Consider the following 57369-nt stretch of genomic DNA (forward strand, 5'->3'; position numbering starts at 1 on the left):
GCGGCGACGACGGTCGAGCCGCGGACCTCGCGAAGACCGGAGGCGACGACGTCGACGTTGGGCTGCGCGACCGCCGGATAGTACGTGCTGGAGAGCAGGATGCGCTTGCAGCCGATGCGGTACGAGGGGGTCAACTTGGCCCGCAGCACCGGGTCCTTGATGGCCTTGGCGATATTGGCCTTGGCGAGCTTCTCGACGAGCCCGAGCTCGTTCGGGTGCTTGGTGAAGGCGCCGACCTGCAGTTCGCGGATGCCCCAGAGCAGGCCGCGGCGCAGGGTGCCGGTGACGGGCACGGCGCGGTGGAGCCAGCGCTCGGGGCCGCTGATGGCCCGGTCCATCCGGCGCATGACCCACGGGGGCGTGCGCTGGAAGAGCGTCAGCTTCCCGACCTGTGGCTGGATCGCGGGCACGATCTGGATGGCGGAGGCGCCGGTGCCGATCATGGCGACGCGCTTGCCGGTGAGGTCGTAGTCGTGGTCCCAGCGGGCCGAGTGGAAGACCTTGCCGGGGAAGTCGGCGATCCCCGGGATGTCCGGGATCTTGGGGTCGGAGAGCGGCCCGGTCGCGGAGACGACGACCTCGGCGCTGAAGGAGCCCTCACTGGTCTCGATCTCCCAGCGGAGCGCCTCGGCGTCCCACTCCATCCGCACGACCTCGTGGTTCAGGCGCAGGTGGGGGCGGATGCCGAAGGTGTCCGTGACATGCTCCAGGTACGCGCGGATGTGGCGCTGTCCGGAGAAGGTCCGCGGCCAGTCGGGGTTGGGCGCGAAGGAGAAGGAGTAGAGGTGGGAGGGGACGTCGCAGGCGCAGCCGGGGTAGCTGTTGTCCCGCCATGTGCCGCCCACGGAGTCGCCCCGCTCCAGGACCACGAAGTCGGTGATTCCCTCGCGGCGCAGCCGGACGGCGGCGCCGAGGCCACCGAATCCCGATCCGATCACCGCCACACGTACCTGCTCGTGCTTCGCCATGCCGCCTCCCACGCACCCGGCCAATCGCGCCAGCAATCACTGGCACAGTCGGGACTGTAGAGCAGCTCCATACCGAGCGGTAGGGGTCGGACGAGGGAAAGTTACCGGCGGTACAACATAGGCTGGCGTGCGTGGCTGAAGGATCAGGCGAAGGATCAGGACCCGACACGGTGACACCCGGGGGCGCGCACGAGGGCCGGCGGGCAGGCACGGGCGAGGGCCCGCCCGAGGATCGGCAGTCGGGCGCACACGAGCCCGAGGGCATACGTGAGCCCGAGGGCGCACGCGAGCCCGAGGGCGCACGCGAGCCCGAGGGCGCACGCGAGCCCGAGGGTGTACGCGAGTACCGCATGGAGGACCTGGCGGCCGCCGCCGGCATCACCGTGCGCACCCTGCGCTTCTACCGCGAGCGCGGCCTGATCCCGCCGCCCCGCCGCGAGGGCCGGATCGCCTGGTACGACGAGCACCACCTGGCCCGGCTGCGCACCATCGCCGCCCTCCTGGAACGCGGCCACACCCTCAACGGCATCGCCGACCTCACCACCGCCTTCGAGAGCGGCCGCAACGTCCGCGAGGTCCTCGCCCTCGGCGCCCCCAGCGAGGAGGAGCCGGTCCGCCTCACCCCCGGGGAACTCGCCGACCACTTCGCGGGCGAGGTCACCCCCGAGAACCTCGCCGCCGCCCTCGACCTCGGCTACCTCGTCACCGACGGCGAGGAGATCATCCACATCAGCCGCCGCCTGCTCGACGTCTCCGCCGCCCTCGTCCGCGAGGGCATCCCGCTCGCCGAGGTCCTCAAGGCCGGCGCCCGCGTCCGCGAGCACGCCGACGCCCTGGCCGAGCTCTTCACCGAACTGCTGCGCACCCACGCGGGCGAGGACGACGTGTGGCGCCTGCGCCCGCTCGCGAAGAGCGTGGTGGAGGCCGAACTGTCGATGGCGCTCGACCGGCGGCTGCGCCCCGGCGGCCCGGCGGGACCCGGGGAACCGGCCTCGTGATCGCCTGACGGGTCCCGAAGGCCGAAGCCCTGCAGGATGGCCTCCAGACCGTCCGGCGGATCGCCCTACAGGTCGTAGACAGCGGTGACGGGTGCGTGGTCGCTCCACCGCTCGGCATGGGTCGCGGCCCGCTCGACGTAGGCCTTCACGGCCTTGGCGGCGAGGCCGGCGGTGGCGAGCTGGTAGTCGATGCGCCAGCCGCTGTCGTTGTCGAAGGCGCGGCCGCGGTAGGACCACCAGGAGTAGGGCCCCTCCTGCTCGGGGTGGAGCGCACGCACCACGTCCACGTACCCCCCGTCCCCCTCGTCGAGGACCCGCCCGAGCCATTCCCGCTCCTCGGGGAGGAAGCCGGCGTTCTTCTTGTTGGCCTTCCAGTTCTTGAGGTCGGCCTCCTCGTGGGCGATGTTCCAGTCGCCGCAGACGACGACCTCGCGGCCGTCGGCGGCGGCCCGGGTCCTGAGCTCCTTGAGGTACGGCAGGAACTCGCCCATGAACCGGTACTTCTCGTCCTGGCGCTCGGTGCCGACCTCGCCGGACGGCAGGTAGAGGCTGGCGACGGTCACACCGGGCAGGTCGGCCTCGACGTACCGGCCGCTGTCGTCGAACTCGCTCGACCCGAAGCCCACGCGCACCCGGTCGGGCTCGCGCCGCGTGTAGAGGGAGACCCCTGCGCGTCCCTTGGCGGCGGCAGGCGCGTGGACGGTGAACCAGCCCTCGGGCGCGCGCACCTCCGGCGGCAGCTGCGCCTCCTCGGCGCGCACCTCCTGGAGGCAGACGGCGTCGGCGGAGGTCCCGCCGAGCCACTCGACGAACCCCTTCTTGGCGGCGGCACGGAGACCATTGACATTCACGGACGTCACAGTGAGCATCCCGGGAGAATACCGACACCCACCAGCCGCATACATGTACGATACTTCGCATGAACATCCAGCCCACGCCGTATGACCACCCCGACGCCGTCAAACTCAACGACGCGGTCCAGGCGGAGTACGCCGTCCGCTACGGCGACGAGGGCGACGTCACACCGCTGGACGCCGGGATGTTCGATCCTCCCCACGGCCTCTACCTCCTCGCGTACGACCCCGAGGACAACCCGGTCGCCACCGGCGGCTGGCGCACCCAGGACAAGAACGACCAGGGCTACGAGAACGGCGACGCCGAACTCAAGCGCATGTACGTGATCCCCGAGGCCCGCGGCCTGGGCCTGGCCCGCCGCATCCTGTCCGCCCTGGAAGCCGACGCCCGCGAGGCCGGCCGCACCCGCATGGTCCTGGAAACGGGCACGGCCCAGCCGGAGGCGATAGCCCTCTACACCTCCAGCGGCTACGCCCCCTGCCCCAAGTTCGGCCACTACCGCGACTACCCCAACAGCCGCTGCTTCGCCAAGCCGCTGACCTGACGCCCGGGGGCCGAGCCACTGACCTGACGCCCGGGGGCCGAGCCGCTGACCTGACTCTCAGGCGTGCCGGTGATACGCCTTGTTGGCGATGCGCCAGCCGTCGTCGACGCGGACCAGGAGGAAGGTGTCGGTGAAGGTGTCCGCGCCGTGCCAGAGCGTCATGGTCGCGGTCGCGATGGTTCCCTGCACGTCGACGGCGTCCACGCGGCGGGAACGGGTCGGCTCGTCCGGGGCCGGGCGGCCCTGGAACAGGCCGCAGTACTCGTCCAGGGGCCACGAGACGAAGGCGCCGCCCCGGATTCCCTCGATGTGGGCGGTGGGCAGGAACGCGTCGCGGAAGTGGACGGGGTCGCCGGTGGCGTGTCCGCGGACGTAGGCGCGGAGCGGTTCGAGTACGGCGTCCTCCACGGCGGGGACCGTGGCGGCGACGGCGATGTCGGCCGTGGGGTCGACAGGGGTCTCGGCCAGGCCGGCCGCGCTGCGCAGGGGGGTGTTCGATGCGGCGGCCAGCAGATCCATGTCCTTGACCAGCGCACCGACCGTGAACTCGGCCGCGGCCGCGGTCGGCGGGTCGGTGAGGAAGGTGCGCTTGCGGGCCACGAGCCCGCCGAGCTGGCCGAGTTCGAGGACGTCCAGCACCTGGTCGCGGGGGAGCCCGAGGGCATCGGCCTGCCGCAGGGTGTCGCGCAGCGCGAGGACGGCACCGGAGAGGCTGTTGTTGGCGATCAGCTTGAGCGCGGCGGCGGTACGGGCGTCGTCGACGCGCCGCACGGTGCCCAGCGCCTCCAGCACCGGCCGGGCGCGATCGAAGGCTTCCTGGTCGGCGGCGGCGAGAATCTTCAGGGCTCCCGCGGCCACGGCCGGGACGGAGCCGAGCAGGGGCGCGTGGACGTAGGACGGGCCGAGCTGCCGGGCCAGCGTCTCCGCCTCCTCGGGGGAGATGGTGCTGGTGTTCAGCACCACGGTGTCCGCTCTCAGCGCGCCACGGACGTCGTCGAGCACCTGCCGGCAGGCCGGACCGTCGAAGAGGGCCAGGATCACGAGGTCGGCCTTCGCCACGGCCTCGTTCGGATCGTCGGCCGTCCTGACGGCGCCCGAGGGACGCCCGGAGCGTGTCCAGCCGACGACGTCCCAGTCCTGGGCGGCGAGTCGTGTCGCGATGGCGCCGCCCATGCGCCCCAGGCCGAGGACGGCGATCGTGTGCGGTGTGGTCATGCCCGCCAGCGTGGCGCACCACGAAGATCGCGGCAAGCGCGCCGGGCCTCGCGCATCCGCCGGGCGACTCCCGCCGGGGAACTGCGCGCCATGGAACTGACGGTGCGGAACTGACGATGTGGCGCATCTTCGTCCGGAAACGACGAAGATCCCGTCCGATCTTTCGATCGGACGGGATCTCGTCACCGTTCCCGAGAGCTACTCGCGAACTGTCGTTTGTGGACCTGTGGGGATTTGAACCCCAGACCCCCTCGATGCGAACGAGGTGCGCTACCAGACTGCGCCACAGGCCCTTGCGACGTGTGAAACATTAGCATCCCGACCGGCCCAGGCAAAAATCCATTCCCTCGCAGGTCAGCCGGGGGCCGTCGCCGGCCCCCGGTGGGGTCATTCGTTGGCCGCCCGGGGGCGGTCGTCGTCCGCGTACTGGTCGAAGAGCGGGGTGCGGCCGCGGTCGCGGTTGCGGCGGGGCGGCGTGGTGCGCTGACGAGGGGCGGGGGACGGCGCGGGGGCCGGGTCGGCCGCCGTGGAGGAGCGGGCCGGGCTCCAGGTCTCCGGGTCCGTGATGTCGATGCCGCTCGTGGCGCGCGGGGCGACCGGGGCGGTGACGTACGTGGGGAGCGGGACCGGGACCGGGTCCCAGCTGTCGCCGCGGACCGGGCCGCGCTCGCGCTGCTGGTCGACCCACTCCGCGTGGTCGGTCTGCTCGACCAGGGCGCGCCGGTCCGCCTCCTGTGGGGAGGGGGCCGGGGCGGACTCGGGTGACAGCTCGGGCGTGGGCGCCGGGCGGCGGCTCTCGCGGAGCCGGGCGGCGGCCGCTTCGGCGCGCCGCCGGTCCATGACGTACACGAAGCGGCGTCGTTCCTGGACCCGCAGATGCACGATGTACGCGCTGAGGAGCAGCGCGGGCACGGCCGGCACCCACAGGAAGGCGACCCCGCCGACGGCCGCGACGACCGCGCCGAGGGTGAAGCCGGCGAAGAGCAGCGTCGTGGTCCGGCGGCGGCGGGCGAGGACCTTGCCCCGGCGGGCGCGCTCGGCCGCGGCGCCCGTGGCGGGGCGGGCCGGCGCGGGACTCGGTGCGGGGTTCGGCGCGGGGTTCGGCGTCTGTTCCCTTTCCGGTTCCGGGAGTTCCAGGCGCGCTTCCGTTCTGGCCGCGGGCGCGGAAAACGCCCGGACGTCGACCGAGCTCAAATGCTCGGTTTCCGCGTCCGGGTCCACGTCGGGCGTCGGACCCTCCGCCGTACGGTCCCGCTCTTTGAGCTCCTTGGCGTATCGGCGCTCCATGCCCGCCCGTCCGGAAAGCAGCCGGATGGCGGTGCTGAAGCGTTCCGTCGGACGGGCTTCGTTCAGCTCGTCCTGCCTGCGGAGCCACATCGGCACCAAGTAGGCGGCCCAGGCCCCGACGATGACTGCGTAGATGAGGCCGCTGCTGCTCACGCCTCACACGGTAGAGGGGTTCGCGTGACGGCATCGGCCAATTGGCCCGGTGTGTCGCACGATCTGGCTGATATCACTGAACTTTTTTGTGATTGTTCAGATCGATTGACTGCCAACTACCGATTGAATTCGAACACTTATTTTATTCTCGCCTGATGCCAGCGTCGCAGCAGCCCCTCCGGCGCCTCCTCCGCCGTCAGCGCGAAGACCAGATGGTCCCGCCACGCGCCGTCGATGTGGAGGTAACGGGGCCGCAGCCCCTCCTCACGGAATCCCAGTTTCTCCACGACCCGGCGCGAAGGCCCGTTCTCCGGGCGGATGCAGACCTCCATCCGGTGCAGCCCCACCGCGCGGAAGCAGTGGTCGACGGCGAGCGCGACCGCCGTCGGCATCACCCCGCGCCCGGCCACCTCGCTGTCCACCCAGTACCCCACGTGCCCGGAGCACATCGAGCCCCAAGTGATGCCCGCGACCGTCAACTGGCCGACGAGCCGGCCCCGGTACTCGATGACGAACGGCAGCATCCGCCCCGCGTTCGCCTCCGACCGCAGATGGCGGACCATCTGACGGTACGTCGGCCGGTGCGCCGTCGGACCGCCCGGGGGCGCCGGCGGAACCGTCGCCTCCCAGGGCCGCAGCCACTCCCGGTTGCGCCGGTTCACCTCACGCCAGGCCGCGTGGTCACGCATCTTTATCGGACGGAGCACCACCTCGCCGTCCACGAGAACCACCGGCCAGGTCGGGATCACGACGATCTCGGGTGGTCGCCGCCGCGGATCTGGTCGACGGCGTGCCGCAGGATCGGATCCAGGACGGCCAGCCCGTCCCGTACCCCGCCGGGCGACCCCGGCAGGTTCACGATCAGCGTGCCGCCAGCGACCCCCGCGAGGCCCCGCGAGAGCGCCGCCGTCGGCACCTTCTCCCGGCCGTACGCCCGGATCGCCTCCGGGATGCCCGGGATCTCCCGCTCCAGGACCCGGCGGGTCACCTCGGGCGTCTCGTCGGTGGGCGAGATGCCCGTACCGCCGGTGGTCACGATCACGTCGTACCCGGCGGCGACCCCGGCGCGCAGCGCCGCCTCGACCGGTGCCCCGTCCGGGACGACCTGCGGTCCGTCCACGGCGAAACCCGTCCGGGTCAGGCCCTCGACGATCAGCGGACCGCCCTTGTCCTCGTACACCCCGGCCGCCGCCCGGTTGGAGGCGGTGACGACGAGCGCCGCGTAGGAGGCGGTGAGCGCGCCGCCGATGCCCGCGTCGAGCACCGCCGGAGGGTGCTCCTCGTGTTCGTGCACTCCGGACACCCGGCCCCCGCGCGTCACGACTCGCTCCGCGTCCAGTGGCCCGACTTTCCGCCCGTCTTCTCCTCCACCCGTACGTCGGAGATGACCGCGCCCTTGTCGACCGCCTTCACCATGTCGACCACCGTCAGAGCCGCCACCGAGACCGCCGTCAGGGCCTCCATCTCGACGCCCGTACGGTCCGTGGTCTTCACCGTCGCCAGGATCTCGACCGCGTCGTCGGTGACCGCCAGGTCGAGGGTCACGCCCGACACGGCCAGCGGGTGGCAGAGCGGGATGAGGTCCGGGGTCTTCTTGGCGCCCATGATCCCGGCGATCCGCGCGGTGGCGAGCGCGTCGCCCTTCGGGACGCCCTCGCCGCGCAGCAGCTCGATCACGCGCGGTGAGACGAGGACCCGCCCGCTGGCGCGCGCCGTGCGGGACGTGACGTCCTTCGCCGATACGTCGACCATGCGGGCCGCGCCCGCCTCGTCGATGTGGGTGAGACCTTGCTGCGTGCTCATGGCCGTGACACTCCCGGTCGCTGTGTGAAGGACGACACCGTACCCCCACCCTCGCCCCCTCAGCCGAGGAGGACCACTTCCAGCTCGGCGCCGGGCTCCACGCTCTCCGTCTCCTCCGGGACCACGAGCAGGCAGTCCGCGTGCGCGAGGGCCGCGATCAGGTGGGAGCCCGCACCGCCCACCGGAGTGACGGTGCCCGCCTCCGGGTCGTACGTCCCCCGGAGGAACTGCCGGCGCCCGGCGGGCGAGGACAGTGCCTTGTCGGCGACCAGCTCCGCCCGCACCCGGGGCCGGTGCAGGTCCTCGACGCCCATCAGGGCCCGGATCGCGGGCCGGACGAACAGCTCGAAGGAGACGTACGAGGAGACCGGGTTGCCCGGCAGGGCGAGCAGCGGGATCTGCTCGGCGCCGATCGCGCCGAAGCCCTGCGGCTTGCCCGGTTGCATGGCCAGCTTGCGGAAGTCGACCTGCCCGTCGGCGCTCAGCGCCTCCTTCACCACGTCGTACGCGCCGACGCTGACCCCGCCCGTGGTCACGATCAGATCCGCCCGGATGAGCTGGTCCTCGATGGTGGCGCGCAGCGACTCGGCGTCGTCGGCGACGGCGCCCACCCGGTACGCGAGCGCGCCCGCGTCCCGCGCGGCCGCGGCGAGCGCGAAGCTGTTGGAGTCGTGGATCTGGCCGTCGCCCAGCGGCTCGCCGGGCTGTACCAGCTCGCTTCCGGTGGACATGACGACCACGCGGGGGCGGGGCCGCACCCGGACGGCGCCGCGGCCGATCGCGGCGAGCAGCCCGATCTGCGGCGGCCCGAGGACCGTGCCGGCCGCCAGGGCCAGCTCCCCGGCCCGTACGTCGCTCCCCCGCGTGCGGACATGGGCGCCGGCCTCGGCGGCGCGGTGCACCCGGACCTCGCCGGACGCGCCCTCGGGGGCGGCGCTGGCGGCGGTCATGCCGGTGGCCGCGGCCCCGCCCGTACCGCCGTCGGTCCACTCGACGGGGACGACGGCCTCGGCGCCGGGCGGCAGCGGGGCGCCGGTCATGATCCGGGCGGCCTGGCCGGGGCGGACCTCGGGCAGGCCGCCGGCGCCCGCAGCGACGTCGCCGACGACGGTGAGGACGGCGGGGAACTCCTCGGTGGCACCGGCGACATCGGCGACCCGGACCGCGTACCCGTCCATGGAGCTGTTGTCGAAGGGGGGCAGCGCGACCGGCACCGTCACGTCCTCGACGAGGACGCAGCCCTGCGCGTCGAGGAGTTGCAGCTCGATGGGTTCGAGCGGGCCCACCGTCGCGAGGATGTCGGCCAGGTGCTCGTCCACCGACCACAGCCCGCGCGCGGGTCCCGCGCAGGGGTCGACCACCTTCTGCTCGTCTCCATGGTCGTGATCGTGGTCGTCGTGGGACGGCGACGGTGCCGCGCTGCTGCTCAAGGTGCTACATCTCCTCGCTGACATATCTCCGGAGCCAGGCCCGGAAGTCCGGTCCCAGATCTTCACGTTCGCACGCGAGTCTGACAATGGCACGCAGATAGTCACCGCGGTCGCCGGTGTCATATCGGCGGCCCTTGAACACGACACCGTGCACCGGGCCGCCGATCTTCTCGTCCGAGGCGAGTTTCTGCAGGGCGTCGGTCAGCTGGATCTCCCCGCCGCGGCCCGGCTCGGTCTCCCGCAGCATCCCGAAGACGGCCGGATCCAGCACGTAGCGGCCGATGATCGCGTAGTTGCTGGGCGCCTCGTCCGCGTCCGGCTTCTCGACCAGGTCCGTCACCTTCACGACGTCCGAGTCGACGGTCGCCTCGACCGCCGCGCAGCCGTACAGATGAATCTGCGAGGGTTCGACCTCCATGAGGGCGATCACGCTGCCGCCCTCCCGCTCCTGGACGTCCACCATCCGCGCGAGCAGCGGGTCGCGGGGGTCGATCAGGTCGTCGCCGAGGAGCACCGCGAAGGGCTGGTCGCCGACGTGCGGGGCGGCGCAGAGCACGGCGTGGCCGAGGCCGCGCGGGGCGCCCTGGCGCACGTAGTGCATGGTGGCGAGGTCGCTGGACTCCTGGACCTTGGAGAGGCGTTCGGCGTCGCCCTTCCGGGTCAGGGCCTCCTCCAGCTCGTAGTTCCGGTCGAAGTGGTCCTCCAGGGGACGCTTGTTCCGGCCGGTGATCATCAGCACGTCGGAGAGGCCGGCCGCGACGGCCTCCTCGACGACGTACTGGATGGCCGGCTTGTCGACGACCGGCAGCATCTCCTTCGGCGTCGCCTTGGTCGCCGGGAGGAAGCGGGTGCCGAGGCCGGCGGCCGGGATGACAGCCTTGCTGATCCGGCCGAGCCTGGGGAGCGACTGATTCATGCGGTGCACCTTAGTCGTTCGGAATGAGAGAAAGATGTGGCTCCGATTAACTTCCTCCACATAAAGCCAGTTACGAGAGTTTCGCGAATTCACATGGGGCCTTCATGACACCCGAGATGTCCGAAAAGACCGTGCTGCGCAGTCGACTTCTGGCCGCCCGCGCCGCACTGAGTGCCGAATCCCTGGCGGACACGGCCGATTCCCTCGCCCGCCGGGGACTGGAACTGGCCGAACTCGCCGAGGCGTCCACCGTCGCCGCCTATGTGTCCGTCGGCCGCGAGCCGGGCACGCGCGCGTTGCTCGACACACTCCACGCGCGCGGGGTACGGGTCCTGCTCCCCGTCCTGCTCCCCGACAACGACCTGGACTGGGCGGCGTACGAGGGGCCTGAGCGGCTCGCGAAGGCCGGCCGGGGCCTTCTCGAACCGATCGGGCCCCGGCTCGGCCCCGAGGCCGTGTGCGCCGCCGACGCCGTCCTGCTGCCGGGCCTCGCGGTCGACGGGCGCGGGATGCGTCTGGGGCGGGGCGGCGGCTCGTACGACCGGGTGCTCGCCCGGCTCACGCGCGCGGGTGCCGACCCCGCCCTGGTGGTGCTCCTCTACGCGGACGAGGTGGTCGCCCGGGTCCCGGAGGAACCGCACGACCACCCCGTGCACGCGGTGGTGACCCCGGAGGGGGTCACCCGTTTCAAGCCCTGATCAGGGCTTCAGCTTCAGCGTGTCCTTCGTCGCCGCGTCGACCGCCGCCCTGCCGTAGGCCCAGTCGTACAGATCGCCCTTCGCCCACGCGTCCGTCTGGTCGGTGTAGTTCGAGTGGAAGGCGTGCCCGGAGGCTCCGGTGAGGTTGATCCACCGGGACTTGTCCCAGTCGCCGACGTTGACGACCATCCGCATCGACGGCACCCAGATCACGTCGTAGCCGCCGGCCGCGTTCCAGCCGGTGGCGTCGACGGCCGCCTCGCCGCCGCCCAGGTTCCACGGGCCGCGGTTGAGGAGCTGCTGCACGACGCCGGGTCCCGCGGTGCCGAGGGTCTGGTTCTTCAGGGTCAGCTGGTGCAGCCGGCCCCAGCTCCAGGTGGAGACGTCCTTGCCGAGCTTGGCGGTCAGCTCCCAGCGCGCGTCCTTCATGGCGCGGGCGAGCAGCTGGTCACGGGTCTCGGTGGCCTGGTCGGTGCGGTTGCCGGGGGTGACCCACCACTCGCTCTTCTCCTGCTTGAGGAGCGGGCGGACCACCTCGTACCAGCGGTCGCCGCCGTCCGGCTGCGCCGAGTCGGGGTCGCGCTGGCCGCATTCCCGTACGAGCTTGTTCTGCTCGTCGACCGGGCCTGTGGCGTCGGCCGGGCGCACGTTGATGCAGTCGCCCTCGGCGCGCAGTTCCTTGGGCAGCTTGTTGCCGAAGGACAGCTTGAGGACGTTGCGCCAGACCGCGTTGAAGTAGGCGGCGGCGGCCGAGTCGGGCTCCTGCGTGTAGTCCCAGCCCTCCAGCAGCTTCTGCGCCTCGCGGACGTACGGGTCCGAGATGTCGATCTTCAGCAGGAGCGGGTTGAGCAGGGTCGCGATCTCGCTGCGGTTGTCCGTCTGCATGGTCCGCATGTCGTCCGGCGAGATCTTTCCGCCGTCCTTGATCTTCGACTCGATCAGGTCGTTGATCCGCTGGCTGCGCGAGCCGTAGCCCCAGTCCTTGGTGAGGAGGTCGGGGTAGTTCTTGGCGTCGATCACGGCCTGGTTGGCGGTGACGATGTAACCGCGCTTCGGGTCGTACTCGTAGGGCAGCTGCTCGAAGGGGATGTAGCCCTTCCACCGGTACGAGGAGTCCCAGCCCGGCGCCGGCAGGGTGCCGTCCCCCTTGCTGCGCTGCGGGATCTTGCCCGGGGACTGGTAGCCGATGTGGCCCTCGGTGTCGGCGTAGATCAGGTTCTGGGACGGGACCTCGAAGTTCTTGGCGGCCGCCCGGAAGGTGGTGAAGTCCTTGGCGCGGTCGAGGGCGAAGATCGCGTCCATCGACTTGCCCGGCTGGAGGGCGGTCCACTGGAGGGAGACGCCGTAGCCGGTGCCGCGGTCGGGGGCGGCGTTGCCGACGGGGGCCTTCTGGCCGACCTTCTCCAGCTCGGAGGAGCGGTCGGAGACGAGCGGGCCGTGGTCGGTGGAGCGAACGGTGATCTTCCGGTCGTCGCCGCCGGCGACCTTGATGATCTCGTCGCGGACCGTGAAGGGCTTGACCTTGCCGTCGACGAGGTAGCCGTCGGGGCCGATCTTCTCCAGGTAGAGGTCGGTGACGTCGGCGCCGAGGTTGGTGAGACCCCAGGCGATCTTGTCGTTGTGTCCGATGATCACACCGGGCATGCCGGAGAAGGTGTAGCCGGAGACGTCGTAGCGGCAGGTCGCCGACACCGAGCGGCAGTGCAGGCCCATCTGGTACCAGAGGGACGGCAGCTGGGGCGCGAGGTGCGGGTCGTTGGCGAGCAGCGGCTTGCCGGAGGTCGTGTACTGCCCGGAGACGACCCAGGAGTTCGAGCCGATGCCGTTGCCGTTGGGGCCGAGGAGGGCGGGGATGCCGTCCAGGACCTCGGACAGCGCGCCGAGCTGGGACTGCGTACCGGAGTCGTCGGAGGAACCGGAGCCGGGGACGCTGCCCGGGGTCTCGCCGGTGGTCAGGTCGTCGTCCTCGCCGGCCTCGGCCTTCGGGTCGAACTTCCCCGTGGAGCCGTCGACCGCGCCCCGGTCGACGATCGGCTGGTGGAGCGCGTACGGGTAGTCCGGGTACAGCTGCTTGATCTGGCTCGCGCTCATCCGGCTCGTCATCAGCGAGCGGTCGATCTCGTCCTGCATGTTGCCGCGCAGGTCCCAGGCCATCGCCTTGAGCCAGGCCACCGAGTCGACGGGGGTCCACGCCTCGATCGCGTAGTCGTTGGTGAGGGCCAGGGCCGCGTACTCGACGGAGATGTCGGCCGGGTCCCGGTCCTTCAGATAGGCGTTGACGCCCTCCGCGTACGCCTGGAGGTACTTCTTCGTCTCCGGCGACAGGACCGTGTCGTACTCCTGCTGCGCGACCCGGCGCCAGCCGAGCGTGCGCAGGAACGAGTCCGTCTCGACCTGGCTCTCGCCGAACATCTCCGAGAGCCGGCCCGCGGTCACGTGCCGCCGGACGTCCATCTCGTAGAAGCGGTCCTGCGCCTGGACGTAACCCTGGGCGCGGAAGAGGTCCGTCTCGTTGTCGGCGTAGATCTGCGGGACGCCGTTCGCGTCGCGCTTCACCTCGACCTCGCCGGACAGTCTGTCGAGCCGGATCTCGCCCGTGGTCTGCGGGAACGAGGCCCGGACGGTGCTCACACCCCAGTACCCGCCGTATCCGACGCCCGCGACCAGGGCGAGGACCAGGACGAGGAGGATCAGGCGGGCGCGCCGCCCTTTCTTCTTGGCGGGAGGCGCGGTCGTGTTGGAGGGCATCGCTGTCCTTCGAGGGGCAGGGTGGTCCTGGAGTACGGGAGCAACCTTAGGCGCAGCGTCCGGAGGGCCCGGACGCGGTGTCGGGAAGAGAACCGTACTCACGAGCGAGGGGGCGCAAAGAGGGCGTCAAGAAAACGTTAAAGATTAGGTAAGGTAACGAAGTGTCGGCCGCTGGAGGAACGATCCAGCTGCACGCGACGGCCGCTGGAAGAACGATCCAGCTGCACGTGAGGGGAAGGAACGGCCACTGACTGTCCACGAGCTCAACGAACTCCTGCTCATCAGCTCCCTCGTGCTGCTGATCGCGGTCGCGGCCGTACGGATCTCGTCCCGGAGCGGGCTCCCCAGCCTCCTGCTCTACCTCGGCATCGGCATCGCCATCGGCCAGGACGGCATCGGCAACGTCGCCTTCGACAACGCGGAACTGACGCAGGTCATCGGCTACGCCGCCCTCGTCGTGATCCTCGCCGAGGGTGGCCTCGGCACGAAGTGGAAGGAGATCAAGCCGGCACTGCCCGCCGCGGTCGTCCTCTCCACCGTCGGCGTCGCCGTGAGCGTGGGCATCACTGCCGCCGCCGCCCACTACCTCGTCGGCCTCGACTGGCGACAGGCCCTGATCATCGGCGCCGTCGTCTCCTCCACCGACGCCGCGGCGGTCTTCTCCGTACTGCGCAAGGTGCCGCTGCCCTCACGGGTCACCGGTGTCCTGGAGGCCGAGTCCGGCTTCAACGACGCCCCCGTCGTCATCCTCGTCGTCGCCTTCTCCACCGCCGGACCGGTCGACCACTGGTACGTCCTCGTCGGCACGATCGCCCTCGAACTCGCCATCGGCGTCGCCGTCGGTCTCGCCGTGGGCTTCCTCGGCGCGTACGGGCTGCGGCACGTCGCCCTGCCCGCCTCCGGCCTCTACCCGATCGCCGTCATGGCCATCGCCGTCGTCGCGTACGCCGCCGGAGCCATGGCCCACGGCTCCGGCTTCCTCGCCGTCTACCTGGCCTCGATGGTCCTCGGCAACGCCAAGCTGCCCCACGCGCCCGCGAACCGCGGCTTCGCCGAGGGACTCGGCTGGATCGCCCAGATCGGCATGTTCGTCCTGCTCGGCCTGCTCGTCACCCCGCACGAGCTCGTCCACGACTTCTGGCCCGCCGTCGTCATCGGCCTGGTCCTGACAGTGGTCGCCCGGCCCATGGAAGTCCTGGTCAGCCTGCTGCCCTTCCGCATCCCCTGGCAGGAACAGGCCCTGATGTCCTGGGCCGGCCTGCGCGGAGCCGTCCCCATCATCCTGGCCACCATCCCGATGGTGTCCGACATCGAGGGCAGCGAGCGGATCTTCAACATCGTCTTCGTGCTCGTCGTCGTCTACACCCTGGTCCAGGGACCGACCCTGCCCTGGCTGGCGAAAGCCCTCAAGCTCGGCGACTCCGGCGAGGCGGCCGACCTCGGCGTCGAGTCCGCGCCCCTGGAGCGGCTGCGCGGCCATCTGCTCTCCGTCGCCATCCCGGAGCACTCCCGGATGCACGGTGTCGAGGTCGCCGAGCTGCGGCTCCCGGCCGGAGCGGCCGTCACCCTCGTCGTACGGGAGGAGACGAGCTTCGTCCCCGGGCCCGCGACCGTCCTGCGGCGCGGCGACGAACTCCTCGTCGTCGCGACCGACCCGGTACGGGACGCCACCGAGCGGCGCCTGCGCGCGGTCGGCCAGGGCGGCAAGCTCGCCGGCTGGCTGGGGACCGGCGGCGCGACGGCGGCCTCGACCCCGACGGACACAGCGGTGCGGTTCCACCGACACGGCGACCACCACAAGCGAACATCCGGTTAATCCGAGGCATTAATTCAAGGGCAGGAGCGTTTTCCCAGGCAGGAAGACGCTCCTCCCTGTACCATGAAGGCACACCTGATCGAACCAACTCTGCCTGACGCAGAGCTGGCGCGACCGTATGGCGGCCGTGGCGCCCCTCCGCAGTGGGGCCGGCCCGGTATCTACCGCAGTAACGCGCATGAGGACAGCTCTCGGCGACACCCGCACCACAGTGCCGGGGGCGCGCTACCAGGCGGCAGAAAGGCCAGGACCGTGGCGTCCACGGTCATCTCGGACAAGCGACCCGGCTACGGGCAGCTTCTGCGCACCCCCGGTGCGCTGTCCTTCCTGCTTCCCGGCTTCGCCGCCCGGCAGCCCTTCGCGATGCTGACCATCGGCATCGTCCTGCTCGTCCAGCACACCACCGGCTCCTTCGGCAGCGCCGGCGCGGTCGCCGCCGTCACCGGCGTCTCGATGGCGCTGTTCGCGCCGCAGAGCGGCAAGCTCGCCGACCGCTTCGGCCAGCGCGCCGTCCTGATCCCCGGCGTCCTCGTCCACACCGCGTCCGTCATCCTGCTCGTGGTGCTCGCCCTGTCCGGCGCCCCGCTGTGGGCGCTGTTCCTGGCCGCCGTGCCCGCCGGTGCCTCCGTGCCCCAGGTCGGGCCGATGGTCCGGGCCCGCTGGGCCGCCAAGCTGGACGGCACCCCGCTGATGCCGACGGCCGCGGCCTTCGAGTCCGTGACGGACGAGTTCACCTTCGTCGTCGGTCCCGTCCTCGCGACCGCCCTGTGCACCGGCGTCCACCCGGCCGCCGGCCTGATCGCCGAGGCCGCCCTGACCCTCTTCGGCGGACTCTTCTTCGCCGCCCAGCGCGCCACCCAGCCCGCGTTCGGCCTCTCCGCGGCCGCCTCCGCCGGGCCCCGCCGCTCGGCCCTCTCCATCCCCGGCGTCCGTGTCCTCGTCGTCGCCTTCCTCGGCATCGGCTCCGTCTTCGGCGGCATGCAGGTCTCCCTCACCGCCTTCACCGAGGAGATCGGCAACCCCGGCGCCAACGGCCTGCTGTACGGCGTCTTCGCCGCCGGCAACATGCTCGCGGGCATCGCCATGGGCGCCGTCGCCTGGAAGACCGGCCCCCGCCGCCGCCTGATCGCCGGCTACGCCGGCCTCACCGTCGCCGCGTCACTGCTGTGGACCACGCACTCGGTGCTGCTCCTCGGCGCCCTCGGTCTGGTCGTGGGTCTGTGCATCGCCCCCGCCCTGATCACCGGCTACACCATCGTCGAGACCCTGATCCCGGCGTCCGCCCGTACCGAGGCCTTCACCTGGCTCACCGGCGCCGTCGCGCTCGGCCAGGCCGCGGCCGTCACGGTCGCCGGCCGCCTCGCCGACGCCCACGGCGCGAGCACCGGATTCCTGGTGCCGATGGTGGGCACGGCGCTCGCCCTCGCCACGCTCCTCGCCCTGCGGTCGCGCCTCAAGCCGCGCGAGACGAGCCGGGTCGCGGCGCGTGGTATCGGTCACCGCGTACCGGTGGCGGTGGACTGAACCCGCGGAATACGTCAGTATGGATTGTCGTTAGCACTCGATGAGTGTGAGTGCCAGGAGGAAGACAAGTGCCGACCTACCAGTACCAGTGCACCGAGTGCGGCGAAGGCCTCGAGGCGGTGCAGAAGTTCACCGATGACGCGCTGACCGAGTGCCCCCAGTGCAAGGGCCGCCTGAAGAAGGTGTTCTCGGCCGTCGGCATCGTCTTCAAGGGATCCGGCTTCTACCGGAACGACAGCCGCGGCTCGTCGTCCAGCAGCTCGCCGGCCGCGTCGAAGTCCGCGACCCCGTCGTCCTCGTCCACGTCGTCCTCGACGTCGGACGCGAAGCCGGCCGCGTCGACCTCTTCGTCGTCCGCCTCCGCCTCTTCGACGTCCTCGTCGAGCACCGGAAGCTCGGCCGCCTGACGCCCGCGTAGATTCCTCACCGAGGGCCCCGTCGTTCGCGACGGGGCCCTCGGTGTTTCCACCCTGGGTTTCCGGACCCTGGCGTTTTCCGGACCCTCGATTTCCGGACACCCTCGGTCTTTCCGGCCCCTCGGTGTTTCCGTGTGCCGCGCTTAGGGTGATCGTCATGGCGAACCAAGGTGCGTACGCGGACATCGGCGTGATCGGCGGCTCCGGCTTCTACTCCTTCCTGGAGGACGTCACGGAGGTGTCCGTCGACACCCCGTACGGCAGCCCCAGCGACTCCCTCTTCGTCGGCGAGATCGCCGGCCGGCAGGTCGCGTTCCTCCCCCGGCACGGCCGGAGCCACAGCGTCCCGCCGCACCGCATCAACTACCGCGCCAACCTCTGGGCCCTGCGCTCCCTGGGGGTACGGCAGATCCTCGGGCCCTGCGCGGTCGGCGGGCTCCGCGAGGAGTACGGGCCGGGCACGCTCGTCGTCCCGGACCAGCTCGTCGACCGTACGAAGGCCAGGGCGCAGACCTACTTCGACGGGGAGCGGCGGGGCGACGGGGTCGTGCCGCGCGTCGTCCATGTGACCTTCGCCGACCCGTACTGCCCGGACGGGCGGCGGGTCGCGGTCAAGGCCGCCCGGGGGCGCGGCTGGGAGCCGGTCGACGGCGGCACGATGGTCGTGATCGAGGGGCCCCGCTTCTCCACTCGGGCCGAGTCCCGGTGGCACGCGGCGGCCGGCTGGTCGGTCGTCGGCATGACCGGGCACCCGGAGGCCGTCCTCGCCCGTGAGCTGGGCCTCTGCTACACCTCGCTGGCGCTCGTCACGGACCTGGACGCGGGCGCCGAGACCGGCGAGGGCGTCTCCCACACCGAGGTGCTGCGGGTGTTCGGCGAGAACGTGGGACGGCTGCGGGAGGTGCTCTTCGACGCGGTGGGCGCGCTGCCGGCGACGCTGGACCGGGACTGCCTGTGCACGCACGCGCACGACGGCTGGGACCTGGGGATCGAGCTGCCGTGAACCCCTTGCTCCGTGAATCACCTGCTGCCGTGAATCACCTGCTGCCCTGAACCACCTGTCGCCGTGAACCACCTGCTGCCCTGAACCACCTGCTGCCCTGAACCACCTGTCGCCGTGAACCCCTCGGGAGGGTGAGGGAGTTGTCCACAGGCGGCGGGTGATCCCCAGGCCGGAGCGGGGAATCGGCGCGGCCGGGAGAGTGGACGTCGATCCCACTCCCGACCAGGACGGCGGCACCACGATGACGACCCCCTTCCCCTCCCCTGTTCCGGCGGCGTGCGTGGTGCCGCCCTTCGAGCCCCTGCGGGTACGGGGCACCCGGCACCGGCTGCGCAGGGCGCTGCGGCGGGGGCGGTGGGCGCCGGCAGCGCTGCTGGCCCTGGTCGCGGCGGCCCTCGCCGTCGCGAGCGGCGGCCCACCGGCGGGGACCCCGGCGGCACGTCCCCCAGGCGACCAGATCGCCTCCACCGCCGCTCGCGCGCGGCCGTCCGTCGCCGTGCGGCTGGTCTCCGCTCCGGTACGGATCGCCGACGCCGCGACCGTACGGCTGCTGCGCCCCGGCGACCGGGTCGACGTGATCGCCGCGCCCAACTCGCCGCTCGGCGGGGAGGGTGAGGCCCGGGTGGTCGCGACGGGCGCCCGAGTGGCCGAAGTTCCGCACCCGGGTGAGACTCGTTCGGACGGAGGGGCGCTCGTCGTCCTGTCCGTGCCGCGGTCGACGGCGACGGCGCTGGCCGGTGCCGGTGTCACGTCCCAACTGGCGGTGACAGTGTGCTGATTCGCACTGACTCCCTGTCAAGTCACCGGTCCGTGTGTACGGATTGGACGGCTCTGCGCCGTTCGCGGCCTAATGGCACGGCACACAGCAGCGCAAGCGACGAAAGGCACCTTGGTGGCCGAGAAGAAGGAAAGTTTGCTGGGAGGCTTCAAGGCCTTCCTGATGCGTGGCAACGTGATCGACCTGGCAGTGGCGGTCGTCATCGGTGCCGCGTTCACCAACATCGTGAACTCGGTGGTCAAGGGCATCATCAACCCGGTCGTCGGTGCCTTCGGCACCAAGAACCTGGAGAGCTACTCGTCCTGCATCAAGGACTCGTGCGTGGTCGTCAACGGCGAGGTGCAGGGCATCCAGCTCCAGTGGGGCCTGGTCCTCAGCGCGGTCCTGAGCTTCGTGATCACCGCGGCCGTCGTCTACTTCCTGATGGTCCTGCCGATGGCGAAGATCCTCGCGAAGCGCGCGGCGCACGACAAGGCGAAGGAGGGCGTCGCGGAGACCATGGAGATCAGCGAGCTGGAGGTCCTCAAGGAGATCCGCGACCACCTGGTCGCCCAGCGCGGCCCCTCCACGGGGACGGGCACGGGTACCGCTTCGGGCTCGGGCGGCGGTTCGGGGACGCACCCCACCTCCTGACCGGCACCGCGTGCCGGTGTCAGAGGTGGTGCGGCGGCTTCTCGTCGAGGAAGCGCGCGAGGTCGGCGGCGCTGTCGCCGCCGGCCGGAGGCCGCTCGCCCCACCCGCGGTCCGTGTCGTCCGCGGACTGCTGGTCCAGCGGATCGTCGAAGACGAGTGCCGGCTTCGGACTGTTCTCGGGGCTGGGATGTACGCCGGGCCGCTTCGCGTCTCGCGGTCCGTGGGCGGGGGCGGTGCTCATACCTCAAGGGTACGCCCGCTTCCCCGCCCCTCACCCCTCTGATCTGCGCTCTTCCGCATCTCCTGAGTGGTCTTCGGCCCAGCGGCCCTTCGGCTCAGCGGTCCTTCGGGGCAGCGGTCCTTCGGGGCAGCGGTCCTTCGGGGCAGCGGTCCTTCGGCTCAGCGGTCCTTCGGCTCAGCGGTCCTTCGGGTCGATCAGCCAGAGGCCGAGCACCACGAGGAACGACAGACAGAGGAAGCCCGCGCCCCACCACGCGGTGCCGGTGTCGCCGGCCATCCACTCGTCCACCACGATCGTCAGCCCCCAGAGCTGGCCGATGACGACGGTGAGCGCCAGCGTGAGGCGGGCCGTCAGCTTCGAGGAGCGCTCCGGCTCCTGCTCCGTACCGGCGCCCGGTCCCGGACCGGTGTGGGTGATCCGGGGATCGCCGTATCCGCTGGTGGCGCGGATCTGCGGATACCTCTCGTGCACGGGCCGGTTCAGGCGCGGCTGGGCACTGCCGGGGGTGTACGCCGGGGGCCGGGGGGTCTCCGGAACGAGCGGCGCATGGGCGACGGGGGGCTTCGCCGGATCCGGGGCTTCCGGGTCGCGGGGGAAGGCGTCCTCGGTCATGTGCGTTCACTCCTCTCCGCCGCCGCGCCCCGTGCGGAGGCACCGGGGCAGCCCAGGCGGTCGGCGAGTTCGGGGCGGTCGTCGCCGAGCTGGCGGCAGAGGCCCTCGCGGGCGCTCTCGCCCGAGCGGGCGGTGCCGATCGCCCAGACGCTGCCGTCGGCCTCCTCCACGAGCAGCACCTTCGGTAGCCCTCGGGGCGGCGGGCCGGCCGTGACCTCTCCCGTACGGGCGTCGAAGATGCCCTCGTGGCAGGGGCAGTACAGCTCGCCCTCACTGCCCCGTTCCTTGCGCCAGAGCACGGCGCAGGCGAGGTGGGTGCAGACGGCGGAGTAGCCGGCGAGGGTGCCGTCCTCCAGGCGGACGGCGACCGCGCGGTCCTCGGAGCCGGGGTAGCGGAAGGCCAGGGACTCCCCGGGCAGGATCCCGTCCGCGATCTTCTTCGCCTCGGGTGGCCCGTCGCTGTCCCCGTGCCGGTGCAGGATGCCGGAGGCGACGGCGACGCCGCCGATGGCGAGGCCGCCGGAGACGGTGGCGACGATCCGCAGGTAGTCGCGGCGGGTGGTGAGCGAGTCGGCGGCGATCCGGTCGTGGAGCGCTTCCTGGGCCGCGTCGGAGCGGGGGTCCGGTGCGGGCGGCTGGGGGTCGGTGACGCTCAACGGACATCCCTTCCATTGATCTCGACGACGGGAAGGCCGCCGGGTACCGGCCACTGGACCTTGTCGGCGGGGACGACCATCGCCACGCCGGTGGAGACGGTGGTGCTGCCGAAGGTGAAGGAGTCGGCGACCTGGACGCCGGGGCGTTCGGCCTGGAGTTCTTCGAGGGTTCCGTAGAAGAGGGCGCCGGTGGGGCAGACGGTGGCGCACATCGGGGCGAGGCCGTAGGCGGTGCGGTCGTAGCAGAGGTTGCACTTCATCTGGAGCTTCGCCTGGAGGTCGATCTTGGGGACGCCGAAGGGGCAGGCGTTGACGCAGTTGGCGCAGCCGATGCAGCGGGTGGTGTCGGCCTGCTGCACGACGCCGTCGGCGGTGACGAGGATCGCGTCGGCGGGGCAGACCTCGGCGCAGGGGGCGACGGGGTCCTCGCAGTGCATGCAGACGGTGGGGAGGGAGGCGACGGAGTGGCCCTCGTCGGGGTAGTCGAGGTGGATCATCGACTTGCCCCGGTGGGAGTCGCATTCGCGGCAGGCGGAGACGCAGGCCTGGCAGCCGATGCAGCGGCCCGGGTCGATGAAGATCGTGCGGCCCATCATGTGCGGGTCAGCTCCTCTCCGCGGTGCCGCGGCCCTGGGGTGAGGTGGGGGGCAGCGGGTCGGTGCGGGAGACCTGGGTCTCCGGGTAGGCCTGTTGGCCCGGTGCGGTGGGTGGGGCGGGAACCTCGTCGATCTGCGGGGCGGCCTCGATGCGGGCGGCGCAGACCTTGTACTCCGGGATCTTGGAGCGCGGGTCGAGGGCGTCGATGGTGAGGGCGTTGGCCGCGGTGGGGACGGGCCAGTGGTACGGGATGAAGACGGTGTCGGGCCGGATGGCCTCGGTGACGAGTGCGGGGAAGACCTCGCTGCCGCGGCGGGTGACCACGCGGACGGGGTCGCCGTTGCGGAAGCCGTGGGAGGGGTGCACCTCGACCCAGGGGCGGGGGGTCTGTTCGACGAGGGCGCCGAGGCGGCGGGTCTGGTTGCCGGAGAGGAAGTGGGCGACGGTCCGGCCGGTGGTCAGCGAGAGGGGGTACTCCTCGCTGTACGGGTCCATGGGCGGGTGCCACTCGACGACCTGCATGTGGATCTTGCCGTCGGGGTGGTAGGTGCGGCCGTCCTCGAAGAGGCGGGGGGTGCCGGGGTGCTCGGTGGTGGGGCACGGCCAGGCGATGCCGCCGGTCTCCTCCAGGCGGTCGTAGGTGATGCCGTAGTAGTCGTTGACGGTTCCGGCGGAGGCGATGCGGAGTTCCTCGAAGACGGAGCGGGAGTCGGGGAACTCGAACTTGTCGCCGGCGCCGAGCCGCCGGGCGAGTTCGCACATGACCCAGGTGTCGGTGCGGACCCCGGCCGGGGGTTCCTGGGCCTTGTTGTGCTTGACGACCCGGGCCTCGGCGTTGGCCATGACGCCCTCGTCCTCGGCCCACACGGTGACGGGGAAGACCACGTGCGCGTTGGCCGCGGTCTCGGAGAGGAAGAAGTCGAACTGGGCGTGGAACTCGAGGGTGTCGTAGCCGTCCTTGACGGTGGCGTAGTTGGGCAGCGAGACGAAGGGGTTGTTGCAGATGCCGACGAGGCCGCGGATCTCCTTGCGCTGCATCTGCCAGACCATCTCCATCATGGAGGTGCCGGCGGGCGGGAGTTCGGCCTCGTCGATGCCCCAGATCTCACAGATCTGGCGGCGGTGCTCGGGGTTGGTGATGGAGCGGCCGCCGGGGAGGAGATCGGACTTCTGGCCGTGCTCGCGGCCGCCCTGGCCGTTGCCCTGGCCGGTGATGGTGCCGTATCCGGCGCCGGGCCTGCCGATGTGCCCGGCGGCGACGCACAGGTTGATGATGCTGAGGCAGTTCTCGACGCCCTGGGAGTGGTGCTCGACGCCGCGGGCGTGCCAGGCCATGGCCCGGTCCGCGCCGGCGAACATGCGGGCGACCTGGACGATCTGCTCCTCGGGGACGCCGCAGATCTCGGCCGACCGGGCCGGCGGGTACTCGGCGACGGTCTTCTTGACCTCCTCCCAGCCGGTGGTGTGGGCGGCGACGTAGGCCTCGTCGGTGAGGCCCTCGGCGACGACGACGTGGAGGACGGCGTTGAAGAAGGCGGAGTCGGTGCCGGGCTTGAGGGCGACGTGGACGTCGGCGGTGCGGGCGATCGCGGTCTCGCGCGGGTCGACGACGATGAGGGTGGCACCCCGGTCGCGGGCTCCCCACAGGTACTGGGTCATGACGGGGAAGCACTCGCCGACGTTGGAGCCGGCGATGAGGAGGCAGTCGGTGAGGAGGATGTCGGAGAAGGGGTTGCCGGCGCGGTCGATGCCGAAGGCGAGCTTGTTGGCTCCGGCGGCGGAGACCATGCAGAGGCGTCCGTTGTAGTCGACGTGCCGGGACTTGAGGGCGACCCGGGCGAACTTGCCGACCAGATAGGTCTTCTCGGAGTAGAGGCTGGCGCCGCCGAGGAGGCCGAAGGCGTCGTTGCCGTACTCGCCCTGGATACGGCGGATCTCGGCGACGGTGTGGTCGAGGGCCTCGTCCCAGCTGACCTCGCGGAACTCCTCGTCGCGGCCCAGGCGCATGAGGGGCGCGGTGAGCCGGTCGGGGTGGTTGACCTGCTGGTAGGCGTTGATGCCCTTGGGGCAGAGCCGCATCCGGTTGATGTCGTGGTTGCGGGGTTCGACGCCGAAGACCTTGCCGCCGCGGTCGACGCGGAGGTACATGCCGCACTGGACGCCGCAGAAGCAGCAGTGCGTGGGGACGAGGGTCTCGCCGTTCTGGTCGGCGTGCCAGCGGTCGGCGGGGATGCCGCCGGCGTCGCGGAAGTTGCGCGTGCCGGGCGGGGCGAGGGAGGGGTCGAGCGGCACCGGCTGCCCGGAGGTGGTCACGGGGTCGGTCGCCGTCATTTGAAGCCCTTCTTGACGTGGTCGAGGTAGGCGGTGCCGCGCAGGACGCGCTTGCAGCGGGGGCAGTACTCGGCCCACTCGTCGAAGCCGAGGTCGAGGTCGCGCATGGTGCCCTTGAGGTTCTCGACGTACGGCGCGGTGTCGATGGGTTCGTGGCAGCGGCGGCAGGTGAGCACCTCCTCGTCCTTGCGGCGGGAGGTGTACTTGAAGAGCTGCATGCCGACGGCGGCGGGCCGCTGCACGATGTGGAAGAACTTCCCGAAGGGGATGTAGATGAGGGTGAAGACGACCGACACCATGTGGAGGATCGCGAGGAACTCGTAGCCGCCGCCGTGCAGGAAGATCGACGAGAAGGTGAGCAGCAGCCCTGTCACGGAGATGACGACGAGGGCGATCAGCGGCACCAGGTCGTAGGCGAAGCGCTGGCCGGTGATGGCCCCGCGGTCCTTCATGCGGCGCCAGAGGAAGTAGGCGGCGCCGGCGATGACGAGGACGGCGGCGATGTCGAGGCCGTGGAACATCAGCCAGCCGGGGATGCTCAGGGCGTCGAAGCCGATGATCTTGAAGCCCCAGATCCGCATCTCGTAGCCGGGGCCCGAGCCGGTGGAGGAGGTGAAGGTGAACCAGCCCCAGGTGAGGGGGAAGGTGATCGCGGCGGCCAGCAGACAGCCCCAGAAGATGAGCTGGTGGGCGGCCCAGCGGGCGTGCGAGCGGGCGCCGAGGAACTTCTGGAAGCCGAGGTAGGTGGCGATCATCTTCGGCAGCGCGGTGGGCGCGTTGCGGAAGTTCTCCACGGAGAAGAAGGAGCCCCAGCCCTTGCGGAAGAGGCGGCGGGCGCCGGGGGCGGAGACCCAGACGGTGTAGCGGTAGGCGACACCGAAGGCGAGGAAGACCGTGGCGACGGCGTAGGGCAGCAGGGCCGAGTCGAAGTCGCGGAGCAGACGGCTGCCGAAGACGATCGCGAGGATCAGCAGCACGGAGACGACCGTGCCCGCGAGGGTGGCGCGGCGGCGCACGTCGGCCGGGGTCTGCGGCGGGGGCCCGGCGGTCGCCGGTTCTCCCGGGGCGGGGCCTCCCGGGGCTGGGGCGCCACGGGTGGGGTCGCCCGGCGGAGGTGTCGGCTCGGCTGTCTGCGGTGGCTCGGTCACGCGGCCACGGTAAGGCCGTATGGGTCTTTTTGACCTGTTTTGCGAGTCTGTGGGGTGAGGGCGTCGCTCAGACGGCGTTCAGGCCGTGGGCACGGAAGACCTCACGGACCTCGGCGACCCGTTCGGGCGTCGGGGACGGCGTGTCGTACAGGGTGAACGGCATGGCGAGTGCCTGCCACTTCGCTTCGCCGAGCTTGTGGAAGGGCAGGATGTCCACGCGGGAGACGTTGCCGAGACCCCCGGCGAAGGCGGCGACTCCCTCGACGTTTGCCGGGTCGTCGGTGAGGCCCGGGACGAGGACGAAGCGGACGTGGACCTCCTGGCCGAGGTCGGCGAGACGCCTTGCGAAGTCGAGGGTCGGCGCGAGCGGCCGGCCGGTGACCTTCTTGTACGTGTCGGGGTCCCAGGACTTGATGTCGAGCAGGACCAGGTCGGTGTCGCGCAGCAGGGCGTCGGTGGCGCGGACGCCCAGGAAGCCCGAGGTGTCGAGGGCCGTGTGCAGGCCGAGCTCGTGCTTCATGCGGTGCAGCAGCTCGCCGGTGAAGACGGGCTGGAGGAGCGGTTCGCCTCCGGAGACGGTGGCGCCGCCCCCGGAGGCGGAGATGAAGCGGACGTACTTGCTCGCCTCGGCGATCACGTCGTCGGCGGAGGTCCTCTTGCCGTTCCGCATCTTCCAGGTGTCGGGGTTGTGGCAGTAGAGACAGGTGAGGGGGCAGCCGGAGAGAAAGGTGACGAAGCGGGTGCCGGGTCCGTCGACGCCGGTGGACAGGTCCCAGGAGTGGACCGAGCCCTCGGAGGGACGCCGGGTCGCCGCGGCGGCCGGGGTGGCTGCGGGGGTGGCCGGGGTCGCGGCCGGGGTGGCTGCGGAAATGGCCCGGGTCGCGGCCGGGGTCGCGGGTCCGATGGTGAGGCTGGTCATGGCACGGCCTCCTTGGAAGGGTGTCGGGCGCGGCCCGGGGCCGGGGGTGAGGGCCGTCGGCCCCGGGTGCGAGGAGGGGCTGCTCACAGCGAGCCGTGGAAGGTGCGGTTCAGGACGTCGAGCTGCTGCTCGCGGGTGAGCCGGACGAAGTTGACCGCGTATCCGGAGACCCGGATGGTCAGCTGCGGGTAGTTCTCCGGGTGCTTCATGGCGTCCATGAGCGTGTCGCGATTGAGGACGTTGACGTTCATGTGGAAGCCGTCGCTGGCCATGTAGCCGTCGAGGACGCCCGCGAGGTTCTTGATCCGCTCCTCGGGGGTGCGGCCCAGGCCGTCGGGGGTGACGGTGTTGGTCAGCGAGATGCCGTCCTCGGCGTCCTCGTACGGAAGCTTGGCGACCGACAGGGCCGAGGCCACGTAGCCGTGGGTGTCGCGGCCGTTCATCGGGTTGGCGCCCGGGGAGAAGGGTTCGCCGGCTCGGCGCCCGTCGGGGGTGTTGCCGGTCTTCTTGCCGTAGACGACGTTGGAGGTGATGGTCAGGACGGACTGGGTGTGCTCGGCGTCGCGGTACGTCGGGTGCCTGCGCACCTTCCGCATGAACTCCTCGACCAGCCGGACCGCGATCTCGTCGACGCGCTCGTCGTTGTTGCCGTACGCCGGGTACTCGCCGTCGATCACGTAGTCGGTCGCGAGTCCGGTCTCGTCCCGGACCGGGGTGACCTTGGCGTACTTGACGGCGGCGAGGGAGTCGGCGGCGACGGAGAGGCCGGCGATGCCGCAGGCCATGGTGCGGCGCACGTCGCGGTCGTGGAGCGCCATCTCGATGCGCTCGTAGGCGTACCGGTCGTGCATGTAGTGGATGACGTTCAGGGCGTGGACGTAGACGCTCGCGAGCCACTCCATCTGCTCGTCGAACTTGGCCATGACCTCGTCGTAGTCGAGGACCTCGGCCGTGACGGGTGCGCCGGCGGGGCCGACCTGGGCGCCGGACTTCTCGTCGCGGCCGCCGTTGATCGCGTAGAGGAGGGTCTTGGCGAGGTTCACGCGGGCGCCGAAGAACTGCATCTGCTTGCCGACGGGCATCGCGGAGACGCAGCAGGCGATGGCGGTGTCGTCGCCGAAGCGCGGGCGCATCAGCTCGTCCGACTCGTACTGGACGGAGGAGGTGTCGATGGAGACCCTCGCGCAGAACTCCTTGAAGCCCTGCGGTAGCCGCGGGGACCAGAAGACGGTCATGTTCGGCTCGGGGGCCGGGCCGAGGTTGTAGAGCGTCTGGAGGTAGCGGAAGGAGGTCCTGGTGACCAGCGGGCGGCCGTCCTCGCCCATGCCGGCGATGGACTCGGTGACCCAGGTGGGGTCGCCGGAGAACAGCTCGTCGTACTCGGGGGTGCGCAGGAAGCGGACGATGCGGAGCTTGATGATGAAGTCGTCGACGAGCTCCTGGGCCTGTTCCTCGGTGAGGAGACCGGCCTCGATGTCGCGCTGCAGGTAGACGTCGAGGAAGGTGGAGGTGCGGCCGAGGGACATCGCGGCGCCGTTCTGCTCCTTCACGGCGGCGAGGTAGGCGAAGTACAGCCACTGGACGGCCTCGTGGCCGGTGACGGCGGGGCCGGAGATGTCGTGGCCGTAGGAGGCGGCCATCGCCTTGAGTTCGCCGAGGGCGCGGATCTGCTCGGAGAGCTCCTCGCGGAGGCGGATGGTCTCCTCCAGCGAACGGTTCCCGGCGGGGAGGGAGTTGAGCTCCTCCTTCTCCTCCTTCTTCACCTCGATGAGGCGGTCGACGCCGTAGAGGGCGACCCGGCGGTAGTCGCCGATGATGCGGCCGCGGCCGTAGGCGTCGGGGAGTCCGGTGACGATGCCGGCCTTGCGGGCGGCGCGGATCTCGGGGGTGTACGCGTCGAAGACACCGGCGTTGTGGGTCTTGCGGTACTCGGTGAAGACCTTCTCCAGCTCCTCGGAGACCGGGTAGCCGTAGGTCTCCAGGGCGCCGGCGACCATGCGCCAGCCGCCGTACGGCATGATCGCGCGCTTCAGCGGGGCATCGGTCTGGAGGCCGACGATCAGGTCCTTGTCGCGGTCGATGTAGCCGGGGGCGTGGGCGGTGATGGTGGAGGGCACGTCGTACGCGACGTCGTGGACGCCCTTGGCGCGCTCCTCGGGGAACTTGTCCGTGATGGCCTTCCACACGGCGGTGGTCCGCTCGGTGGGTCCGGTCAGGAAGGAGTCGTCGCCCTCGTACGGCGTGTAGTTCTGCTGGATGAAGTCGCGGACGTCGACGGCGTCGCGCCAGAGCCCGCCCCTGAAGCCCTTCCAGGCCCGCTCGTTCACCGTTGCCGTCGTCGCTGCCTCAGCAGGGGTCGCAGTCACTGCCCGCACCGCCTTCTTCGATTCATTCGATCGCGTTGTTGCCTACCTCCATTGCACTCCTTCTGATCGATCATTTCGGTCGGCGATGGTCACCGGTCGACGGGCTTTGGTCCTGTTCCGGGAACGCCGGAAGGCCCCGCCGTGGCGGGACCTTCCGGGAGCGGTGGAGGGAGGGCTCAGCTGGGTGCCTCGGCGCTCTTGCGGGCGTAGAACCACCAGGTCACGACCATGCAGCTGACGTAGAAGGCGACGAAGCCCCACATCGCGCTGGTCACGGCCACCGAGCCGAACAGGGCCGGGATGAAGAAGAAGCCGTAGGCCGCGATGGCCGAGGTGAAGCCGGTGACGGCGCCGGACTCCATCTCCGCCTGCTTCAAGGCCTTGGTGTACTCCGGGGTGCCTTCCGTGAGGCCCTTGAGGTGGGTGCCGCGGAAGATGACCGGGATCTGGCGGAAGGTGGAGCCGTTGCCGATCCCGGAGAAGAAGAACGCGGCGAGGAAGCAGAAGAAGAAGCCGTAGAACGACCCGCCGTCACTGCCCGAGGGCAGGAAGTCGATCACGCCGATGATCGAGACGGCCATGCCCACGAAGGACAGGATGGTGACCCGCGCGCCGCCCCACTTGTCGGCGATCCAGCCGCCGCCCCAGCGGGCGAGCGCGCCCACGGCGGGGCCCATCCAGGCGTAGGTGGCGATCGAGTAGTCCGGGAACGTGGTCTTGATCAGCATCGGCAGGGCGGCGGCGAAGCCGATGAAGGAGCCGAAGGTGCCCACGTACAGCCAGGTCATCAGCCAGTTGTGCTTGCGCTTGAAGATGATCTTCTGCTGGCGGAAGGGGGTCGAGGCGACCTTGAGGTCGTTCTGGCCGAACCAGGCGACGGCCGCGAGGACCAGCAGGACCGGGACCCAGAGGAACGCGGCGTTCTGCAGGTGGACGGGGGTGCCGTCGGCCTTGTGCTGGGCCGAGCCGATGGCGATGGTCGACCAGGTGATGACGATCGGGGTCAGCAGCTGCACGACGGAGACGCCGAGGTTGCCGAGGCCGCCGTTGATGCCGGTCGCGCTGCCCTTCTTCGCCTTGGGGAAGAAGAAGCCGATGTTGGCGAGGGAGGAGGCGAAGTTCGCGCCGCCGATACCGCAGAGGGCGGCGATGGCGACCATCACGCCGTACGGGGTCGTCGGATCCTGGATGGCGATGCCGAGCCAGATCAGCGGCACGATCAGCACGACCGTCGACAGCGCGGTGAAGCGGCGCTGGCCGACCATCGGGCCGAGGAAGGTGTAGAGGATCCGGGCCGTGCCGCCGGTCAGACCGGGGATGGCCGTCAGCCAGAACAGCTGGGAGGTCGAGAAGCCGAAGCCGACGTCCTTCAGGTTGGTCGCGGTGACCGACCACACCTGCCAGACGACGAACGCCACGAGCAGCGCAGGCACGGCGATCCACAGGTTGCGGGTGGCGACCTTCTTGCCGATCGACTTCCAGAAGAGCTCGTTCTCCGGCTCCCAGTCGGTGATCGGCTTGCCGGGGCGGTACTGCTCCGTGTCGTACGCGGCGGCGGGCCCGCCCGTCCTTCTGCTGTCCTGGACTACGGAACTCATGGCGCTTCCCTGACTTCCCTGACGTTCGAGGCTTTCCTTGCTCTTCCAGGCTCCGCCGCGACACAGGGGGTTCGTGAGTGCCGATGGTCGCCGGACGGGCGGGCGTAGGTCCCCTCAGGGGCGGGTCGTAGGCACCGGCAGGACCGGGAGGGTCACCGCCGGGTCGTCGAGGCAGGCGCCGGTCCGCAGGTCGAACTCCTGCTTGTGCAGGGGGGATGCCACCACCGGCGCCCCGTCCCGGCTGCCCATGATTCCGTCCGCGATGACGTCGGCGCCCGAGAACGGGTCCCGGTTGCCCACCGCGTACACCTCGCCGTCCCCGTCCCGGAACAGCGCCGCCTCGGTGCCGTCCGCGAGGACCGCCGCGCGGCCCCGGCCCGGCTCCAGGAACTCCACCCCGGCCACGTGCGGCTCGAAGCGGGCCAGGGCCGCCGGGTCGTCGAGGACGGCCTGCCACTCGTCGCGGTACGCGGCCACGTGCCGGTCCATCTGTGCTTCGAGCTCGGCGCAGATCCCGAGCGAGTCCTCGATCAGGACCTCCCTCAGGTGCGCGATCCCGGCGACGGAGCCGGAGCCCCCGCCCGCACCGCCGAGCCGCTCCAGCCAGGCCGAGGTGCGCTCCAGGCGCTCCCCGGTCCGTACGTAGTACATGAGGAAGCGGTCGATCAGCACGAACAGTCCGGCGGCCGACAGGTCGGAGGCGAGCAGGTCGGCGTGACGGGGGTCGGTGCCGCCGTTGCCGCAGACGTACAGGTTCCAGCCGCCGGCGGTGGCGATGACGCCGATGTCCTTGCCCCGGGCCTCCGCGCACTCGCGCAGACAGCCCGAGACCCCGCCCTTGATCTTGTGCGGGGCGCGCAGGCCCCGGTAGCGGAGCTCCAGGTCGATCGCGAGCTGGACCGAGTCGCCCTGCCCGAAGCGGCAGAACCGGGACCCGACGCAGGACTTGACCGTCCGCAGGGACTTTCCGTACGCCTGCCCGGACTCGAAGCCCGCGGCGATCAGCTTCCGCCAGATGGAGGGGAGTTCCTCCTTCCTCGCGCCGAAGAGGTCGATCCGCTGGCCGCCGGTGATCTTGCTGTAGAGGTCGTGGTCGCGGGCCACCTCGCCGATGACGATGAGCTGCCCGGCGGTGATCTCACCGCCCGGGACGCGCGGCACGACCGAATACGTGCCGTCCTTCTGGAGGTTGGCGAGGAAGAGGTCGTTGGAGTCCTGGAGCGCGGCCTGCTCACCGTCGAGGACGTGCCGCAGACCGAGTTCGGGGGCGAGGGTGCCGAGGACGTTGGCGACGACGGGCTTGCAGACGGTGCAGCCCGCGCCGCCGGAGCCGTACCGGTCCATCAACTCGGTGAAGGACCGGATGTGTTCGGCGCGGACGAGTGCGTAGAGCTCGGGGCGGGAGAGCTCGGGGAAGTGCTCGCACAGTCCGCGGGACCTCTCCACGCCCGCCGCGTCGAGGACGGCCTGGAGGGTGTTCACACAGCCGCCGCAGCCCGTACCGGCCCTGGTGCAGCGCTTGACGCCACCGATGTCGGTCAGGCCGTGCTCGGCGATCGCGCCGGCCACCGCACCCTTGGTCACGTTGTGACAGGAGCAGACGACGGCGTCGTCGGGGAGCGCGTCCGCGCCGGGCAGCTCGGCCCCGGCGGCGGAGGCCGGGAGGAGGAACGCCTCGGGCGGGGCGGGCAGCCGGCGGCCCGCGTGCGGCTTGAGGGAGCCGTACGCCTCCGCGTCGCCGACCAGGATGCCGCCGAGGAGCTGCCCCTCGGGGCCGAGCAGCAGCTTCTTGTAGACGCCCTCGCGCCCGTCCGAGAACACGATCTCGGTGGCCTGCGGACCGTCCGCGAACGGGTCGCCGAAGGAGGCCACGTCCGCGCCGAGCAGCTTCAGTCTGGTGGAGGTGTCGGCGCCCGTGAACACCGTCGCACCGGAGCCCGCGAGCCGGTCGGCGACCGCCTCCGCCATCTGGTAGCCGGGCGCGACCAGGCCGTACACCCGCCCGTCGGAGGTCTGCGCGCACTCCCCGATCGCGTACACGTAGGGGTCGGTCGTCCGGCAGTGCTCGTCCACCGCCACTCCCCCGCGATCCCCGACGGCGAGCCCCGCCTCCCGGGCGAGCCGGTCGCGCGGCCGCACACCGGCGGAGAAGACGACGACGTCGGCGGGGAGCCGCTCGCCGTCCGAGAGCCTCAGGCCCGACGCCTTGCCGTCGGCGTCGGCCTCGACCTCGGCGGCGCCGACACCGGTGTGCACGGCCACCCCCATCGACTCGATCGTCGCGCGCAGGGCCGCCGCGCCGCCGTCGTCGACCTGGAGCGGCATGAGCCGGGGCGCGAACTCGACGACGTGCGTGGCGAGTCCGAGGGTACGGAGCGCCCCGGCGGCCTCCAGGCCGAGGAGGCCGCCGCCGATGACGACTCCGGTCCGGGCCTGCTCGGCGTACCGGGTGAGGGCGTCGACGTCGTACAGCGTGCGGTACGTGAAGCAGCCGGGGGCGTCGGCGCCGGGGATCGGCGGCACGAAGGGGTACGAGCCGGTCGCCAGGACCAGCGCGTCGTACGCGACGACCGCGCCGGAGGTGGTGGTGACCGTACGGGCGGCCGTGTCGATGTGTTCGGCCGGGTCGCCGAGCCGCAGGTCGATCCCGTGGCCGGAGAGGAACTCGGGGGTGGAGAGACCGAGTCGGTCGGGGTCGGTACCGGTGAAGACGGACGAGAGGTGCACCCGGTCATAGGCGGGCACGTCCTCCTCCGCGAGCACCGTGACCCGCCAGCCGGGGCCGCCGGGCACGGCCGGGTCGGCGAGCGCGCCGCGCTCGGCCAGCGCCTCCAGAAGCCGGTGGCCGACCATGCCGTGGCCGATGAGCACGAGGGTCTGTGTCCGCTGGGCGGCCATGGCGGTCTCCGTGGGGGTCGGGTCGCTTGCCTAACTCCTCCGACCGTAGGGGGGTGGGGTGGGCGTGTCGGGGCCGTGAAGGGCCCGAGGATCCGGGACTTGCGACCCCTCTGCCGGGGCCGAACGGCGCGGGCGCGGGGCCGCGGCGCGGGCTTAGCGTGAACGGGTGGGGCCGCGCCGACGAACGACACCGTCGCGCGGCCCCGGGGTCTACGACACCCTCGCGCGGCCCCCCTGGGGGCTACGCATCGGAACGGCCGGGGCGAGAGGAGGTACGGATGACGCGCAGCCTGGTCCTCGCCGTGCACGGCAGCCCTGTGCCCGAGGCGGGCGCGACGGTCGCACGGCTCGCGGACGCGGTCCGCCGGCTGACGGGCACGCCGGTCGCCGTCGGACACCTCGACCATCAGACGCCCTCCCTGCCGTACGTCCTCGCGGACCGGCCCGGCGCGGTCGTCGTGCCGCTGCTCCTCGGCGACGGCTACCACCGCACCGTCGACATCCCGGCCGTCGCCCGCCCCTTCGACTGCCTGGTCACGCGCGGCCTGAGCGGCGAACACGCGGTGGCCCTCGCCCTGTACGACCGGCTGCGGGCCGCCGAGCGAGCGGCCGGCGGCCCCGCGGACGCGGTCGTCGTCGCCAGCGCGGGCTCCTCCCGGCCGGGCGGCAACGACGGGACCCTCAGGGCGGTCCACCAGCTGACCCTGCTCCTGCCGGTGCCGGTGACCGCCGCGTACTGCTCGGCGAGCGCCCCGGCCCCGGCCGAGGCGGTCGCGCTGCTGCACGCCCGAGGCTTCCGCCGCGTCGCGGTGGCCACCCACCTCCTCGCCCCGGGCCGCTTCACGCGCGCGCTGGCCACGGTCCCGGACACCTGGGCGGTCGCGGAGCCGATCGCCGACCACGCGCGCGTGGCGGGGCTGGTGGCGGCGCGGTACGCAGGGGCGGGCGTGGGCGCACGGGTGGGTGCGGGTCTACGGGAATCCGCGGGGGCGGAGGCAGGTCTGCGGGCGGCTGTGCGGGCCGCCTGAGACCCCCTCAGACCCCGGGGTCGTCCCGGTATTCGCGTGGCACGCGAGCGCGCGGACCGCCCGCTCTGGTGTGCTGGGGCCATGACACAACCGTTCCTCCCTCTCACCGCTCGCTCCCGCGAGGAGTCGCACCGGGCCGCCACGCCCCTGGAGCTGTTCTTCGACCTGTGTTTCGTCGTCGCCGTCGCCCAGGCGGGCGCGGAGCTCGTGCACGCGGTCGCCGAGGGCCACGCGGGCGAGGGGATCATCAACTACGCGATGATCTTCTTCGCGATCTGGTGGGCGTGGATGAACTTCACGTGGTTCGCCTCGGCCTACGACAACGACGACGTCCTGTACCGCGTCGTCACCCTGGTCCAGATCGCGGGCGTGCTCATCCTCGCGGCCGGGGTCTCGCGGGCCTTCGAGGAGCACGACTTCCTCGTCGTGTACATCGGCTACGTCGTCATGCGGCTCGCGCTCGCCTCGCAGTGGCTGCGGGCCGCGCACCACGCCACCGATCCCGCCGAGCGGACGATGTGCCGGCGGTACGCGGGCGGGGTCGTCGCCGTGCAGATCGGCTGGCTCGCGCTGGTCCTCGCGCCGGAGTCGGCCCGCCCGTGGGTCTTCCTCGTCATGGCGCTCGCCGAGATCTCCGTACCCCTGTTCGCGGAGAAGGACGCGCCCAGCACCTGGCACCCGCACCACATCGCCGAGCGGTACGGCCTGTTCACCATCATCGTCCTCGGTGAGACCGTGGCCGCCGCGACCGTGGCCGTGAAGACCGGCACCGCGGAGAACGACGCCCTCGGCGAGGTGCTGCCGATCGCCGCCGGCGGACTGCTGCTCGTCTTCGCCGCCTGGTGGATCTACTTCGTCGTCCCCGCCCACAACCGGCTGACCTCCACGCGGCAGGGCTTCCTGTGGGGGTACGGCCACTACGTGATCTTCGCGGCGGCGGCGGCCGTCGGCGCGGGCCTGGAGATCGCCGTGGAACAGGCCGTGGGCAAGGCCCACATCTCCACGCTCGCCGCCTCGGCAGCGGTGACGATCCCCTCGGCCGTGTTCCTGCTGTCCGTGTGGCTCCTCCACGCCCGCTACTTCAAGGTGGGCATCGCGCAGCAACTCGTCCTCCCCGTCTCGTCGCTCGCGATCCTGATGTGCTCGTTCGCGGGCCGCTGGGCGGTCCTGGCCGCAGGCGTCGTCGCGGCGGCCACGGTGGCGGTCGGCGTGACGCTGACAGCGAGGAATCCGGCGACAGCGGCCGGCGCGCGTGGTAGGCAGGGAGCATGACGCGGCCGGAGCGGAGTGTCGGACAGGACGACGGGATCACCGATGTGGGCGGTCTGCGCGTGGGGCACGCGCGCGTGGACGGGGACGGGGCGCTGAGCGGCACCACCGTGGTGCTCGCCCCGGCCGGCGGGGCCGTCGCCGCCGTGGACGTACGGGGCGGCGGACCGGGTACGCGGGAGACGGACGCGCTCGACCCGCGCAACGTCGTCCAGCGGATCGACGCCGTCGTCCTGACCGGCGGCAGCGCGTACGGCCTGGAGTCCGCCGCCGGGGTGATGGCCTGGCTGGAGGAGCGGCACCGGGGCGTGCGCGTGGGTCCCGATCCGTCCCACGTCGTGCCGGTCGTGCCCGCCGCCTGCGTCTTCGACCTGGGCAGGGGTGGCGACTTCACGGCCCGGCCGGGTCCGGCGACGGGCCGGGCGGCTGCGGAGGCGGCCGAGGCGAGCGGGGACCACGCGCGCGTGGAGACGGGCGCGGTCGGCGCGGGCACGGGCACCGTGGTCGGCGGCCTCCGGGGCGGGGTGGGCACGGCGAGCACCGTCCTGGAGTCGGGGATCACGGTCGGCGCGCTGGTGGTCGTGAACGCCGTGGGCTCGGCCGTCGACCCGGCCACGGGCGTCCTGTACGGGAGTTACTACGACGGCGGCCGGCCCTCCTTCCCCGAGGCGGCCGTGCACGAGGCGGCGGTGCGGCGCCTCGCGGAGGCGCGGGCGGCGGGCGCTCCGCCCCCGCTGAACACCACGCTCGCCGTCGTCGCGACCGACGCCGTGCTGACCCGCGCGCAGGCGCAGAAGGTCGCGGGCACGGCGCACGACGGCATCGCGCGTGCCCTGCGTCCCGTCCACCTGATGAACGACGGCGACACCGTCTTCGCCCTGGCCACCGGGGCACGCGAACTGCCGGAGGGCCCCGGTCCGCTGGCCCTGAACGAGATCCTGGCGGCGGGCGCTGACCTCGTGACGCGGGCGATCGTCCGGGCGGTGCTCGCGGCCCCCGCCGGCCTGCGCGGGCCGGGCGGGGACTTCCCCTCGTACAGTGAGCTCTACGGAGCGCGTTCGGTGCCGTACTCCCGGTAAGCTCAAGGGAGTTGGGCAGGCACGGCCGGGACGGGGCGGGAACTTCCCCCGGACGCCCTTCGTTTTCCGGAACCCCGGACACGATGTCAGACCCAGGGACTACGTTAAGCAAGCACCGAGTGACATGCGGCGACGGCCTGGAGACCCTCTTGAACGATCCGCAGGATCCTCACGATCCGTACGAGACGACCGAGACGCACGTCGAGCGCCTCCTCGGCCGGGCGCTCAACTCCTTCGACCTGCCCGACTCGACCGTCGAGCGCCTCGGCACGGCGCTCGCGCACTCCAGCGCGCTGCACTCCTCGCACCACAGCGCGTCGCTCCACCGCGCCACCTACCGCCACACGTATCTGCTGAGCGACGGCTCCGCGCTCAGCCTCTGGGAGCTCACGCACAACGCCGGCCGGGACGGCACCGAGCAGCACGAGCTCTACGCCGAGGAGTCGGAGGCCCGGCTCGCCGCCTCCCGTCTCCCGACCGGCTCCCTGCCGGGCTGGAGCGCCGAGCGCTCCGACGGCCGCGCCCTCGACGAGGACGACGACGACATGGAGCTGCTCGGCGCCCTGCTCGCCCGCCCGATACCCGCCCAGCCCCGGATGTACGTGCCGGACAACTCCGCCGACCACGCGCGCCGCGTCCTGCGGCGCGCGGAGAACGCGGACCGGCCGGGCGAGCGGACGGCCCGCCGGCTCCGGCTGGCCTTCGCGCACCACATCACCCAGGCCTTCGGCCGCCACTGCCCGGTGGACGGGGGCCGGGACGCCGGCTTCACCCTCTACGAGCACCAGTTCCTGCTGCTCGACGGCAGCGAGGTCAGCCTCTGGGAGGTCGAGCACACGGCGACGCCGGACGGACGCCACATGTGCGAGGTGTACGAGGACGAGCACGCGGCCCGCGGGGCGATGGAGTCCCGTTCCCGGGTCCGCTGACGTCCGACGCGCCCCGCGCTCGTCGGCACCGCTCCGGGGCGGTGCTCAGACCAGCGCGGGGACCGCGGCGGCCTCGGCCAGCCGGCTGATGGCGAACGCCCGATTGGCGCGGGTCTGTTCGCGGTACGACTCCGGCAGGTCCGGCAGGGCGAGCAGCCGGTCGCACGCGGCGAGCGAGGCGGCGTGGTCGCCGACCCAGTACGCGGTGATCGAGTACTCGAAGAGCAGCCCCCACCGGTACACCCAGGGCTGCATGAACAGCAGGTCGTCGGGCTGCTCCCGGTCCACGACGGCGGAGACCACGGCGTGGGCCACCCGGTAGCGGCCCCTCGTCCGCAGTCGCGCCACCAGCTCGTAACAGGCCTCAAGGCGTTCCGGCCGGGACTCCCAGGCCCGCGAGAGCGCGTCCATCGCGACCGGCCAGTCGCCGGAATCGGCGCGGAGGACACCGGACTGGAGCAGGGAGTAGTAGACCTCCTCGGCCCAGCCGCCCATCGCCGCGCGCCGCTCGTAGAGGGCGGCGGCCTCCTCGGGGCGGCCGAGGTCGCGGAAGGTCTGCGCGAGATAGAAGACGGTGCGCGGATTCGCCGGGTCGCGCTCCAGCTCGGCGCCCAGGAGCCGGGCGTCGCGCTCGAACTTGTCGTGGCGTGAGCCGCCGTCGTAGTAGTCCTCGATGACGAGGGCGTCGAGGTTCTCCTGAACGCGGTCCCCCACGGCCGTCAGGTACTCGTGGGTGACCCCCTCGTACCGCCAGGGCAGACCGCCCCTGACCAGGCGTTTGATGCGGTACTCCAGGGCTCCCTCGTGGCGGAGCATGTACCCGTCGGCGGTGAGCGCGGGCAGCGGGCCCTCCTGGCGCAGGACGTGGTCGGCGTCGAGGAGCAGGAGATAGTCGGCGCGGCCACGGGCGTGCGCGATGTTCAGGCTGCGGTTGTGGCCGAAGTTCACCCACGGCTCCTCGCGCAGCTCGCCGGGGATGCCGGCGAGGGCGGTCCGGATCAGCTCCTGGGTCCCGTCGGTGGAACCCGTGTCCGAGATGACCCAGGTGTCCACGAGACCTCGGACGGAGGCGAGGCAGCGCTCGATGACTGCGGCCTCGTTCTTGACGATCATGCACAGGCAGATGGACGGCTTCACGGCAACACCACCTCCGGCGGTTCGGTCGGGGGGCGACGGTACGCAGAGCCCCCTGTGGAGGCGGCGGCGGCACGCCGAGAGGGTGCCGAAGGTTCGCCGTCCCGTACGCAGCCATTGGACTGGCAGGACTACGCCATGGCGGCGCAACGCGTCCGGATCCATCAAGTCCCCGCAGCTGCGATCCGATATTCCGAAAGGAAGCTCTTCACGCTTCCGTCTTGGTCCCACCCCCACATCGTGGCGCCGGCGCCCCAAGCCGGCGGAGAAAAGGAGCATGCATGCGTCCTGATCCCAGGACTCTGTCCAGGTCCAAGCTCGGCCCGCTGCCCCGGCGGCGCGTCTGGGTGGGCGGCGGTGCGCTGGCCTCGGTCGCACTCGTCCTCACGGGCCTCGCACCCACGGCGTCGGCATGGGCCGCGCCGGCGGCGGGTGCCCCGGCGGGCACGACCGCCTCCGACCCGGCAGGCGACTGCAAGCCCAGGTCCACGCAGGAGCAGGCCGGCCCGCAGCAGCACGACGAGCAGGGCGGGCCGGATTCCGCCGCGCTCCAGGAGTACCTGGACCAGGAGGTCGGACGCCTGGTCGACGAACCCCGGGCCGTCGACCAGGCGTCGGAGACGCCGAGCGGCGACTGCAAGAAGGGCCCGAAGGGCGACAGGGGCCCGACGGGACCGACCGGCCCCAAGGGCCCGAAGGGCGACACGGGCCCGACGGGACCGACGGGACCGAAGGGTCACGTGGGCCCCAAGGGCACGACGGGTGCGACGGGTGCGACCGGAGCGACGGGCGCCACTGGCGCGACCGGCGCTGACGGAGCCACGGGCGCGACGGGTGCCGACGGAGCCACCGGCGCGACCGGAGCGACCGGCGCTGACGGAGCGACCGGCGCTGACGGAGCCACCGGCGCTGACGGAGCCACCGGAGCCACAGGCGCGACCGGAGCGACCGGAGCGACCGGAGCGACCGGCGCTGACGGAGCCACCGGAGCCACAGGCGCGACCGGTGCCACTGGCGCCGACGGAGCCACGGGCGCCACAGGAGCCACTGGTGCGACCGGCGCCGACGGAGCCACGGGCGCCACAGGCGCGACCGGCGCCACCGGAGCCACTGGTGCGACCGGCGCCGACGGAGCCACGGGCGCCACAGGCGCGACCGGCGCCACCGGCGCCACCGGAGCCACGGGCGCCACCGGAGCCACGGGCGCCACCGGAGCGACGGGTGCGACCGGAGCCACCGGCCCGTCCTCCTGCTACGAGATCGACAGCTTCGCCCCCTCGAACACCGAGGAGTTCAGCGCTGCTCTCATCAACGGCAAGGCGTACGCCGGTCTGGCGACGACCCCGGGCGGCCTCATCACCTGGACCGACCTGACCGACGTCCTGCCCGATGGCCGGCCTTCGAACTACCCCGCCAACGCCTGCGGCATCTCCCTCTCGGACCAGGGCAATGACGCCTGGATCAAGGTGGTGACCACGGACGGGACCGTGTATCAGACACACGGTGACGTCAACGGAGGGAACTTCGACTGGATCGAACCCTGGACTGTGCAGACGCCCCCGGCACTGCGATCCGCCCGAGGGAAGGAATTCAAGGGCGATCTGGCCTTCAGCGGCCAGCCGAACCGCCTCCCGCGGACTCTGAAGCGCCCCTGACGGATCGGTGAAGAACCGAGGGGCGGTGCGTTCGCCGATACCGCACCGCCCCTCGCGACCGGCCCCGCGCCGGGACCGGGTCAGGCCGCCACGGCCACCCCGGTCTCGGACGGGGCCTGTTCGCTGTCCGACGCCGTCTCCGGTGCGGGCTGCCGCAGGCCCTTGAGGAGGATCACGCGGCGACGAAGGGCCCCGCCCCCGGGACGAATCCCGGGACCAGGGCCCCTGCCACAGCCGTGCTCAGTGCGTGAGCGCCGCTTCCTTCTCGATCACGACGCCGTCGTCGTCACCGCCGGCCTCCAGGTGCTGCTTCGGCTTCGACGGAAGCGCGAACATCACCAGGAAGATCACGGCGAGCACGCCCGCGACCCAGCCCATCGCGTTCTGGAAGGCGTCCGCGAACGCCGCCCCCGCCTCGGCCTGAGACTTCGGGGCGGGCTTGCCGTCGATCACGCCGAAGAAGACCACCGACACCAGGCCGAGCCCGAGCGCGTTGCCCATCTGGCCCGTCGTGTTGATCAGGCCCGAGGCCGATCCCGCGTGCTCCTTCGGCACGTCCGACAGGACCGCGTCCGTCAGCGGCGCCACGATCAGACCCATGCCGAGACCCATGACCACCAGCGGCGGAATCATCTGCCACGACTCGATGTCCGTCCCGTACCGGCCCGCCTCGAAGAGGTAGAGCAGCACGCCCGCGATCATCGTCAGCGCACCCGTCTGGAGCACCTTCCGGCCGAAGCGCGGGACCAGCTTCTGCACCGAGAGACCGGCGGCCGTCGACACCGCGATGGAGAACGGCACACCGGTCACCCCCGCCCGCAGCGGGCTCCAGCCGAGGCCCATCTGCATGTACAGCGTCCAGACCAGGAAGAAGATGCCCATCACGACACCGAAGGTCAGCTGCACCGCGATACCCGCCGCGAAGCTCTTCACCTTGAACAGCGACAGCTCGACGAGCGGCGAGCCGTCCTTCTTCGTCTTGTACTTCTCGTACGCGACGAGCGCGCCGAAGACGACCAGGCTGCCGGCCATCATCAGGTGGCCCCACAGCGGCCAGTCCAGCTCGCGGCCGCGCGTCAGCGGGTAGATCAGCATCAGCAGCGCGGCCGTCACCAGGAGGACGCCGACCATGTCGAGGCGGAGCGCCTTCGGGGCCTTCGACTCGGTGATGAACTTGCGGCCCAGGAGCAGGCCCGCGATGCCGACCGGCAGGTTGATGAGGAAGATCGGGCGCCACTCCAGGCCCGCGATGTTCCACTGCGTGAGCAGCGCGCCGAGCAGCGGGCCGGAGACCGCGCCCAGACCGATGATCGCGCCGAACATCCCGAAGACCTTGCCGCGCTCGTGCGCCGGGAAGGTGACGTGGATGATCGACAGGACCTGCGGCACCATCATCGCGGCCGCGGCGCCCTGGAGGAGGCGGGAGCCGACCAGCATCTCCTGGTTGGCCGCGAAGCCGCAGAGCGCGGAGGCGAGCGTGAAGCCCGCCGTGCCGAGGAGGAAGAGCCGCTTGCGGCCGTAGATGTCACCGAGGCGTCCGCCGGTGATCAGTCCGGCGGCGAACGCGAGCGCATACCCCGCGGTGATCCACTGGATGGCCCCGAAGGAGGCACCGAGGTCCCGCTCGATGCTGGGGATCGCGATGTTGACGATCGTGGCGTCGACCAGGTCCATGAAGGCGGCCGTCATGACGATGGCCAGGGCTATCCAGCGTCGTTTGTCGGACGTGTCGGTGGGGGCCGCGTCCGTGACGGCGTCGGCTTCGTGTGCACTCATACGGAGAAGATAAAGGCCATCTAGGTCAAATGATGGCCTAGATGACCCTCATTCTGAAACGTATGACGGACACCCCGGTACGACTCCTGAATCTGCTCTCGCTCCTTCAGACCCCGCGCGAGTGGCCCGGAAGCGAGCTCGCCGAACGGCTCTCGGTCTCCCCGCGCACCATCCGCCGGGACATCGACCGGCTCCGTGACCTCGGCTATCCCGTCGAGGCGACGCTCGGCGCGGTCGGCGGCTACCGGCTCGTCGCCGGTACGGCCATGCCGCCGCTGCTCCTGGACGACGAGGAGGCCGTCGCCATCGCGGTCGGGCTGCGGGCGGGGGCGGGGCACGCGATCGAGGGCGTCGAGGAGGCGTCGGTACGGGCCCTGGCGAAGCTGGAGCAGGTCCTGCCGGCGCGGCTGCGGCACCGGGTCTCGACCCTCCAGAACGCGACGATCCCGCTGACGCGGGGCGACGGCGCGACGGTCACCCCCGCCACCCTGACCGCCCTGGCGGGCACGGTCACCGGCCGCGAGAAGCTCCGCTTCGGCTACCGGGCGGGCGACGGGGCCGAGTCGAAGCGCCTGGTCGAGCCCTACCGGCTCGTCTCCACCGGGCGCCGCTGGTACCTCGTGGCGTACGACCTCGGGCGGGAGGACTGGCGCACGTTCCGGGTGGACCGGGTCAGCGATCCGCTCGCCACGGGAGCCCGCTTCACGCCCCGCGAGCTGCCGGCGGGCGACGCGGCGCAGCTCCTGGTGCGCTCCATGTCGCGGGCGCAGCCGGAGATCGACCTGGACGTCACCTTCGAGGCACCCGCCGACTTCGTCACGGCGCGGCTCCCCTCCCACCTGGTCCCGACCGCGACGGGCCCGGCGACCTGCCGTCTCCGCACCCGCTCGACGGACTCCGTCGAATGGCTGGCCATCCGCCTGGCCCTGGTGGACGCCCCCTTCACGATCCGGAGCCCGGCGCCGCTGCTCACGTACGTGGAGGACCTGGCGACGAGACTGGCGGCGGCGACACACGGCTGAGGGAGTCGCCGCCGCGCGGCACGCCGAAGGGCCGGGGGCCGGGGACTTGCCCCGGCCCCCGCACGACCCTGACCCGCACGACCCGGCCGACCCGCACGACCCGGCCGACCCGGCCGACCGGCCGCCGCACGATCCGGCCGCCGGCCGCTCTAGGCCACCGCGTCGAAGCCCGTGTCGTGGGCCATCTTCTTCAGTTCCAGCAGCGCGTGCTTCTCGATCTGGCGGATCCGCTCGCGCGTGAGACCGTGCTGCTTGCCGACCTCCGTCAGCGTCCGCTCGCGCCCGTCCTCGATCCCGTACCGCATGCGGATGATCGATGCCGTCCGGTGGTCGAGCTTGTCGATGAGGTCGTCGAGCTCCTCGCTGCGCAGCAGCGTGAGCACCGACTGCTCCGGCGAGACCGCCGAGGTGTCCTCCAAGAGGTCGCCGAACTGCGTCTCGCCCTGGTCGTCCACCGACATGTTCAGCGAGACCGGGTCACGCGCCCAGTCGAGCACGTCGACGACCCGCTCGGGCTTCGTGTCCAGCTCGGCCGCGATCTCCGTCGGCTCCGGCTCACGGCCGTGCTCCCGGTTGAACTCGCGCTGCACCCGACGGATCCGGCCGAGCTCCTCCACCAGGTGGACGGGGAGCCGGATCGTGCGGGACTGGTCGGCGATGGACCGGGTGATGGCCTGGCGGATCCACCACGTCGCGTACGTGGAGAACTTGAAGCCCTTCGCGTAGTCGAACTTCTCGACCGCGCGCACCAGGCCCGCGTTCCCTTCCTGGATCAGGTCGAGCAGCGGCAGTCCACTGCGCGGGTAGCGCCGGGCGACGGCCACCACGAGCCGCAGGTTGGACTTGATGAAGAGGTCCTTGGCACGCTCGCCCGCCTCGTAGAGCGCTTCGAGCTCCTCGCGGGACGCGCCGCCGGCCTCGGACTCCACCTCTCCGTCGAGTATCTGCCGGGCGTACACCCCGGCCTCGATCGTCTGGGAGAGCTCGACCTCCTTGGCGGCGTCGAGCAGGGGTGTACGCGCGATCTCGTCGAGGTACATGCCGACCAGGTCGCGGTCGGCGATCTCCCCGCCCACGGCGCGAACGCTGCTGGCCCGTGCGGCCCCGCTCTTGGCGGAGGTCTGACGACGGGCGACGGCACGGGTTGCCATGCGTGCTCCCTTGCTGAGTAGGTCGCGACACCTTTTCGGGTGCCCTGCATCCGACGGAAACAACGACTGGAATCAGGACAGAATTCCCACCCGGCACATGGATTTTCGCGATCATGCAGTATCCTGCGCGGCCGCCGCCCCTGCGGGCATCCCTCGGGAACCCACGGAGGTGCAGGTCAGACCGGGCACGGAGGGTGATTCGGCGCCGCTCGCGGGTCCCACGACCACACTGTCGGTGAGACCGCGATCACATGCGGCGCCATCCCTCAAGACGCATGGACGGGCCATCGGGTTGCCCACCCGGGGACGGAGCCCTCTCGACCTCCGGGCGTTGCCCACCCGGGGACGGAGCCCTCTCGACCTTCAGGTGTTGCCCACCGGGAGGCGGAGCCCTCTCGGCCTCCCGGACTAGGTCCCGAGCCTCCTCCCGGACTAGGTCCCGAGCCCGTTACGCCCCGCCCCTCCCCCGCCCTAGCGTCGCCCCATGAGCGACGCATCCGGCACCGACGCAATCCGCACCGACGCCTCCGGCACCCTCGACGAAGCCCTCGAACGCCTCCACACCACAGGCCCCGAGCGCAACGGCTGGCTCACCAACCACGCGCCGATGGCCGTCGAGGCCCTGGTCCGCAACGGCCAGGCCTCGACCGTGCACCGCTGGCTGGACCACTACGCGCACAAGCTGGAGGAGCTGCCGCCCCCGTCCCGCCCGGTCACCGCCGACGGCTGGCGCGAGGCGCTCGGCGACCCGACCCGGATCACCGACTGGACCCGCTTCTTCGGGCGCGAGCTCGACGAGCGCCCCTGGCGGGAGGTCCTCGCCGAGTGGTGGCCCCGGCTGCTGCCGGGGATCGCGGCCTCGGCGACGCATCCCGTGATCCGTACCGGTCATGCCGTACGGACGCTCCTGGCGTCCGGGGACGGGGGAGCGACCGCCCCCCGTCGCGCCGAGCTGGCGCACGCGCTCGGCTACTGGGCGGCCCGCAGCCAGGTGCTGCCGCCCCTCACCACGCTGGCCGCGGCGCCGACGGCGGCAGCCGCGCTCGACGCCGTACCGCCGGTTCCGGTGCAGGACGGCGGGATCCGGGACCGGCTCGCGCAGCTGACGGCGTTCCCGGTCTGGGGTGCGGCCCCGGACCACGACACGGCGAGGGACCGGCTCGTCGAGCTGGTCACGGCGGCCACGCACCGGTACGCGACCCACGGCCACGGCGAGCCGATCATGCTGGTCCACACGGCGACCGCGCCCAACGCGGTCCTGCGCGCCCTGCCCGCGCTCCCCCGCGAGCTGTGGGCACCGAGTCTGGCGGCGGCCTGGGCGGCGGCGGCCGCGGTGACCGCCGCGTACGCCCCGCCGGAGCCCGCCGCGTACACGCCGACCACCCTCACGGCCGAGGAGGTCTTCGAGCGGGCGGCGGCGCACGGCGGCGACCACACGATCAAGTTCACCGACACGGCGCTCGACGTCGGCGACCCGCTCGCCCTCGCCGCCGCGACGCGCTCGATCGAACTGAACCCGCCGGTGTTCTAGCCCCCGGCGGACTACCCGAGCGGACCACCCCGAGCAGACCACCCCGAGCAGACCACCCGAGGCGGACTACCCGAATTGCACCGAACGCTTGGCGAGCCCCATCCAGAACCCGTCGATCACCGACCGCTCCGCGTCGAGGTCGCCCGCCGCGTCCGCCGCGCCCATCGTGACGAACAGCGGGGCGAAGTGCTCCGTACGCGGGTGGGCGAGGCGTCCGGCCGGCGACTTGTGCTCGAAGTCGAGGAGCGCGTCGACGTCGCGGGCGGCGAGGGCCTCGTGTCCCCAGGCGTCGAACTCGGCCGACCAGCCCGGCACCCCGCCGCCGGTGTGGCGGAGGGCGGCCAGGTTGTGGGTGAAGAAGCCGCTGCCCACGATCAGGACGCCCTCGTCGCGGAGCGGGGCGAGCCTGCGCCCGATGTCCATGAGGCGGCGCGGGTCGAGGGTGGGCATGGAGATCTGGAGTACGGGGATGTCGGCACTCGGGAACATCTCGACGAGCGGCACGTACGCGCCGTGGTCGAGGCCCCGGTCGGGGATGTCCTGCACGGGCGTGCCGGGCGAGCGGAGCAGCGCGCGGACGGCCTCGGCGAGCTGCGGCGCGCCGGGGGCCGCGTATTGGACGCGGTAGTAGTGCTCGGGGAAGCCCCAGAAGTCATGGACGAGGGGGACGGTCTCGGTGGCGCCGAGGGCCAGCGGCGCCTCTTCCCAGTGCGCGGAGACCATCAGGATGGCCTTGGGGCGCGGGAGGTCCGCGGACCAGGCGGCGAGTTCACCGGGCCAGACGGGGTCGTCGGCGAGCGGCGGGGCGCCGTGGGACAGGTAGAGGGCGGGCATCCGTTCGAGCGTGGCGTCCATGGCGACCACCTCCGGTTTCCGACGTAGTCAGTGAACTGGTGCGCGGGCTGATTCTTGAAACTTCAAGCGTTCCGCGTACACCGTAGACCTATGTAGTTCAACTTTCAAGAACGAGTCGTACGATTGGGCATCATGGGAGACATGACCGAACCCCGCTGGCTCACCGACGAGGAGCAGCACGTCTGGCGCGCGTACCTGCACGCCACCACGCTCCTCGAGGACCACCTCGACCGCCAGCTGCAGCGCGACGCCGGAATGCCGCACATCTACTACGGACTGCTCGTCCAGCTCTCCCAGGCCCCGCGCCGCCGGCTGCGGATGACCGAGCTGGCCAAGAGCGCCAAGATCACCCGCTCGCGCCTCTCCCACGCGATCGCCCGCCTGGAGAAGAACGGCTGGGTACGGCGGGAGAACTGCCCCTCCGACAAGCGCGGCCAGTTCGCCCAGCTGACGGAGGAGGGGGTGGAGGTCCTCCGGCAGAACGCCCCAGGCCACGTGTCGGCCGTACGCCAGGCCCTCTTCGACCGGCTCGCGCCCGAGCAGGTGGAACAGCTCGGGGCGATCATGCGCGTCATGGCCGAGGGCCTCGAACCCACGGACGCGGACGCGGACCTGCCCTGGCTCCGCTGAGCAGCAGCGGAACCAGGGCAGGGAGTACCGGAAGAGCGATCCGTGGATCAGTGCGCGATGACCGGCACCTTCAGCTCGTCGTCCGCGCCCTCGCCGGAGCCGACGACGGCCCCGGTGTCCGGCTTCCCGGTGTTGATCAGGACGAAGGCGATCGTGGCCGAGGCGACCAGGATGCCGACCGCCCACCAGATGGCCGCGGTGTAGCCCTCGACCATGCCCTGGAGCTGCAGCAGCTTCTGGGCGGCCGGAGTGGTCGCGCCCGCCGCGTTGTCCGTGAGGTACGCGGTGGTCGCCGAGGCGGCGATCGTGTTCAGCAGGGCCGTACCGATGGCGCCGCCGACCTGCTGCGAGGTGTTGACCATCGCGGAGGCCACACCGGCGTCCCGCGGGTCCACGCCGTGCGTGGCGAGCGACATGGCCGGCATGAACGCCGTACCCATGCCCAGACCGAGCAGCAGCTGCGCCGGCAGGATCAGACCGGCGTACGAGGTGCCGATCTCCAGCTGGGTGAGCAGCAGCATGCCGACACCGGCGGTCAGGAAGCCCGGGGCCATGAGCAGCCGCGGCGGGACCCGGGTCATCAGCCGCGTACCGATCTGCGTCGAGCCGATGATCATGCCCGCGATCATCGGGAGGAACGCGAAGCCCGTCATGACCGGCGAGTAGCCCTTCACGACCTGCAGGTAGTAGGTCAGGAAGAGGAAGAGGCCGAACATCGCGATGACGGCGAGACCCAGCGACAGGTAGACACCGCCGCGGTTGCGGTCGGTCAGGACGCGCAGCGGCAGCAGCGGGGACTTCACCTTCGCCTCGGTGAGCACGAAGGCGGCGAGCAGCACGGCGGAGCCGACGAAGAGGCCGATCGTTCCGGCGTCGCTCCAACCCTGGGACTCGGCGCGGGTGAAGCCGTACACGAGCGAGACCAGACCCAGGGTGGACAGGATCACGCCGGGGATGTCGAGCGTGGAGCGGTTGCGGCTGCCCGCGGGCTCACGGATCACGAGGTACGCGCCGACGGCGGCGACGATCGCGAACGGGATGTTGACGAAGAAGGTCCAGCGCCAGTTCAGGTACTCGGTGAGGAAACCGCCGAGGATCAGGCCCACGGCGCCGCCACCACCGGCGATCGCGCCGTAGATGCCGAAGGCCTTCGCGCGCTCCTTGGCGTCGGTGAAGGTCACGGCGAGCAGCGAGAGCGCGGCGGGCGCGAGGAGCGCGCCGAAGGCGCCCTGGAGCGCGCGGGCACCGAGCATCATGGCCTCGCCGGTCGCGGCCCCGCCGAGGGCGGAGGCGAGGGCGAAGCCGATCAGGCCGACGACGAAGGTGCGCTTGCGGCCCCACAGGTCGGCGATGCGGCCGCCGAAGAGGAGCAGACCGCCGAAGGCGAGGGCGTAGGCGGTGATGACCCACTGCCGGTTGCCGTCCGATATCCCGAGGTCCTGCTGGGCGGAGGGCAGCGCGATGTTCACGATCGTCGCGTCGAGCACGACCATCAGCTGGGCGAGGGCGATGAAGACGAGCGCTTTCCAGCGGCCCGGGTCGGGGTGCGTCACGGTGTTGTCGGGGACTTTCGGCATGGGGGTAGCCACCTCTTGGCGCGTACTGGTGAGAAAAGGACGTAAGGGGAGTGCGGATTACGTAAGCAGGTGTGGGTGAACTCCCGCGTAATTCATCACGAATGTCATGGCTTTCACGACGTCGCTCGCGGGCAGGAGTCGCGCCTCAGATCCTCCAGAGTCACGGCCGTCCCGGGCAGCTCGGAGCGCGCGGGCGCTTCCAGGCCGTCGAGGAACAGCTGCAGGTGGCGGTGGACGAACTGGTCGAAGTGGGTGCCGCAGGCGGTGCCCGGCAGCGGGCGGGTCAGCTGCGACACCGCCACCATCAGGTCTCCGACACCGACGTCGGAGCGGAGCCGGCCGGCCTGCTGGGCGCGGTCGACGAGCGACTGGACGGCTTCCTCCACGCGTTCCCGCTCGACCGTGAGGTCGGGGTGGTCCTGGTCGAAGGCCCCGTCGAGCATCGGGCACAGGGCGCCGATGCGTTCCTCGGCGGCGCCGTGGGTGAAGCGCCGGAGCGCGGCGAAGGTGTCGCCCTCCTCTTCCATGGCCCGTTCGGCGAGTTCGGTGATGCGGGCCATGATCGAGAGGACGACCTCGCGGACGAGGTCGGCGCGCTCGGGGAAGTTCCGGTAGAGCGTGGCGTTCCCGACGCCGGCCCGGCGCGCGATCTCGTCGTACGGCACCTGGGGTCCGAACTCGACGAACATCTCGCGGGCCGCCGTCACGATCCGCTCGCGGTTGCGCAGGGCGTCGGCCCGCGGGCGGGGTACGCGGCGGGCGGGCGCGGAATCGGCGACGGTGCTGGTCACGCCACGACCTCCTCTGAGAGTCATTCGGGGGCATCCGGGGAAGGACTCCCCACTTCGCTGAACACAGTCATAAACGGGGACCCAGTCCCCGGTTATTTCCCCGCAAGGCTGTGACCTGGGTCACATCCCCTGTCTCTCCCGGAATACCCACGATCGGGCCACCCGGCGCGCGCGCCGGAAGCACTCGTCACAGAGTGATCGCACAGCGCGGCCCCGCGATGACCGGAGGGGGCCGCGCCGCCGACCTGCCCCCACCGGAGAGGCGCCCGTATGCAGCACCCCCGACGACGGATACGCAGACCCGTCGCCCTGGCCGCGACCACGGCGCTCTCCCTCACGCTGCTCGCCTCCGCGAGCACCACCCTCCCGGGGCCCGCCCCGGCCTCGGCCGGCCCGGTGGCCGCCGCGCCCGGTGGCGCCCAGCTGGGGCCGTGCCGCATCGCCACCACGATGGGCGTGCAGATGTCGGAGGGGCTGCCCACGGCCCCCGGGTACGTGCGCTCCACGGGCCAGGTCAGGGCCCTGAACCTGATGGTCGACTTCCCCGACGCCCCCGGCGACGGCACGGCGATGGGACGCTTCCGTGAGTTCTTCCCGCAGACCGCCGAGTGGTTCCGCACCAGTTCGTACGGGCGGCTGCACTACCAGGCCGAGGCTCCGATACCCGACTGGCTGCGGATGCCCAAGGCGTTCTCGGCGTACGGGATCGAGCGCGGCTCACCGTACGAACCGGGCTACCGCTCCCTCGTCGAGGACATCGTGAAAACGGCCGACCCGAAGGTGGACTTCAGCGCGTACGACCTGGTCAACGTCCTCGTCACACCGAACGCCGGGCCCTCCGCCCTGGACACCGTCCTCTCCGTGACCTTCTCCGGAAACGACGACGCCCCGTACGCGGACGGTGTGCCGCTCGCCAACACGTCCTTCGTCTACAGCCGTCAGGACGACGGCTCCGGAAACTTCGCGGAGACCGGCTACCGGGTCCTTCCGCACGAGAACGGGCACGTCTTCGGCCTGCCCGATCTGTACACCTCGGACGGCGGCGGGACCGTCGGGCACTGGGACATCATGTCCGAGGACTGGGGAGCCAACAACGACCTGCTCGGCTGGCACAAGTGGAAGCTGGGCTGGCTCGACAACGACCAGGTCGGGTGCGCGTCCGGCCCCGGCACCGGCGACTACACGCTCACCCCGCTGGCGGTCGCGGGCGGCCCCAAGCTCGCGTTCGTCCCGCTCTCCGACACGTCGGGGTACGCGGTCGAGGTCCGCAGCAAGGACGGCAACGACGAGGCGGTCTGCGAACCGGGCGTCCTGGTCTACCGGGTGGAGTCCGACGTCGACACCGGCCACGGCCCGGTGACCGTCTCCGACAGCGAGCACGCGAGCGGCGGCTGCACGCGGCGCGCGAACGTCCACGCGGAACTGTCGGACGCGCCGTACCGCGCCGGCGAAACGTTCACGGACCGCGTCAACGGCATACGGATCAGCGTGCTCGACGAGGACGAGGGCGGCACGTACCGGGTCCGGATCACGCGCAGCTGAGGAGCCGCTCGCCGCTGACGGGATGCTCGCCGCCGGCGGGGCCGCTCGCCGCTGGTGGGACTGGTCGCCGCCGGTGGGACTGGTCGGGCAACCGATGCCGACGGAGCTGCTCGCCGCCGGCGGGGCTGGTCGCCACGACGGGGCGGGGCGGGGCGGGCGACGCTGACGGGGCGGGGCGGGCGACCGGCCGCCGACGCCTCACCCGCCGCCGAACAGGCTGCCCCGCAGCTCCCGCTTGAGGAGCTTCCCGGTCGGGTTCCGGGGCAGTTCCTCCTCGCGTACGAGGACATGCGCGGGCACCTTGAAGCCGGCGAGGCGCGCGCCCACGTGGGCGCGCAGCTCGTCGGCGCCGACGGCGGCGCCGGGCCGCAGCCGGACGACGGCCGCGACCTCCTCGCCCAGGAGCGGGTGCGGTACGCCCAGGACGGCGGCGTCGACGACGTCCGGGTGCTGCTGCAGCACGCCCTCGACCTCGACGCAGTACACGTTCTCGCCGCCCCGGATCACCATGTCGGTGAGCCGGTCGACGATGCTGACCCGCCCGTCCGCGTCCACGCGCGCGAGGTCCCCGGTCCGGAACCACCCGTCCTCGGAGAACGCGGCGCGGGTCGCCTCCTCGTCGCCCCAGTAACCACGGACGAGGGACTGCCCGCGCAGCCACAGCTCGCCGACGCCCTCGGCGTCGGGACGGTCGATCCGCACCTCGGTGACGGGCGTCGGGCGGCCGACGCTGCCGGGGTGGGCGCGGTACTCGGCGCCGACGTTGGACAGGACCCCGCCGCTGGTCTCGGTGAGCCCGTAGCCGTTGCGGGGTTCGAGCCGCTCCCCGTATCCGGCGGTGATCCCGTCGACGATGCCGGGCGGGGCTGCGGCGCCGCCGGTGCTGAGCAGGGTCAGGCTTTCGAGCGGGTCGCCGGTGGCGCGGGCGAGGTCGAGCAGCTGGAGGGCGGTGGTGGGGACGCCCGCGTAGTGGGTGACGCGGTGCTCCCGGATCAGGTCGAGGGCCCGGCCGGCGTCCCACTTCCGCATCATGACCAGGGTGCCGCCGGCCGCCATCACCCCGTAGAAGGAGGTGAAGGCGGCCACGTGGAAGAAGGGGAACGTGGTCAGCGACACGGGTGCGGGCCCCGTCCCGGGCACGTCCCCGCGCGCGAGGGCCGCGGCGGCGGCGAAGTACCGCGGGTTCATGGCGGCCCCGGCCTGCGCGAGCTGGGTGGCGACGGCGCCCTTGGGCCGCCCGGTGGTGCCGGAGGTGTAGATGATGGTGGCGTCGTGCTCGGGCAGGACGTCGACGTCGGGCGGCCCGAGGTGCGGATCGGTGTCGGGGACGTACGCCTCGAAGCCCTCTTCGGGCTCTCCCTGGAAGACGATCCCGGGCACCTGGTTCCGGGCGGCCCACTCCCGTACCCGGCCGACCCGCTCCCCGTCCACGAGGAGTACGCCGGGAGCGCAGTCGTCCAGGGCGTACGTGAATTCGTCCTCGGTCCACCAGGCGTTGAGGGGTACGGCGACGAGCCCGGCGAGCTGGGCGGCCCAGAAGGCGACCTGCCACTCGGGATGGTTCCGCATGGCCACCACGGCCCGGTCCCCCGGCCGCAGCCCGTACGCGCCGACGAGCCGCCGCGCGAGCCCGCAGGCGGCGTCGAAGAACTCCCGGTAGGTCGTCCGCCCGTCCTCGGACACGAGGAACACCTGGTCCCCGTAGCCCCAGACGACCTCGACGAACTCCCGGAGGGTCCGCGGCCCGGAGGCGTACATCGGCCCAGTGGCGTGCACCGGCCGCCCGGAGGCGGGCACCGGCCCGGAGGCGTACACCCCTTCGCTCACCGCGAAGGGCGCTCCGGGCGCGGTCAGTCGCGCTTCCACCACGGGGGGACCTCCTCGGCGCCTGCTCGCTCTGCGCGGCGACGCTATGTCCCGCCCCCCATCGGGTCAACCCCGTGCGGTTCCGGCTCCCCCAAGAGCCGGAACCGCCTCCTCAGACGTAGCGGGCGGCCAGGCGCCGCCGGGCGGGCTCCGTCACGTCGGGGACGACGCCCGCACCCGTGCCCGGGGTCCCGTCCCAGGCGCGGATCTTGGCAGCGACCCGCGCCAGACGCGGGTCGCCCGGCTTCACGGCGAGGTAGAACAGGCCCTCGTAGGGGCGCCGGTCGTCGCCGCCCCAGCGGACCACGCCCTCGGTGTCGGCGACGATGTCGCGGATGACCAGGAGCCGGCCCGCCGTGAAGGCGCCCCGCGCACCCGCCGGATAGGAGCCCGGGCGGATGACGACGGCGGTGCCGGAGGCCTGGTTCGACTCGGGGCGCCGGCTGTCCCGTACGGCCGTGGGCGCCACCCAGCCCTCGAGTACGCCCGGCTCGTCCCGGCCGAGCGTGTCCACCTCGTAGTGGAAGCGACGGACGACGTGGACGAGGAGCGCCTCGGCGTCGCCCGCGCGCACCGCGACGTCCAGGCCGGTACCGGGTACGGAGCGGGTGACGATGTCGCCGTCCGCGTCGACGGCCTTCTGCATCTCCCAGCCGTTGGCGGACGGGCGGCCGGTGTCGAGCCGGCGGCGCCGGGCTTCGGCCCGCCGGAGCGCCTCCTTCAGCGCGTCGTTCCTGAGGGGCGCCGGGGTCGCGGCGGCGGCCGGCGTCGCGGCGGCCGCCGGGCTCGCGAGGAGGCCGGTGGTGGTGATGCTCGCGGCGGCGGTGACGCCCGCGGCGGCGAGGAGGGTGTGTCTGCGGGTGATTCCGGGGTTGCTCAACGGCTCAGCCTTTCTTCCGTGTGAACGTGCGCTGCCTGCGGTGCAGGAGGCCGGAGGCCGTGGCGCCCGCGAGCGCGAGCAGCAGCAGAACGGTGAGGAGCGGATTGATGTAGTCGGGAACGACGACGTTGTAGTCGTGGCCGTCCGGCGTCTCGCAGACGAGCCGCAGCGGGACGAAGTCCCCGCGTAGACCCACGAGTTCGGGCACTCCGGCGGGGCGCAGCAGTTCGCACCGCTCGGCCTGCTCCTGCTCGTCCGTGAGGAGGACGTGGAGGAGCCCCCACAGATAGAGGGCGGCTCCCGCGGCGACGGCGGCCAGGGACACGTCCCGCCAGACCCGGGCCGGGGTGTAGCGGCGGAAGGTGTCCGGCGCGAGCCGCGAGCCCAGGTACACGGTGAGACCCATGAGGGTCGCCGCTCCGGCGAGCAGGGCGATGAACAGCCCGCCGATGTCGTGCCCCCGCCAGGGGTCGGACGCCATGACCACGACCACGTCCCGTCAGCCCCCGCGGACGATGCGGTTGTACTTCTCGAAGATGGCGTAGAGCGGCATCCGCTCCTGCGCGTGCGCCTCCGCCAGGGGGCCGAAGCCCTGGTAGCGGCGCAGGACCTGGAAGATCTCGGCGTCGGTGTAGTCGAGGGCGGGCCGGCGGATCGGGGTCTCCGCGTGGTCCCCGGCCTTTCCGTCGGCCGCCCATATGTGCAGGTGCGGGACGGTGCTCACGTTGAACACGTTGTCCTGGTTCACCTTCTGCCACATGGCCCAACGGTCGCTGTTGGAGGTCGAGTCGAGGATGTCGCCCTCCAGGAGCCCCGCGCGGATCGAGTTGTTCCTCGACAGGATGCACGTACGGCCGGAGATCTTGGCGATACCGGTGCTGCTGTCGACGACGTTCTTGACGACGGGCAGGTCCTTGCCCCAGTCCGGGATGACCCCGGTGTGGTACATGACGACGCTCGCGTCCTCCACCACGTCCTTGTAGCTGTAGTGGCAGAACTCCCAGAAGGCGGACGTCTGGATCAGCGCCTTGCGCATGCGGTAGCGGCGCGACGCCGAGGTGATCGCGGCATCGTGCACCAGGATCGTTTCGAGGCACTCCGCCAGGGTGTAGATGCGCCCCGTGCCTCCGGGCTTGCCGATCGAGTCCATGTAGTCCTGGATCTCCTTCTGCAGGGAGGACCGCAGGGAGATGTCGAAACCGGTGTCCATCTTCTGGGCGGGCGAGGGGTAGAAGTCGCCCTGGCCGGTGTCCCGCCCGGAGACGATGTTGTTGTCGATCTCGATCCGGCCGTCACCGGAGCCGACCCACTTGGTGACGATCTGGTCGAACGCCCAGTTCTCGGGCATCGCGTAGCCGAGGTTGCCGGAGAAACCGGAGGACATGTCAGAGACGAAGCTGGTCTCCGCGTAGCCCGCCGAGGAGACCCGGGCGCAGGCGTTGCGCGGGCCGTAGACCCCGATCCTGTACGGGCTGCCCAGCCGGTTCATCTGATCCCTGACGCTCTTGAAGTACGGCAGGATGTGCGAGCTCACCTCGTCGTTCACCGCGTCGTAGTCGACGGCGAAGTAGATGCGCGAGCCCGGCTTGAAGCCGTGCTCCTCCGCCTTGAACGCGGCGTTCATACAGTCCGCGACGCCCTGCGCGACGCTGTAGTAGTCGACCGAGCGCGCCCACGTCTGGTAGATCGGGAAGCAGCGCATACCGGCCGCCTTGATGGTCTCCAGCTCGCCGGGCTGGATCTCCTTCTCCGGCAGGTCCGTCGTCGACGGGTTGTAGAGGTAGCGCCCGACGATCGTGTAGCCGGCGGCCTTCAGGGCCTGGGCGCGGGCCGGGGTGATCTTGGTGACGCCGTCGCAGGCCGCGCCCTGGCGGGTCTGGTCGCCGTACGAGACCAGCAGGGACGACCAGGTGGGGAAGTCGCCCTGCCCGTTGGCGGCGAGCTTCATGAACGACTGGAAGGTGCTGACGCTGCTCGCCAGCGAGGAGCTGTACGAGGAGGAGAAGGACACCGGCCGCTTGTTGAGCACCATGGCGGCGGTGAAGAGCTGCACCCACACGCCGGAGGCACCGGTGGACAGGGTGTGGCTCTTGAGGCCCGCCTGGGTCCCGGGGCCGAAGGCGCCGTTGGCGACACCGTCGGCCATGCCCAGCTCGTACTGGACGGCCAGGAGCATCGACTTGGCGACGTCACGGGAGTGGTGACCGTCGCAGGGGATGACGTAGTAGTCCTTGCGCAGGACGTAACGGCCGTTCAGCCACTGCTGGATGGACCGGACGGTGTCCGAGCCGTCGTTGACGGTGACGTAGGCGTCCATGTTGAACAGGCCCTTGATCACCTTGGGCCACAGGGAGCTGCCGGGGTACGTGCCGCTGACGCCCATGTTGGCGTTCAGCTGCGCCACCGCGGCCTTGACGCGGGAGTTGTAGGTCCCGTCGATGTCACCGCCGTCGTAGCCCTTGCAGTAGAGGGCCGACTGGATGATCCGGCAGAAGTTCGCCGACGGCACCGTGGTCTCGTCGACCTTGCCGTACTTCTCCCCCAGGGCCGCGAGCGTGCCCGGGCCGAAGCTGTTCGAGAGGGACGAGATGCCCATCTCGTACTGCAGGGCACGGGTGAGGGCGTACATCACCGTCCACCCCGTGCGGCCGTTCTCCTCCAGCTTGGAAATACCGAGGGTGGCGCCATTCCCGTACGTCACGTTGATGAATCTCTGGGCGCGCTGCACCATCTCGTCGGCCATTGAGTTCCTTCCCATGCGATCGGAGAGGTCGGGGACGGAAAAGACGCCGGCACACGTCTGGCCGCCGCGTCTGGTCGCTCTCGGCACCAGGGGGCGCGCGGACGCCCGAACGGCCCCGATCGCGGAATTCCGTCCGCCGGATCACCGTCGGACCGCATGTCCGAAACCCCCCACCCCGCCCCGCACCGAGGGCCCCCTGAGGCCCTCGCCAGGAACCTAATTCATCGGTCGGACACGAGAAAGATCTTTATCCCGGAGGGAACACCACGCCCGGACGGCGGGAATCACCAGGAGTGACGCGAGACCGAAGGGGGTGAGGTCGATATTCGGCCATGCGGCCAGGAAATGAGTACCGGTACGCGTTTCGGCCCGACCGGATAGCCCTCTCGCGTACGGCGAGACACCGACGAGACGCTCGGCGCTGCTTTACCATTGCTTTACTTCGACCGATTACGGCCGCAGCGGCAGTCCACTTCCAGTCATTCCACTCCGCCGCGTCCACACGGGGAGTGATTCATTCCGGCGCGAACGATGCGGGATCGACGACGCGCCACTGTGCGGTGGATCACAGCCGGCCTGCCGTCGGACGGCGTGGCGCCGCCGCGGCGAGGACCCGTCGGCGCTCCACTGCACCCCATGGCGACTCATGGCGCACGATGGCCCTCCATGGCGCCCCCCTGGCGCACAGTGGCGCCAGAGAACTTGCAATGGCGCCACGGTGGTGCCACTATTGCGTCATGGACCTCACCCCGTACGTGGA

General features: G+C 71.5%; 49 protein-coding genes and 1 tRNA gene (2 of these 50 running past the window's edge). 19 read left to right on the forward strand and 31 right to left on the reverse strand.

Annotation, left to right across the window (positions count from 1 at the left end; all coding sequences use genetic code 11):
* A protein-coding gene (locus OG462_RS19105; protein ID WP_406059096.1) for a flavin-containing monooxygenase crosses the window boundary here: on the reverse strand, positions 1-968 show its 5' portion. The gene continues 610 nt to the left of window position 1, outside the view; the window shows 968 of its 1578 coding nt (coding positions 1-968); the start codon lies at positions 966-968; its stop codon lies beyond the left edge, outside the window.
* 350 nt (positions 969-1318) lie between these two features.
* Here OG462_RS19105 and OG462_RS19110 point away from each other — a divergent pair, with 350 nt between their 5' ends.
* On the forward strand, positions 1319-1966 hold the full coding sequence (locus tag OG462_RS19110) for a MerR family transcriptional regulator (protein ID WP_406066610.1): 648 nt from the start codon (positions 1319-1321) through the stop codon (positions 1964-1966).
* A gap of 65 nt (positions 1967-2031) precedes the next feature.
* Here the strand turns inward: OG462_RS19110 and OG462_RS19115 are convergent, their stop codons facing one another.
* Positions 2032-2835, reverse strand: coding sequence for an exodeoxyribonuclease III (locus OG462_RS19115; RefSeq protein WP_406059098.1), 804 nt, complete (start codon positions 2833-2835; stop codon positions 2032-2034).
* Between the two features lie 50 nt (positions 2836-2885).
* On the opposite strand from OG462_RS19115, the gene OG462_RS19120 reads away from it, so the two are divergent.
* Positions 2886-3365: a GNAT family N-acetyltransferase gene (locus tag OG462_RS19120; protein WP_406059099.1), complete on the forward strand. Its 480-nt coding sequence runs from the start codon at positions 2886-2888 to the stop codon at positions 3363-3365.
* 57 nt (positions 3366-3422) lie between these two features.
* Here OG462_RS19120 and OG462_RS19125 read toward each other — a convergent pair whose 3' ends face one another.
* The 8 genes from OG462_RS19125 to galU all read right to left on the reverse strand — a co-directional run bounded on the left by OG462_RS19125 (position 3423) and on the right by galU (position 10169).
* On the reverse strand, positions 3423-4580 hold the full coding sequence (locus OG462_RS19125) for a nuclear transport factor 2 family protein (protein WP_406059101.1): 1158 nt from the start codon (positions 4578-4580) through the stop codon (positions 3423-3425).
* A 219-nt stretch (positions 4581-4799) separates the two neighbouring features.
* Positions 4800-4873, reverse strand: a tRNA-Ala gene (locus OG462_RS19130).
* Positions 4874-4967: 94 nt separating this feature from the next.
* Positions 4968-6020, reverse strand: a complete 1053-nt coding sequence (gene glpR, locus OG462_RS19135) for a gephyrin-like molybdotransferase receptor GlpR (protein WP_406059103.1) — start codon at positions 6018-6020, stop codon at positions 4968-4970.
* A gap of 137 nt (positions 6021-6157) precedes the next feature.
* On the reverse strand, positions 6158-6769 hold the full coding sequence (locus tag OG462_RS19140; protein ID WP_406059105.1) for a GNAT family N-acetyltransferase: 612 nt from the start codon (positions 6767-6769) through the stop codon (positions 6158-6160).
* The gene (locus OG462_RS19145) at positions 6766-7314 is read right to left on the reverse strand and encodes a molybdenum cofactor biosynthesis protein B (RefSeq protein ID WP_406059106.1); all 549 of its coding nucleotides are present in this window, start codon (positions 7312-7314) and stop codon (positions 6766-6768) included. The genes OG462_RS19140 and OG462_RS19145 overlap by 4 nt, the downstream gene beginning before the upstream one ends.
* Positions 7315-7337: 23 nt before the next feature.
* Positions 7338-7823 (reverse strand): cyclic pyranopterin monophosphate synthase MoaC, encoded by a 486-nt coding sequence (gene moaC / locus OG462_RS19150; protein ID WP_055600182.1) that lies wholly within the window; start codon positions 7821-7823, stop codon positions 7338-7340.
* A 59-nt stretch (positions 7824-7882) separates the two neighbouring features.
* Entirely contained in the window at positions 7883-9277 is a 1395-nt protein-coding gene (gene glp, locus OG462_RS19155; RefSeq protein WP_406059109.1) for a gephyrin-like molybdotransferase Glp, read from the reverse strand.
* Positions 9258-10169 carry a UTP--glucose-1-phosphate uridylyltransferase GalU gene (gene galU, locus OG462_RS19160; RefSeq protein ID WP_406059110.1) on the reverse strand — a complete coding sequence of 304 codons (912 nt, stop codon included), beginning with the start codon at positions 10167-10169 and terminating at the stop codon, positions 9258-9260. The genes glp and galU overlap by 20 nt, the downstream gene beginning before the upstream one ends.
* A 104-nt stretch (positions 10170-10273) precedes the next feature.
* Between galU and OG462_RS19165 the strand changes: the two genes are divergently transcribed.
* Positions 10274-10867: a 5-formyltetrahydrofolate cyclo-ligase gene (locus OG462_RS19165; RefSeq protein WP_406059112.1), complete on the forward strand. Its 594-nt coding sequence runs from the start codon at positions 10274-10276 to the stop codon at positions 10865-10867.
* On the opposite strand, the gene OG462_RS19170 is transcribed toward OG462_RS19165, so the two are convergent.
* On the reverse strand, positions 10868-13615 hold the full coding sequence (locus OG462_RS19170) for a penicillin acylase family protein (RefSeq protein ID WP_406059114.1): 2748 nt from the start codon (positions 13613-13615) through the stop codon (positions 10868-10870).
* Positions 13616-13907: 292 nt separating this feature from the next.
* On the opposite strand from OG462_RS19170, the gene OG462_RS19175 reads away from it, so the two are divergent.
* The 6 genes from OG462_RS19175 to mscL all read left to right on the forward strand — a co-directional run bounded on the left by OG462_RS19175 (position 13908) and on the right by mscL (position 19785).
* The gene (locus OG462_RS19175; RefSeq protein ID WP_406059116.1) at positions 13908-15431 is read left to right on the forward strand and encodes a potassium/proton antiporter; all 1524 of its coding nucleotides are present in this window, start codon (positions 13908-13910) and stop codon (positions 15429-15431) included.
* 252 nt (positions 15432-15683) lie between these two features.
* Complete coding sequence (locus OG462_RS19180; RefSeq protein ID WP_406059117.1) at positions 15684-16955, forward strand: MFS transporter; 1272 nt, start codon at positions 15684-15686, stop codon at positions 16953-16955.
* Between the two features lie 68 nt (positions 16956-17023).
* Positions 17024-17362, forward strand: a complete 339-nt coding sequence (locus tag OG462_RS19185; protein WP_406059119.1) for an FmdB family zinc ribbon protein — start codon at positions 17024-17026, stop codon at positions 17360-17362.
* 166 nt (positions 17363-17528) lie between these two features.
* Positions 17529-18374: an S-methyl-5'-thioadenosine phosphorylase gene (locus tag OG462_RS19190; RefSeq protein WP_406059121.1), complete on the forward strand. Its 846-nt coding sequence runs from the start codon at positions 17529-17531 to the stop codon at positions 18372-18374.
* Between the two features lie 199 nt (positions 18375-18573).
* On the forward strand, positions 18574-19152 hold the full coding sequence (locus OG462_RS19195) for a hypothetical protein (protein ID WP_406059122.1): 579 nt from the start codon (positions 18574-18576) through the stop codon (positions 19150-19152).
* 72 nt (positions 19153-19224) lie between these two features.
* On the forward strand, positions 19225-19785 hold the full coding sequence (gene mscL / locus OG462_RS19200; RefSeq protein ID WP_406059124.1) for a large conductance mechanosensitive channel protein MscL: 561 nt from the start codon (positions 19225-19227) through the stop codon (positions 19783-19785).
* Positions 19786-19804: 19 nt separating this feature from the next.
* Here mscL and OG462_RS19205 read toward each other — a convergent pair whose 3' ends face one another.
* From OG462_RS19205 to nirB, 10 genes are all read right to left on the reverse strand, one after another.
* Positions 19805-20026, reverse strand: coding sequence for a hypothetical protein (locus OG462_RS19205; protein WP_266966588.1), 222 nt, complete (start codon positions 20024-20026; stop codon positions 19805-19807).
* 174 nt (positions 20027-20200) lie between these two features.
* Complete coding sequence (locus OG462_RS19210; RefSeq protein WP_406059126.1) at positions 20201-20638, reverse strand: hypothetical protein; 438 nt, start codon at positions 20636-20638, stop codon at positions 20201-20203.
* A complete protein-coding gene (locus OG462_RS19215) occupies positions 20635-21294 on the reverse strand; it encodes a ubiquinol-cytochrome c reductase iron-sulfur subunit (protein WP_406059128.1) in 660 nt (219 codons plus the stop codon). Before OG462_RS19215 ends, OG462_RS19210 begins: the two co-directional genes overlap by 4 nt.
* On the reverse strand, positions 21291-21890 hold the full coding sequence (locus OG462_RS19220; RefSeq protein ID WP_030315529.1) for a 4Fe-4S dicluster domain-containing protein: 600 nt from the start codon (positions 21888-21890) through the stop codon (positions 21291-21293). The genes OG462_RS19215 and OG462_RS19220 overlap by 4 nt, the downstream gene beginning before the upstream one ends.
* Positions 21891-21897: 7 nt before the next feature.
* Entirely contained in the window at positions 21898-24222 is a 2325-nt protein-coding gene (locus OG462_RS19225; RefSeq protein WP_406059130.1) for a molybdopterin oxidoreductase family protein, read from the reverse strand.
* On the reverse strand, positions 24219-25370 hold the full coding sequence (locus tag OG462_RS19230; protein WP_406059132.1) for an MFS transporter: 1152 nt from the start codon (positions 25368-25370) through the stop codon (positions 24219-24221). The genes OG462_RS19225 and OG462_RS19230 overlap by 4 nt, the downstream gene beginning before the upstream one ends.
* 67 nt (positions 25371-25437) lie before the next feature.
* On the reverse strand, positions 25438-26289 hold the full coding sequence (gene pflA, locus OG462_RS19235; RefSeq protein WP_406059134.1) for a pyruvate formate-lyase-activating protein: 852 nt from the start codon (positions 26287-26289) through the stop codon (positions 25438-25440).
* Positions 26290-26372: 83 nt separating this feature from the next.
* Positions 26373-28655 (reverse strand): formate C-acetyltransferase, encoded by a 2283-nt coding sequence (gene pflB, locus OG462_RS19240; RefSeq protein WP_406059135.1) that lies wholly within the window; start codon positions 28653-28655, stop codon positions 26373-26375.
* Between the two features lie 176 nt (positions 28656-28831).
* Positions 28832-30253, reverse strand: coding sequence for an MFS transporter (locus OG462_RS19245; protein ID WP_406059136.1), 1422 nt, complete (start codon positions 30251-30253; stop codon positions 28832-28834).
* Between the two features lie 114 nt (positions 30254-30367).
* Positions 30368-33151, reverse strand: coding sequence for a nitrite reductase large subunit NirB (gene nirB / locus OG462_RS19250; protein WP_406059138.1), 2784 nt, complete (start codon positions 33149-33151; stop codon positions 30368-30370).
* Positions 33152-33429: 278 nt separating this feature from the next.
* Between nirB and OG462_RS19255 the strand changes: the two genes are divergently transcribed.
* The 4 genes from OG462_RS19255 (at position 33430) to OG462_RS19270 (ending at position 37456) form a co-directional block, all read left to right on the forward strand.
* A complete protein-coding gene (locus OG462_RS19255) occupies positions 33430-34179 on the forward strand; it encodes a sirohydrochlorin chelatase (RefSeq protein ID WP_406059140.1) in 750 nt (249 codons plus the stop codon).
* Positions 34180-34260: 81 nt separating this feature from the next.
* Positions 34261-35451 carry a low temperature requirement protein A gene (locus OG462_RS19260; protein WP_406059142.1) on the forward strand — a complete coding sequence of 397 codons (1191 nt, stop codon included), beginning with the start codon at positions 34261-34263 and terminating at the stop codon, positions 35449-35451.
* On the forward strand, positions 35448-36527 hold the full coding sequence (locus OG462_RS19265) for a P1 family peptidase (RefSeq protein ID WP_406059144.1): 1080 nt from the start codon (positions 35448-35450) through the stop codon (positions 36525-36527). Before OG462_RS19260 ends, OG462_RS19265 begins: the two co-directional genes overlap by 4 nt.
* Positions 36528-36610: 83 nt before the next feature.
* Positions 36611-37456 carry a DUF6227 family protein gene (locus OG462_RS19270; RefSeq protein ID WP_406059146.1) on the forward strand — a complete coding sequence of 282 codons (846 nt, stop codon included), beginning with the start codon at positions 36611-36613 and terminating at the stop codon, positions 37454-37456.
* 45 nt (positions 37457-37501) lie between these two features.
* On the opposite strand, the gene OG462_RS19275 is transcribed toward OG462_RS19270, so the two are convergent.
* The gene (locus OG462_RS19275; protein ID WP_406059147.1) at positions 37502-38593 is read right to left on the reverse strand and encodes a glycosyltransferase; all 1092 of its coding nucleotides are present in this window, start codon (positions 38591-38593) and stop codon (positions 37502-37504) included.
* A gap of 278 nt (positions 38594-38871) precedes the next feature.
* Between OG462_RS19275 and OG462_RS19280 the strand changes: the two genes are divergently transcribed.
* Positions 38872-40245: a hypothetical protein gene (locus tag OG462_RS19280; RefSeq protein ID WP_406059149.1), complete on the forward strand. Its 1374-nt coding sequence runs from the start codon at positions 38872-38874 to the stop codon at positions 40243-40245.
* Positions 40246-40485: 240 nt separating this feature from the next.
* Here OG462_RS19280 and OG462_RS19285 read toward each other — a convergent pair whose 3' ends face one another.
* A complete protein-coding gene (locus tag OG462_RS19285) occupies positions 40486-42021 on the reverse strand; it encodes an MFS transporter (protein WP_406059151.1) in 1536 nt (511 codons plus the stop codon).
* Positions 42022-42083: 62 nt separating this feature from the next.
* On the opposite strand from OG462_RS19285, the gene OG462_RS19290 reads away from it, so the two are divergent.
* Positions 42084-43043 (forward strand): helix-turn-helix transcriptional regulator, encoded by a 960-nt coding sequence (locus tag OG462_RS19290; RefSeq protein ID WP_406066612.1) that lies wholly within the window; start codon positions 42084-42086, stop codon positions 43041-43043.
* Positions 43044-43192: 149 nt separating this feature from the next.
* Here OG462_RS19290 and OG462_RS19295 read toward each other — a convergent pair whose 3' ends face one another.
* The gene (locus OG462_RS19295) at positions 43193-44194 is read right to left on the reverse strand and encodes an RNA polymerase sigma factor RpoD/SigA (protein WP_406059153.1); all 1002 of its coding nucleotides are present in this window, start codon (positions 44192-44194) and stop codon (positions 43193-43195) included.
* Between the two features lie 484 nt (positions 44195-44678).
* On the opposite strand from OG462_RS19295, the gene OG462_RS19300 reads away from it, so the two are divergent.
* Positions 44679-45725 carry a questin oxidase family protein gene (locus tag OG462_RS19300; protein WP_406059155.1) on the forward strand — a complete coding sequence of 349 codons (1047 nt, stop codon included), beginning with the start codon at positions 44679-44681 and terminating at the stop codon, positions 45723-45725.
* 66 nt (positions 45726-45791) lie between these two features.
* On the opposite strand, the gene OG462_RS19305 is transcribed toward OG462_RS19300, so the two are convergent.
* Positions 45792-46580: a dioxygenase gene (locus tag OG462_RS19305; protein ID WP_406059157.1), complete on the reverse strand. Its 789-nt coding sequence runs from the start codon at positions 46578-46580 to the stop codon at positions 45792-45794.
* A 141-nt stretch (positions 46581-46721) separates the two neighbouring features.
* Here OG462_RS19305 and OG462_RS19310 point away from each other — a divergent pair, with 141 nt between their 5' ends.
* The gene (locus OG462_RS19310; RefSeq protein WP_406059159.1) at positions 46722-47210 is read left to right on the forward strand and encodes a MarR family winged helix-turn-helix transcriptional regulator; all 489 of its coding nucleotides are present in this window, start codon (positions 46722-46724) and stop codon (positions 47208-47210) included.
* 47 nt (positions 47211-47257) lie between these two features.
* Here OG462_RS19310 and OG462_RS19315 read toward each other — a convergent pair whose 3' ends face one another.
* Complete coding sequence (locus tag OG462_RS19315; protein WP_406059161.1) at positions 47258-48787, reverse strand: MFS transporter; 1530 nt, start codon at positions 48785-48787, stop codon at positions 47258-47260.
* A gap of 113 nt (positions 48788-48900) precedes the next feature.
* The gene (locus OG462_RS19320; RefSeq protein WP_406059163.1) at positions 48901-49602 is read right to left on the reverse strand and encodes a TetR/AcrR family transcriptional regulator; all 702 of its coding nucleotides are present in this window, start codon (positions 49600-49602) and stop codon (positions 48901-48903) included.
* A 246-nt stretch (positions 49603-49848) separates the two neighbouring features.
* Between OG462_RS19320 and OG462_RS19325 the strand changes: the two genes are divergently transcribed.
* Positions 49849-51120: a M6 family metalloprotease domain-containing protein gene (locus tag OG462_RS19325; protein ID WP_406059164.1), complete on the forward strand. Its 1272-nt coding sequence runs from the start codon at positions 49849-49851 to the stop codon at positions 51118-51120.
* 198 nt (positions 51121-51318) lie between these two features.
* On the opposite strand, the gene OG462_RS19330 is transcribed toward OG462_RS19325, so the two are convergent.
* The 4 genes from OG462_RS19330 to OG462_RS19345 all read right to left on the reverse strand — a co-directional run bounded on the left by OG462_RS19330 (position 51319) and on the right by OG462_RS19345 (position 56609).
* Complete coding sequence (locus OG462_RS19330; protein WP_406059166.1) at positions 51319-52989, reverse strand: class I adenylate-forming enzyme family protein; 1671 nt, start codon at positions 52987-52989, stop codon at positions 51319-51321.
* Positions 52990-53098: 109 nt separating this feature from the next.
* The gene (locus OG462_RS19335; protein ID WP_406059168.1) at positions 53099-53866 is read right to left on the reverse strand and encodes a hypothetical protein; all 768 of its coding nucleotides are present in this window, start codon (positions 53864-53866) and stop codon (positions 53099-53101) included.
* A 4-nt stretch (positions 53867-53870) separates the two neighbouring features.
* Positions 53871-54347, reverse strand: a complete 477-nt coding sequence (locus OG462_RS19340) for a hypothetical protein (RefSeq protein ID WP_406059169.1) — start codon at positions 54345-54347, stop codon at positions 53871-53873.
* An 18-nt stretch (positions 54348-54365) separates the two neighbouring features.
* Positions 54366-56609, reverse strand: a complete 2244-nt coding sequence (locus OG462_RS19345) for a glycoside hydrolase domain-containing protein (RefSeq protein WP_406059171.1) — start codon at positions 56607-56609, stop codon at positions 54366-54368.
* A 737-nt stretch (positions 56610-57346) separates the two neighbouring features.
* Here OG462_RS19345 and OG462_RS19350 point away from each other — a divergent pair.
* Positions 57347-57369: the 5' end (the start) of a hypothetical protein gene (locus OG462_RS19350; RefSeq protein WP_406059173.1), read on the forward strand. Its footprint extends 514 nt past the window's final position; 23 of the gene's 537 nt are visible here — the first part of the coding sequence; it begins with the start codon at positions 57347-57349; the stop codon falls past the right edge of the window.

It is taken from the genome of Streptomyces sp. NBC_01077, from assembly GCF_045162855.1.
Taxonomy (GTDB): Bacteria; Actinomycetota; Actinomycetes; order Streptomycetales; family Streptomycetaceae; genus Streptomyces.

Bases quoted from the DNA above. Each gene is read 5' to 3' on its own strand.
- glp (WP_406059109.1), bottom strand. From the start codon at position 9,277: ATGTCAGCGAGGAGATGTAGCACCTTGAGCAGCAGCGCGGCACCGTCG.
- moaC (WP_055600182.1), bottom strand. From the start codon at position 7,823: ATGAGCACGCAGCAAGGTCTCACCCACATCGACGAGGCGGGCGCGGCC.
- OG462_RS19205 (WP_266966588.1), bottom strand. From the start codon at position 20,026: ATGAGCACCGCCCCCGCCCACGGACCGCGAGACGCGAAGCGGCCCGGC.
- OG462_RS19125 (WP_406059101.1), bottom strand. From the start codon at position 4,580: ATGACCACACCGCACACGATCGCCGTCCTCGGCCTGGGGCGCATGGGC.
- OG462_RS19340 (WP_406059169.1), bottom strand. From the start codon at position 54,347: ATGGCGTCCGACCCCTGGCGGGGGCACGACATCGGCGGGCTGTTCATC.
- galU (WP_406059110.1), bottom strand. From the start codon at position 10,169: ATGAATCAGTCGCTCCCCAGGCTCGGCCGGATCAGCAAGGCTGTCATC.
- OG462_RS19255 (WP_406059140.1), top strand. From the start codon at position 33,430: ATGACGCGCAGCCTGGTCCTCGCCGTGCACGGCAGCCCTGTGCCCGAG.
- OG462_RS19280 (WP_406059149.1), top strand. From the start codon at position 38,872: ATGCGTCCTGATCCCAGGACTCTGTCCAGGTCCAAGCTCGGCCCGCTG.
- OG462_RS19320 (WP_406059163.1), bottom strand. From the start codon at position 49,602: ATGACTCTCAGAGGAGGTCGTGGCGTGACCAGCACCGTCGCCGATTCC.
- pflA (WP_406059134.1), bottom strand. From the start codon at position 26,289: ATGACCAGCCTCACCATCGGACCCGCGACCCCGGCCGCGACCCGGGCC.
- OG462_RS19220 (WP_030315529.1), bottom strand. From the start codon at position 21,890: ATGATGGGCCGCACGATCTTCATCGACCCGGGCCGCTGCATCGGCTGC.
- OG462_RS19305 (WP_406059157.1), bottom strand. From the start codon at position 46,580: ATGGACGCCACGCTCGAACGGATGCCCGCCCTCTACCTGTCCCACGGC.
- OG462_RS19210 (WP_406059126.1), bottom strand. From the start codon at position 20,638: ATGACCGAGGACGCCTTCCCCCGCGACCCGGAAGCCCCGGATCCGGCG.
- OG462_RS19110 (WP_406066610.1), top strand. From the start codon at position 1,319: ATGGAGGACCTGGCGGCCGCCGCCGGCATCACCGTGCGCACCCTGCGC.
- OG462_RS19290 (WP_406066612.1), top strand. From the start codon at position 42,084: ATGACGGACACCCCGGTACGACTCCTGAATCTGCTCTCGCTCCTTCAG.
- OG462_RS19120 (WP_406059099.1), top strand. From the start codon at position 2,886: ATGAACATCCAGCCCACGCCGTATGACCACCCCGACGCCGTCAAACTC.
- OG462_RS19260 (WP_406059142.1), top strand. From the start codon at position 34,261: ATGACACAACCGTTCCTCCCTCTCACCGCTCGCTCCCGCGAGGAGTCG.
- OG462_RS19225 (WP_406059130.1), bottom strand. From the start codon at position 24,222: ATGACGGCGACCGACCCCGTGACCACCTCCGGGCAGCCGGTGCCGCTC.
- OG462_RS19265 (WP_406059144.1), top strand. From the start codon at position 35,448: ATGACGCGGCCGGAGCGGAGTGTCGGACAGGACGACGGGATCACCGAT.
- OG462_RS19315 (WP_406059161.1), bottom strand. From the start codon at position 48,787: ATGCCGAAAGTCCCCGACAACACCGTGACGCACCCCGACCCGGGCCGC.
- OG462_RS19285 (WP_406059151.1), bottom strand. From the start codon at position 42,021: ATGAGTGCACACGAAGCCGACGCCGTCACGGACGCGGCCCCCACCGAC.
- OG462_RS19295 (WP_406059153.1), bottom strand. From the start codon at position 44,194: ATGGCAACCCGTGCCGTCGCCCGTCGTCAGACCTCCGCCAAGAGCGGG.
- nirB (WP_406059138.1), bottom strand. From the start codon at position 33,151: ATGGCCGCCCAGCGGACACAGACCCTCGTGCTCATCGGCCACGGCATG.
- mscL (WP_406059124.1), top strand. From the start codon at position 19,225: ATGGCACGGCACACAGCAGCGCAAGCGACGAAAGGCACCTTGGTGGCC.
- OG462_RS19270 (WP_406059146.1), top strand. From the start codon at position 36,611: ATGTCAGACCCAGGGACTACGTTAAGCAAGCACCGAGTGACATGCGGC.
- OG462_RS19165 (WP_406059112.1), top strand. From the start codon at position 10,274: ATGACACCCGAGATGTCCGAAAAGACCGTGCTGCGCAGTCGACTTCTG.
- OG462_RS19115 (WP_406059098.1), bottom strand. From the start codon at position 2,835: ATGCTCACTGTGACGTCCGTGAATGTCAATGGTCTCCGTGCCGCCGCC.
- OG462_RS19345 (WP_406059171.1), bottom strand. From the start codon at position 56,609: ATGGCCGACGAGATGGTGCAGCGCGCCCAGAGATTCATCAACGTGACG.
- OG462_RS19300 (WP_406059155.1), top strand. From the start codon at position 44,679: ATGAGCGACGCATCCGGCACCGACGCAATCCGCACCGACGCCTCCGGC.
- OG462_RS19170 (WP_406059114.1), bottom strand. From the start codon at position 13,615: ATGCCCTCCAACACGACCGCGCCTCCCGCCAAGAAGAAAGGGCGGCGC.
- OG462_RS19190 (WP_406059121.1), top strand. From the start codon at position 17,529: ATGGCGAACCAAGGTGCGTACGCGGACATCGGCGTGATCGGCGGCTCC.
- OG462_RS19325 (WP_406059164.1), top strand. From the start codon at position 49,849: ATGCAGCACCCCCGACGACGGATACGCAGACCCGTCGCCCTGGCCGCG.
- OG462_RS19245 (WP_406059136.1), bottom strand. From the start codon at position 30,253: ATGAGTTCCGTAGTCCAGGACAGCAGAAGGACGGGCGGGCCCGCCGCC.
- OG462_RS19310 (WP_406059159.1), top strand. From the start codon at position 46,722: ATGACCGAACCCCGCTGGCTCACCGACGAGGAGCAGCACGTCTGGCGC.